This is a genomic window from Streptomyces sp. HPF1205, assembly GCF_020400825.1.
Classification (GTDB): Bacteria; Actinomycetota; Actinomycetes; order Streptomycetales; family Streptomycetaceae; genus Actinacidiphila.
Map to the genome: position 1 here is coordinate 1 of NZ_JAINVH010000020.1, position 56,758 is coordinate 56,758.

Consider the following 56,758-nt stretch of genomic DNA (forward strand, 5'->3'; position numbering starts at 1 on the left):
CCGCCTGGGCCGTCACGGCCGGCCTGACCGGCGGTGCCATGATCGCCGTCTCCGTGCTGGCGTTGCAGGCCAGCGGCGCGCCCGCGGCGAAGAACAACGCCGCCCCGCCCAGCCCGCGCGCCTCGGCCACGACCCACCCGCACACCCCGCCGCCCCCGCCGCCGGTCCCGGCCCACTCCGGCATCGGCAAGCGCGTCGTGTACTCCCTGTCGCAGCACCGGGTGTGGCTCGTGCCGGCCTCCGGCAAGCCCGTGACGACCTTCACCGTCCAACCCGGCACCGTCCCGCCCAGGCCCGGCCCGCACCTGGTCACCCGCCGCAAGTCCGCCGGCGTCGGCACCGACGGCGCGTCCATCGAGCACATCGTGTTCTTCGACTACACCGCCGAGACGTGGGTCGCCTTCTCCTCGGCCACCAGCGACAAGGTCGCCGCCCCCGACCCGTCCCTCCACACCGGCGCCATCCGCTCCCACCGCGCCCAGGGCACCGCCATCTGGAACGCCACCCGCATGGGGTCCGAGATCTACGTGGTGCGCTGACGCGGCGGTTCCCCCGCCGGCGGCCGGTGCGATTCCCCCGCCGGCGGCCGGTGGTGGGCCAGGTCCGGCAGCAGCGCCGGGTCGACGGGGGCGGTGAGGCGGATCTCGGTGAGCAGGGCCGGGCAGCCCTCGGCGACGAGGCGGGCGACCGCGCTGAGGCGGTGGTTGCCGTCCAGGACGAGCCGGCGGTCCCCGTCGAGGGCGTACGTGGCCAGGAGCAGGCCGATCTCCTCGCCGTCGTGCCGGGCCTCGTAGCGGGCGTACAGGTGCTGGACGCGGGCCTGCCGCTCCGGATGGAGCACGGACCCGTCGCCGGCCAGGTCGCGGTGCCGCAGCGGCTGGGCGCGCTCGTGGTCGTAGCCGATCTCGCGGGCGCCGTCGTGGTACCAGGGCGCGTAATAGCCGTCGAGGGCCGCCAGGTCGTAGGGCGCCACGGGCACCGACAGCTTGTCCAGCCGCACCGAGCCGTCCTCGCGCGCAGCCAGGCCGGCCAGCGCGTCCCAGTCGAGCGCGGTGCGGATGCGGTCCGTGCTCTGCGTGAAGTGCGTACGGAACAGGTCGAAGGTGACCCCGCCGGTCAGCGCGCCCAGCCGGGCCGTCTCCCCGTCGAGCTCCCGCGCCCAGAACTCCGCCATCGTCGGCGACCTCCTCGCGTTGAACACGGCCGTCTCGCGCAGCTTGCGCACGACGGTCACCAGGTCCGCCCAGTCCTCGTCCGTCCACTGCGTGTGCGCCCGCAGACTCGACGTCAGGCTCGCGCGCACCGCCGCGACCGCCCGCACCACCGTGCGCAGATATTCTTCCTGCATCGCCTCCCGGGCGAGCGGCAGCAGCGCCAGCCCGGCGCGGCAGTCGTACAGCGTCCGGTGCGTGCGGCTGGGCAGGCTGCCCGCCCGCAGCAGCGGAACCGCCGCGGTGAGGATCGCCACCTTCTCCGTCAGCTCCAGGTCGGCCATGGCCTCCTGGATGTGGCCCTGCCGCCGGGCCAGCAGCATGCCGACCACCATGGTGGCCACGGCCCCCAGCCCGAAACTGGACGCCCAGTCCGACCAGCTCCACGCCTCCCCCGCCACCCACAGCAGCAGGTCCAGCAGCCCGGCCGCCACCGGCAGCACCGCCAGCGGCCAGTAACCGCGCCACAGCGTACGTAAGGTGCCGCGCATCCTCGCCTCCCCCGTCAAGGGGACGTTCGAAGGGCCCGCGCGAGTTCCACGCGATCAGGCCGCCGTGCGCTTGTCCACGGCGCGCGCCCGTCCGCCCCGCCGCGGCTTCGCCCCGGAGCACGCCACCTTGGGCTGGAACGTGATCGGCATCGCGGTCACGGTGCGGCGGCACCGCCCGGGCCACCGGTGCCGCCGGAGTGCGCGCGGTACGGGTCGAGAGCGGCGGCGCGCTCGTGGTACGGGGCCCGGGACAGGCGCGCCACCAGCGTCCACATGGCGCGCTCGGCCGCCAGATCGGCGGGCAGCACGAGACCGAGCGCCGCGGCCAGCGGCCCCCGGCCGACGTTGACCAGGGCGCGCACGGCGGCGGCCCACTCGTCGGTCGCTGCGACGGCACAGCGGTACCACACGGGTGTCAAGGCGGTCAGTACGGCCGCCACCGCGACCAGTTGGCCGGTGTCCGGCCGCGCTGACGCCAGCGCGGCCACGGCGCTCAGGGCGACGAGCGCGTGGCCGTACAGCAGGGCGACGAAGAAGTCGACGTTCGTACGGGCCAGGTCGACCTGGCGGCGCACCTGCTCGGGGGCCGTCCCGGTCAGCTCGTTCCACAGCACCTGGGTGTCGAGCCGGAACCGGTCGTACCCGTACTCCTCCAGCCGCCGGATGGCGTTGCCCAGCCGCGTGGGCGCGATCTGCCGGTCGTCCACCGGGAAACGCGCCAGCTTCTCCCGCAGCAGCGCCCGCCGCACCTCACTGCGCCGCCGGTCGTGCGCGGCGAACCGCGCCAGCCGCGGATCCTCCCGCAACCGCGCGAGCCGGACGGTGTCCTGCGCGGTCAGCTCGCCCGGCCGCTCCTGCTCCCGCCGCTCCAGCCGCAGCAGCGCCAGCCGGTCCGCGAGCAGCCCCTTGCCCCGGCCCAGCCGCGCGCACCCGGCCACGTACGCGCGCTCCGGCCACAGCAGATACCCCTCCAGTACGCGGTAGAGGGGGTTCTGCAGGGCGCTGAGCACCAGCCCGAGCAGTACGGATCCGGCGAGCAGCAGCAGCGCGGTGTCGCCCCGCGTGCCCGGCCACACCCGGGTCACGGGCGCGGTGTGCCGCAGGCTGGGCGCGACGGCGAAGAAGAACACGCTCAGGTTGACGGCCGTCGGCAGCAGCCACCCGACCAGCAGCGTCCACGCCCCGCCCAGGACACCCTTGGCGATGTCACCCAACGGTCGGCCCCGCTCGCCCAGACAGTAGGGCGGTCGTTCCGGTCACCACTCGTCGTCGTCCTCGTCGCCGAACGGCGGGCCGGGCGGGGTGTTGCGGACGGTCGAGGGCAGGCCCGTGAGGCTCCCGGGCGAGGGGGCGTTGGTGACGGAGACACCGGGCGAGGCCGTGTCGGTGTGCTTGTTCTTCGGCTTGACGATGCCGCCGGAGGCGGGGGTGTCGTCCGGGCCGTCCTCCCGGTCCCCCGGATCGGCCCTTCGCGCCTCCTTCTCGACGAAATCGGCCAGCGCCAGGGTCGTCTCCGCGGATGTCCAGTGCCCGACCGCCAGCTCCAGCGTGCGCCCGCCGGACAGGGTCAGGACGAGTCGCGTGGGTGACCGCCTGCGTTCGCTGAGCCAACCCAACAGCGCCCGCGCGAACGAGGCTCCGGACGGCCTGGTGAACGTGACCAGGATGGCAGGACGGTTCCCGGCCTCGTCCGGAACGTCGTCCTCGACGCTCACGCTCGTCGACGTCGCGAGTTCACCGTCACGCAGCATCGCGAGCAGCGACTCGTACTCGTCACGCGGCGATATGTGCGGCTCGAACACGAGCCTGATCCTCAACGCCACTGCGTCCCCCGCCGGTCGCCCTGCTCCGTGCCCTTCAGGATACGGAGAGGGCTCGACGCGGCGGGCCCTTTACGGGGTCCCCACGCGGGCGGCGAACGCCGTGAAGGCGGTCCACTGCGTGGGGTCGAACGTAAGAGTGGGCCCCTCGGGCACCTTGGAGTCCCTGACGTGTACGGCTCCGGGGTGCGCGGCGACCTCGACGCAGGCTCCGCCGTCTTCGCTGCTGTAGCTGGACTTGTGCCAGTCGAAGGCTATTTCGACGCAGTTCCCGCCGTCTTCGCTGCTGTAGCTGGACTTGCGCCAGTCGAAGGCGACTTCAAGGCAGTCTCCGCCCTGGCTGCCGCTGTAGCTGGACTTGAACCACTTCAGTCGGGTGCTCATCACTCTCCTAGCAGCCGGTCCAACAGGTCCCCCGTCTCCTCATGGTTGAGGGCCTGCGTGCGCAGCATCGCATACTTGTGCCTCAAGATGCTGACGTCGTTAGGGGCGTAGATGAGCTGACTGCCGCGCTGTGTCTCAGCGTAGGCGAGGTGATCGTTCTCGGGCGTTTCCAAGAGGACGAAAGGACCGTCGAGCGCCGCATGGGCCGTGCGCCCCAGTGGCAGGATCTGGATCGCGATACCTGGTACCTCGGCCATCCGACGCAGGTGGCGTAGTTGGCTCCGGTAGACCTCGTCACCACCGATCCGGTCTCTCACGATGGCCTCTGAGAGGATGAAGCTGGTGATCGGCGGAACCTTGCGTTGCAGGATCTCCTGACGTTCGAGCCGTGCAGACACCCGGAACTCGATTTCCTCATCGCTCAGCGTAGGAATGTCGTTGTGGAAGACAGCCCTCATGTACGACTCGGACTGCAGCATGCCCGGAGCAACCTGGTTCTGGAACGAGGAGATCGCGATGGCCTCGCGTTCGAATTCGACGAACTCGACGGCCCAAACCGGAATAACGTCAGGCTCCGGCAGGTAGCTGACCGCAACCTCCAGCGCCCCCTTCGTGTCGAGAATGCGGTCGAACTCCTGGGCGAGTGACAGCGTGAGGGGCCGCCGGCCCTGTTCGATCGACTCCAGCTTCGCCTGGCTGATGATGACCATGGGGGCCAACTGGGCCTGCGTGTAGCCCGCCGCCGCGCGGAAGAGGGCTAACTGGGCGCCCACCGACTGGAAGGGATTGGACTTCTTCTTGTTCGGCGGACGCCGTTTACGTGGTGCCATGCGACCGTAGATACCCCACTTCCCCCAGACGCGTATCGTCGTGAACTCGTACAACGAAAACGTACGAGTTGCGTATCTGGTATCGCGCGGTCGCCGCGCGCCACGCTGGGCCGCATGAACACCGAGCCTCAACTCAGCGACGTACGGGAGCGGTTCTATCCGCGGGAGCGGCGCTCCATTCCGGCCGCACGTAAGTTCGCACAGCAGGCCCTCAGCGATTGGGGGTTGAACGAGCGCAGCGACGACGTACTGGTGTGCGTCAGTGAATTGGCGACGAATGCGCTGCTGCACGGGGTGCCGCCCGGGAGGGGGTTTCTGCTGCTGCTGAAACGGGAGGACGGGGACCGGTTGCGGGTGGAGGTGCACGACAGCGGGGACGGGCACCCGGCGATGCGGCGGCAGGGGGCGCAGGCGGAGGCCGGGCGGGGGCTGTGGCTGGTGGACGCGCTGGCCGACGCCTGGGATGTGGGGGCGAGGGTGCCGGGGAAGATCGTGTGGTGCGAGTTCGCGATGAAGGACCATGAAGGAAGGGCCGCCGGAGCCGGGGAGCGGGAAAACCACGTGACGTGAGAGGTCCGAGCGCCGAGAATTCGCGAGTGACGAGTGTCGACATAGGTGGCACGGGACCCGGGCCGGTCCCGCGGTCCCGCCTGACCGCGGCGGCGGGGCGCGGCTTCGGCGCCGTACCGCCACCGGCCCTGGTCCTGCTCGGCATCGTGAGCGTCCAGCTCGGCTCGGCACTGGCCACGCACCTGTTCGGCGCGGTGGGCAGCCGCGGGGCGGTCGCGCTGCGGCTGTTCTTCGCGGCGGCGGTGCTGATGCTGGTGTGGCGGCCCTCGCCGCGGCTCGGCCGCCGTACCTGGGCCGTGGTGGTCGGCTACGGGGTCGTTCTCGGCTCGATGAACCTGTGCTTCTACCTCGCGCTGGACCGGATCCCGCTGGGGATCGCGGTCACCACGGAGTTCCTGGGGCCGCTGGCGGTGGCCCTGGCCGGGTCGAGGCGGTGGCTGGACGCCTTCTGGGCCCTGCTCGCGGGCGGCGGTGTGGTCCTGCTGGTGGAGGGGCGCGGGGACCTCGACCTGACCGGTTTCCTGTTCGCCCTGGCCGCGGGGACGTGCTGGGGGCTCTACATCCTGCTGAGCGCCGCGCTGGGCCGCCACACCACGGAAGGCGACGGCCTGGCGCTGGCGATGGCCGTCGCGGCGCTGGTGGTCGTGCCGTTCGGCGCGGTCGCCGGCGGGACGGCATTGTTCCGGCCGTGGGTGCTGGCCGCGGGATTCGGCGTGGCGCTGCTGTCCTCGGTGGTGCCGTACTCGCTGGAGTTGGAGGCGCTGCGCAGCATCCCGCCGCGCGTGTTCGGCATCCTGATGAGCCTGGAACCGGCGGTGGCCGCCCTCATCGGCCTCGTCGTACTCCAGGAGCCCCTGCGCTGGACGCAGTGGATCGCGGTGCTGTGCGTGATCGCCGCGTCGGCGGGCGCGACGCTCGGCGACAAGCCCGACGCAGAGGCGTAGGCGAGGCGTACGGGGGTTCAGGCGGTCTCGGCCGGGTCGTCGGCGGCGGCGTCGTCGGCGTCGTCGGCCGGATCCGCGCCGGGCGGGCCCGGAGGCGGGCCGGGGGACGGGTCCTTGCGCGGGGCGACCAGGATCCGCCGGGTGAGCACGTACGTGAACGGGATCGCGAGCGCCGCCGCCGGCAGCGGCGCCGCCTTATTGCTCATCCCCACCCAGTCCACCAGGGCGAAGAGACCCGCGCTCTGCACCACGTAGTTCGTGGCGTTGGTCAGTGGGAACAGGGCGAACTTCTGCCAGGTCGGCCGGGTGCGGTAGGTGAAGTAGGTGTTCATGAGGAACGAGCCGGTCATGCTCAGGAGGAAGGCGAGGGTGTACGCGGCGAAGTACGGCAGCGCGGGCAGCAGCAGCCGGTAGCAGCCGTAGAAGGTGGCGGTGTTGACCGCCCCCACCAGGCAGAACCGCAGGATCTGCCCGAGCCGTGCCCGCCCGTCCGGGCCCGGCATCACACCACCTTGCCGCGCTGCGGCTCCCGGGCCGTGTGCCGTGCGGGGGTGCGGCCGGGCCCGGCGGGGCGGCGCTCCTTGACCAGGAAGTGCGGGCGGCGCTTGGTCTCGTAGTAGATGCGGCCGATGTACTCGCCGATGAGGCCGAGCATGACCATCTGCACGCCGCCCAGGCCCACGACGATGGCGACCAGGGTGACGTAACCGGGCAGCGTGACCCCGTACGCGAGGGCGGTCACGGCGACCCACACCGCGTAGAGCCCGGCCAGGCCGGTGAGCGCCAGGCCGGCCCAGATGGCGGTGCGCAACGGGCGGTTGTTGAAGGAGAACAGGCCGTCCATGCCGTAGTTGACCAGTGTGCCGAGCCGCCACTTGGACTGGCCGGCCTCGCGGGCGGTGTCCGGGTAGTCGAAGCTGACGGTGTCGAAGCCGACCCACGAGAACAGGCCCTTGGAGAAGCGGTTGTACTCCGGCAGCGACAGCAGGGCGTCCACCACGGGCCGCGCGAGCAGCCGGAAGTCGCCCACGCCGTCGGTGAGTTCGACGTCGACCCACGAGTTGACCAGCCGGTAGTACAGGCGGGTCAGCGCCGACCGCAGCGGCTTGTCGTGCTCGCGGCCCCGGCGGGCGATCACCTGGTCGTGGCCGAGGGCGTACAGGTCGAGCATCCGGGCGATGAGCTCGGGCGGGTGCTGGAGGTCGGCGTCCATGATGATCACCGCGTCGCCGGTCGTCTCGCGCAGCCCGGCGAGCATCCCGGCCTCCTTGCCGAAGTTCCGGGTGAACGAGACGTAGCGGGTGGTGCGCGGGTGGCGCTCGGCGATGAGCCGGATCCGGGCCAGGGTGCGGTCGCTGCTGCCGTCGTCCACGTAGCAGATCTCGTACGCGACGGGGAGGTTGTCGAGCGTGGCGCGGGTGGCGGCGTCGAAGCGGTCGATGACCGCTTCCTCGTTGTAGCAGGGGACGACGAGCGAGAGCCTGCCCATCCGCGCTCTCGTCCGCGGGCCGGGCCGCGAGCCCGTGTGCGTACCGGTCCGCGTATCCGGGCGCGTATCCGGGCGCGTACCCGGGTGCGCGCCCGTCGGCCGGTCCGGCGGGCGGCCCGTCGGGGACCTCATCGGTGGGTCCAGAGGCTGGTCCATCGGCTGATCCATCGGCTCGTCCATCGGTTTCCTCGGCGGTGTTCGGTGTGTGCGGTACGCGGGGGACGGCGGCGCAGCGGGCCCGCGACGGCGACGGCCGCGAGGAGGGCCAGGGCCGATCCGCTCGCCGACAGGCCGAGCCGCAGCCCCGGGGGCCGGTAGGAGCAGGCGAGGCGGGAGCCGCCGCCGAGCCGTACGGCCATCAGGCCGCCGAGGGTCCCGGGCGCTTTCGCGGGCCCGCCGTCCACGGAGCACCGCCAGCCGCTCACGGCGGGCACCGCGACCACGGCGGTCCCCTGGCGGCCCGGCCGGAACGTGGCGCCGATCGTGTGGCCGCCCGCCGTGACCCGTTCGGGGCCGGTGGCGCGGAGGGTGGCGACGGCCCGCGCGAGGGCGGCCCGGTCGAGGCAGCCGACGGCGTGGCGCGGCACGGTCTGCGCCCGCGTACCGGCCAGATCCAGGGTCAGCACGCCGTCCGCCGGCACCGCCCCGATCGGCAGCAGCCCGTTGTCCGAGCCGGGGAAGCCGCCGGTGCGCCGGTAGGTGACGCCGTTCGCCGTGATCGTGCCGGCGAACCACGGGAGGTCGGCGTAGGCGGCGCTGCCCGGCGCGCAGGCCGCGCGGAAGGCCGTCGTACGGGCGGTCGTACGGGCGCTCTTGCCGTCGGCGGGCAGGCGCCAGGCGCCGCCGGGGGCGGTCGCGGGCGCCGGGCCGGCCGCGGGGGTCAGGGCGGGTACCGTCCAGACCTTGGCGCCCAGCACGCGCTCCTGGCGGGCGAAGACGGAAGCGTCGTGGGTCCCGCGGGTGTCGAAGGCCGCGCCCGGCCGGTAGGTGACGACGGGCGGCGCGGCCGCCGCACGCCGCACGGGGCCCTGGGGCGAGGCGACAAGGTAGCTGCTCACGCCCATGATCGCCCGGCCGACCGGATCGTCGAGGCTGAGCAGGTGCCGGCCGCGCATGTACCAGGCGGCGCCCAGGCCGCGCAGGGCGGCGGCGGTCCGCGCGGGCACGTAGCTGCTGTAGTACGCGCCGCCCTCGCCGCCCAGCAGCAGCGGGTCGTTGTCGGCGAACTCGTGCGGGCCCGGGTCGGTGCGCGAGGCCGGCCAGTTCTCGCGCGCCAGGATGTCCGCGCGGGCGGCGAGCGACTGCGCGTCGAGGGTCCGCTTCGGCCGCCACCAGGCGTCCCGGTCGCGGCGGACGGTCACCGACCAGACGGTGAACGCGGTGGCGAGGACGACCGAGCAGGCCAGGACCGCGGTGAGCGCGGTGCGGGTGCGCCGCCGCCCGGACGCGCGGTGGAGCAGCACCAGCAGCCCGGTCACCACGGCGGCGTCCGCCGCGACCAGGAGCAGGTCGTGGGTGGTGAGGTAGGCGCTGCCGCTGACGGTGAGGACGAGGAGGGCGAGCAGTTTGGCGCCGCCCAGCAGTTCGAGCGGGCGCGGGCCGCGGGCGAGGGCCAGCCAGGCGACCGCTGTCGTCATGGCGGTCAGGGCGAGGGAGGCCCGGTAGGGGCTGCCGTTGGGCAGGGCGAGCCCGTGCCACAGCAGAATGGTCGGCTCCCAGACGTACGACAGCGCCACGAGCAGCAGCAGCGCCGGCCACAGCAGGCGTTCCGCGGGCCGCACCCGACGCATGAACGGGAAGGTCAGCACCAGCAGCAGCGTGAGCACGCCGGTGGAGATCTGCGGGGCGCTCGGCGTGGGGCCGCCGGGCAGCAGGTGGGCGAGGTAGTCCCGCAGGCCCGGCGGCCCCGGGTAGACGGCCCGCAGGGGTTGCTGGGACGCCTTGCTCGCCCGGTAGGTGACGGTCAGGACGGGCGCGGCGAGCGCCACGCCGGCCGCCGTCATCGAGACCGCCCGCAGCAGGGCCCGTCCCCGCTCCCGTCCCCGCTCCCGTACCGGACGCTCGTCGAGCGCGAGCCGGACCAGCAGCACCAGGCCCATGCCGAGGGTCGCCATGGCCGCGGTGTAGAAGTTGCCCGCCCAGCACACCGCAACCAGGGCGGCGCCCGCCACCCAGCGGCGTCCGAGCAGCGCCCAGTCGCCGGCGATGCCGAGCAGCGGCAGGCAGACCACGCCCCACATCCACATGGGGTCGGAGAAGCCGTCGGAGATCGTCCACGTGCTGACGCCGTAGCCGACGGACAGCACGGCCCGCGCCCACGGGGAGCCCGGGTGCAGCCGGCCGAGGAAGACCGTCATCAAGGCGGTGCCCAGGCCGATGCTCAGCAAGGTGACCAGGAAGACAGGTGCCTGGACCTCGTCCCTGGGGAAGACGGCCACCAGCCAGGAGAAGGGGTTGGTCAGGTAGGTGAGGAAGTCGGCCAGGAAGGGCACGCCGTAGCCGCTGTTCCAGTTGAGGAACAGGTCACCGGTGCCGCGCCCGTGCATCAGGTCCCACAGGTGCGCGTGCAGCGGCACGAACTGGTTGCCGAGGTCGTTGACGGCCCGCGACCGTCCGCCGAACGGGTAGGTGCCGTGCACCGCCATCGCCAGGCAGTAGGCACCCATCGCCGACCCGGCCGCGGCGAGCGCCGCGAAGGCCTGCGTCCGCCTGTGCCCCGGGGAAGGCCGGACCGGCGACTCGGCGGCCGCCTCAACAGTTCTGCCGGACGTCAGCACCTGCCCGCCACCCCGGTTCCTCGCGGAGATCGCTCGCCTCAGGTCAAGCGCACTATGGCATGATTAGTGGGCTTTGGTACGGATATCGCCGGGAACGGCCTCCGGGCCCATGCGTATGGCCGCCGTGCGGTGTGCGGTGTGCGGTGTGCGGCGTGCGGGCGGTGGCGAGCGGTGTGCGGGCGGCGGCGTGCGGCCGGAGGTCGGCGCTTTACGCGGGCCGGGCCCGGCGGGGAGCGCCCCGCGCGGATTCACAGGCGCAGCACGACCAGTGCCGTGTCGTCCGTCGCCCCCGTCGGGGGGAGGAGCTCGGACAGCAGGACGTCGGCGAGGGGGTCGGGGTCGAGGGCGTGGTGCCGGGCGAGGGCGGAGGCGAGTCGGGACAGGCCCTCGTCGATGTCCTCGTAGCGGCGTTCGATCAGGCCGTCGGTGTAGAGGACGAGGGTGCTGCCGTCGGTGAAGCGGGCGGTGGCCTGGGGGCGGGTGACGTGGTCGAGCCGGGCGCCGAGCGGCGGGTCGGTGGCCAGGTCGAGGAAGCGCACGCGGCCCTCGCTGTCGGCCAGGGCGGGCGGGGGGTGGCCGGCGCTGCTGTACTTGATCGTATGGGCGGGCCAGTCGATGAACGCGCTGACCGCGGTGGTGGCCTCGGCGCCCTCGATGGAGCGGGAGTACAGGCCGAGGGCCTCCAGCGCCTCGGCGGGGCCGGTCGTGGCGCGGGAGGCCGCGCTGAGGGCGCTGCGCAGCTGGCCCATGACGCCGGCGGCGTTCAGGCCGTGGCCCACCACGTCGCCGACGGCCACCGCCATGCGGTCGCGGGGCAGGTCCACCAGGTCGTACCAGTCGCCGCAGACGTTGAGGGCGCCCACCGCGGGGTGGTAGCGGACGGCGGCGCGGTGGCTGACCGGGCGGGGGGCGGGCAGCATCGCGGCCTGGAGGGTGAGGGCGACCTCGCGTTCACGGGCGTGCGCGGTCCGCAGGCGCTCGTTGATCTCCTGGAGCTCGTGGGCGCGCATGTAGATCTCGCCCTCCAGCTCGCGGGGGCCGCGGTCGCCCTGGCCCGCGGCGCCGCGGGTGCGGATGAAGGCCGTGACCTCCTCCACGCGGTGCACCACGTAGTCGACGCTGCCGCTCGGGCCGCGCAGCGGGATGTTGACGATGCTCCAGTACCGCTCCTCGAAGGCGCCGGGGCGGTCGGTCCGCTGGACGTCGTACCGCTGGAGGGGCAGGGAGTCGCGCTCCCCGTTGGCCAGGACCCGGCGGAAGGAGGCGCCCACGGTCCGTGGGCCACCGTGCGAGTCGAACGGGTTGTCGGGGAAGATGCGGAAGATGTACTGGCCGATCAGCTCCTCGGGGTCCCGCTCGGCCATCCGGGCGTACGCGTCGTTGACGCCGACGAACTCCAGGCGGCGGTTGAGCACGGCGATACCGGAGGGCAGGGCCTCGAAGACCGCCCGATAGTCGACTTCCGGTTCCGTCACGCGCCGTCCTCTTCGCCCGGGGCCGCCACGGGTGCCGGCTGTGCCGCGAAGCGCACCCTTAGTCCAGGGTGCGCCCCCGACGGGCCTCCCGCCCCCGGGAGGGCCCGTCGGGGTGGCACCCGGGGGCTCGGGACGGGCCGGAGGCCGGCCCGAGGACCGGACGGGGAGGGTGCGGGCGGGCGGGACCGGATGGGGAGGGTGCGGGCGGGTGGCGCGGGCGGGGCGCCTCCTCGTCGGCGTCCGGTTCGGCGAGGAGGCGGGCCCCGGCCGTCAGAGGCGCTCGGGGGTGCGGATGCCCAGGAGGGCCAGGCCCTGGGCGAGGGTGCGGGCGGTCAGGTCGCACAGGAAGAGGCGGTTCTCGACCTGGGCCGGGCTGTCGGCGGTGAGCACCGGGCACTGCTCGTAGAACGTGGTGAACAGCGAGGCGAGCTGGAACAGGTACGAGGCCAGGCGGTGCGGCTCGTAGGTCGCGGCGACCTCGGCCAGGGCGTCGGCGAACGCGTCCAGGTGGAGGCCGAGGGCGCGCTCGGCCGGGGCCAGCGCGAGCTCGGGGTGGGCGGCGGGCTTCTGGTCGTCAGCGGCCTTGCGGAAGATCGACTTCGTCCGGGCGTAGGCGTACTGGATGTACACGCTCGTGTCGCCGTTGAGCGAGACCATCCGGTCCAGGTCGAACACGTAGTCCCGGCCGAGGGACGTGGACAGGTCGGCGTACTTCACCGCGCCGATGCCGACCTGCCGGCCGTTGACCGCGATCTCCTCCTCGGTCAGGCCGATCTTCTCGCCCTTCTCCCGCACCACGGCGGTGGCCCGCTCGACCGCCTCGTCCAGCAGGTCCTCCAGCCGCACCGACCTGCCCGCCCGGGTCTTGAACGGCTTGCCGTCCGGGCCCAGCACCGTGCCGAAGGGCAGGTGCCGCGCGGTGACGCGGTCCGGGAGCCAGCCGGCCCGCCGGGCGGTCTCGAAGACCATCTTGAAGTGGAGCGCCTGGCGGACGTCCACCACGTACAGCAGGGTGTCGGCGTGCAGGTCGATGGTGCGGTTGCGGATCGCGGACAGGTCGGTGGCCGCGTAGCCGAAGCCGCCGTCGGTCTTGCGGACGATCAGCGGGACGGGCTCGCCGTCCTTGCCCTTGATGTCGTCGAAGAAGACGCACAGCGCGCCGTTGGACCACACGGCCACGCCGGCCTTCTCCAGCAGGTCGCAGGTCTCGACCAGCATGTCGTTGTACCCCGACTCGCCGACGATGTCGGCGTCGGCGATCTCGATGTCCAGCTTGTCGTAGACCGAGTAGAAGTAGATCTTCGACTCGTCCACGATCTGCCGCCACAGCGCGATCGTCTCCGCGTCACCGGCCTGCAGGTCGACCACCCGGCGCCGGGACCGGTCCTTGAAGCCCTCGTCGGAGTCGAACAGGGTCCTGGCGTTCTTGTAGAGCCGGTCGAGCCGGGACATGGACGCCTCGCCCGCGTCCGCGTCCTTGCCCTCGGTGTGGTCCAGCTCGTGCGGGTGCTCGACGAGGTACTGGATGAGCATGCCGAAGTTGGTGCCCCAGTCGCCGATGTGGTGGCGCCGGATCACCTTCTCCCCGGCGAACTCCAGGATCTTCGCGATCGCGTCGCCGATCACGGACGAGCGCAGGTGGCCGACGTGCATCTCCTTCGCCACGTTGGGCTGGGCGTAGTCGAGCACGGTGGTGCCGGGGTCCGCCGCCTCGGGGACGCCCAGGCGCGGGTCGTCGGCCCGGGCGGCGAGGTTGGCGGTGATGGCCGCGTCCGCGACGGTGAGGTTGAGGAAGCCGGGGCCGGAGACCTCGACCCGGCCCAGCAACTCGTCCTGCGGCAGTGCGGCCACGACCTGCTCGGCCAGCTCCCGCGGGTTGGCCTTGGCCCGCTTGGCCAGGCCCAGCACCCCGTTGGCCTGGAAGTCGGCCCGGTCGCTGCGTCGCAGCAGCGGGTCGGCACCGGCGGCCGACGGCACCGCTGCCGCGAGGGCGGCGGAGACACGCTGCTGGAGCGAAGCGGAAAGGGATGCGACCGAGGCCATGAGGAAGTGCCGTTTCTCGAGTCGGTGACGGTGGACGGCGCCGCGTCGTGCGGCGAGGTTCCCAGTGTCCCATGGGCCCCGCGCTCGGCGCCGCGAGTTATCCACAGGGCGGGGCGCGGGTCGCGGCGGGTCCTGGCGAGGTCGCGGCGGGCGAGCGGAGTTGTCCACAGGCCGGGGAAAAGGTGCGCGGGCGCAGGGCCCCGGTCTGGGAGAATGGCAGCGCCGGGACGTGACCGGCACAACCGTTGGACACATCCGTTGGACACGCCCGTGAGGCTGCCGCCGCGCACCGGTCGCGCGAGCAGGCGAGCGGGCCGCCGAGAAGGAAGAGGATCGTGGCTGAGAGCACCGAGGCCGACTGGGTCTCCCGTTTGGCGGACGACGTGATCGCCGAGTCGGAGCGCCGCGCCCCCGGGAAACCCGTCGTCGTCGCCTCGGGACTGAGCCCGTCCGGGCCCATCCACCTGGGCAACCTGCGCGAGGTCATGACCCCGCACCTGGTGGCCGACGAGATCCGCCGCCGCGGCCACGAGGTGCGCCACCTGATCTCCTGGGACGACTACGACCGGTACCGGAAGGTGCCGGCCGGGGTCCAGGGCATCGACGAGACCTGGGCCGAGCACATCGGCAAGCCGCTGACCTCCGTGCCGGCCCCGCGCGGCTCCGCGTACCCGAACTGGGCCGAGCACTTCAAGGCCCAGATGATCGAGGCCCTCGCCGAGCTCGGCGTGGAGTACGACGGGATCAGCCAGACCGAGCAGTACACCGCGGGCGCCTACCGGCAGCAGATCCTGCACGCCGTGCGCCACCGCGCCGAGATCGACGCGATCCTGGACCGGTACCGGACGAAGAAGCCCGCGGCCAAGCCCGCACAGAAGGCCGGCCAGAAGCCGGTGGACGCCGCCGAGCTGGCGGCCGAGGAGGGCTCCGGCGCGGCCGAGGAGGACGACGGCAGCGGCGCCGGCGGCGTGGGCTACTTCCCCTACAAGCCGTACTGCGCGGACTGCGGCAAGGACCTGACCACCGTCACGGCGTACGACGACGAGACGACCGAGCTGACCTACCTGTGCGCCTGCGGCCACATCGAGACCGTCCGGCTGGCGGAGTTCGACCGCGGCAAGCTGGTGTGGAAGGTCGACTGGCCGATGAGGTGGGCGTACGAAGGGGTGATCTTCGAGCCGTCCGGCGTCGACCACTCCTCGCCCGGGTCGTCGTTCCAGGTCGGCGGGCAGATCGTCGGGCCCGTCTTCGGCGGGGAGCAGCCGATCGGGCCGATGTACGCGTTCGTCGGCATCTCGGGGATGGCCAAGATGTCGTCCTCCCGCGGCGGGGTGCCCACCCCGGGTGACGCGCTGAGGATCATGGAGCCGCAGCTCCTGCGCTGGCTGTACGCCCGGCGGCGGCCCAACCAGTCGTTCAAGATCGCCTTCGACCAGGAGATCCAGCGGCTGTACGACGAGTGGGACGCCCTGACCCGCAAGGTCCAGGACGGCGGCGCGCTGCCCGGCGACATCGCCGCGTACGGCAGGGCCGTCGGCACCGCCCGCGGCGAACTGCCCGCCACCGCGCGCCCGCTGCCGTACCGGACGCTGGCGTCCGTCGCCGACATCACCGCGGGCAACGAGGAGCAGACCCTGCGGATCCTGTCCGAGCTGGACCCGTCCCGGCCGCTGACCACCCTGGACGAGGTCAGGCCCCGGCTGGACCGCGCGGAGAACTGGATCAGCGCGCACGTCCCCGCCGACCAGCGCACGGTGGTCCGCGCCGAACCGGACCGCGAGCGGCTCGCCGCCCTCGGGGAGAGCGAGCGGGCGGGCCTGAAGCTGCTGGTGGACGGCCTCGACTCGCACTGGTCCCTGGACGGCCTGACCTCCCTGGTCTACGCGGTGCCGAAGGTCCTCGCCGGCCTCGAACCGGACGCCAAGCCGACCCCGGAGCTCAAGACCGCCCAGCGGTCGTTCTTCGTCCTCCTCTACGAGCTGCTCGTCGGCCGCGACACGGGCCCCCGCCTCCCGACCCTGCTGCTGGCGGTGGGCCAGGGCCGCGTAAGGAGGCTGCTGGGCGCGGGCGAGTAGCCGCCCCCGGCTCCGCCGGGAGCGGGCCGCGGTGAGCTGCCGGGAGTAGGCCGCGGGGCTGTCGGGGGAGTGCCGGGGGTTCGCCGGGAGCGGGGCGCGGGCGCTCCCGGCGGTTCGCCCGGGGGTTGGCCGGGAGTGGGCCGCGATGGCTGCTGGGGGTTGGCCGGGAGTAGGCCGCGGTGGCTGTCGGGAGTAGGCCGCGGTGAGCTGCCGGGGGTTCGCCGGGAGCGGGCCGCGGTGAGCTGCCGGGGGTTCGCCGGGAGTGGGCCGCGGTGGCTGCCGGGGGGTCGCCGGGAGCGGGGCGCGGGGGCTTCCGGGTGGGCCGTTGCCGGGGTTACGGGATGTGCTCGGCGTCGGCCTCCGACTGGAAGCGGTAGCGCAAGTCGCGGATGGCGGTGACCAGTTCGCGCTCCTCGGGGGGCGTGCCCTGGTAGACGGTGGGCAGGAACCGGGCGAACTGGCGGGCGTTGGGGAAGTCGCCGTGCTCGCGGACGTAGCGGCGGTAGGCGGCGAAGTACGCCTCCTCCACCGGGATGCCGTCGGGCAGGTCGAGCCCGGCGTTCGGGTACGACTCGGTCTCGGGCTCCGGCTCGGCCGCCTGCTGCCCCTGCGTCCGGCCGTCGGGGTTCAGCCGGAACGGCGGCCGGGGCAGGTCGGCGCCCTGCTCGGCGACGGACTCGGCGGCCGGGTCGGGGCCCGGGCCGGAGGCGCCGCCGTCAGGGCCGCCGGGGGCGCCGTTCGCGGGCGCGAAGCCGTTCGCCGCGCTCCGGCCGTTCACGCCGACGCTGCCCAGCGGGCGCGTGCGGCCGGGCGCCCCCGACGGCACCATCGGCACGTCCTGCGCCGGCACGTCCTGCCCCGGTACGGCCCCCTGCTCCTGCTGCTGCCCCGGCTCCTGGCCCGGTCCGGCCGCCCCCGGTCCGGCGTAGGCCACCTGCCCGTACTGCTGCTCCGCGAACTGCCCCTGCGGGTAGGGCCCCTGCGCGAACTGCCCCTGCCCCTCGTACTGCCCCTGCGCGTACTGTCCCTGTGCGTACCGCTGTTGCTGCAGGTACCGCTGCTGGGCCGCGAACCAGGGACTGTCGTGCGGGGCGCCCTGCCAGGCCGGCTGGTCGGCCGCCGGCGGCTGCCCGTACTGGTCGGCGTACTGCTGCGCGTACTGCCGGGCGTACATCTCCTGCTCGTACATCTCCTGCTCGTACGCCTCGAAGTCGGCGTCGGCGTACGCCCGCTGGTCCTGCGGGGCGGGGCCTTGGGCGGCCGGGGACTGGGCGGGGCGGGCCTGCGGCCGCGGCGCGGGGCCCCGAGCCTCGTCCCGGGCCTCGTCGCGGGCCTGCTCGCGAGGGGCCGGTTCCTCGGGCGCCGCCGTCAACTGCTTGTGCCCGGTGGCCAGTTCGATGCCGGCCGCCTCCAGACCCGCGTCGGCGGTCTCCGCCAGCGGCACCCCGTAGCGGGCGAGCCGCAGCGGCATGATCGCCTCCACGGGGGCCTTGCGGCGCCAGGCGATGCCGTACCGGGCGCGCAGCCGGGCCCGGTAGACCAGCCGGTCCTGCTCGCGGCGGATGACCTCCTCGTACGAGCGCAGCTCCCACAGCTTCATCCGCCGCCACAGGCGGAAGGTCGGCAGGGGCGCCAGAAGCCAGCGGGTGATGCGGACCGACTCCATGTGCTTGTCGGCCGTGATGTCGGCGATCCGGCCGATCGCGTGCCGGGCGGCCTCGACCGAGACCACGAACAGCACCGGGATGATCGCGTGCATGCCCACGCCGAGCTTGTCCGGCCAGGCGGCGGCGCCGTTGAACGCGATGGTCGCCGCCGTCAGCAGCCAGGCGGTCTGGCGCAGCAGCGGGAAGGGGATGCGCAGCCAGGTCAGCAGCAGGTCGAGCGCGAGCAGGACGACGATGCCGGCGTCGACACCGATCGGGAAGACGTTCGCGAACCAGCCGAAGCCCTTGTGCAGGGCCAGCGTGCGCACGGCGGCGTAGGAACCGGCGAAGCCGATCGCCGCGATGATCACCGCGCCGGTGACGACGACGCCGACGAGTATCCGGTGAGTCCGGGTCAAACGTATCGCGGCCACCCGCGAACCCTCCTGCCCTCTGACTGCCCCGTGGTCCAGCCCCTCGGCGACTGGCGGACACAGACTGCCATACGGCGCCGAAGAGAGGACCGTCCGATCGCCGAACGGTCGGACAAACGTACGGATAGCGGGTGGGCGGACCCCAGTTCGTTACGAGTTCGAGTTCGCCGCCGCGACCGCCGCGAGCGCGTCCTTCGCCGCCTGCTGCGCCCCGGTCTGCACGGCGCCCGCCGACGGGTTCTTCTTGCCTTCGAGTCCTGCGCCGTTGTACTCCACGAGCACCACGACATTGCCGGTACGGGCCAGCAGCGTGTCGTTCTGCGAGGTGATCTTGGCGAGCGTCTGCGTGCCGGTGACCTGGTTCGCCTGGTCGCCGAAGCCGGTCAGCGGGCTCGCGGTGAACCCCTTGACGGCGGAGAGCTCCTGGAGCTGCTCGGTGTAGCGCTTGCGGGCCTGGTCCTCGGCCGAGCCGAGCCGCGGGTCGTCGGCGAAGCGCTGCAGGCTGACCGACAGCCAGCGGTACTGGTACCCGTCCTTGCCGTTGCCCGTCCACGAGCAGGTGCCGCGCGTGTCCGGGTCGCCGCCCGAGGTCGGGGTGCCCGCGCTGTGCCTGGCCTTGGGTACGAGGCCGGCCACCGTGCCCGCGGTGACGGCCTTGCAGGGGCTGGGCAGCTTCGCGTACTTCGCGGGCGCGGCGGCGGTGGTGGTGCTGCTCCCGCCGCTCTTCCCCGAGCCGCCGCCGTCCGCGGAGCCGCCGCTCTTCCCGGAGCCGCCGGCCGAAGACGCAGCGCTCGCCGTCGCGGCCGGTTCGCCGCCGCCTCCCGAGCCGGAGCAGGAGACGAGCACCACGCCCGCCACGGCCGCGACCCCCACCGCGGCGCCGGCGATCAGGATGACCTTGCGGCGGCGCGAGTCGTCGGTACGGCGTCGGCGGCGTCCGTGGCTCGTCATGATCGGCGGTCCTTCGATGGTCAGGCGTCCGGTCGGCCCACCACCCTAACCGGCGCGGCCCCGGAGGACCGGCGGGGCCCCGGAGGGCTCCCGCCGCCCTGGGGCTCCCGCGGCCGCCTGCCCCGCGGCAGCGGCGGCGTACAACCGTTTTCCGGCGCCGCCCGTCTCGTCTTCAACAAGACACGCCGGCCCGAGCCGAAGGGGGGCGGGCCGGTCAGGGGAGGGAACCGATGTCCATCACAGCGAGAGCAGGGGCAGGGGCAGGAGCAGGCGCCGGCGGGCGAAGGCCCGCGGCGGCCGTCCGCGCGCTGAGCGCCCTCGTCGCGTCCGGCGCCGCGCTCGCCGGGCTGGCGCTGGGCGCCGCCGCGCCCGCGCACGCCGACACCCACCTGACGCTGCGCACCTCCGAGCAGGAGGTGCGCCTGACGGCGGGCCCGCCCGGTCAGCAGGGCCAGCCGCAGACCGTGTCGGCCTTCGTGCTCGGCGGGGACGACCAGCACATCGACCGCGTCCAGGTCCGGGCCGAGCTGAGCGGCGGCCTGGCCGGGGCGGCGACGGCGACCTGGCCGGAGGGCTGCACCCCCAGCGGCGCCGACAGCGCCCTGTGTGACGTCGCAGCCGACGATCAGATCACGGTCACGCTGCGCGCCGCCGCCGGCGCGCCCCACGCCACTGGCACCCTCACCTTCACCGGCGTGTCCGCGAACCTCGCCGGCGAGGCCGCCTCGACCGCCGTCACCGTCGAGTCGGGACCGGCCGTGTACGTCGTCGGCGTACCCGCGAGGACGAAGGCGAAGCCGGGGCAGGACGTCCCGTTGCCCTTCGACCTGGTCAACGCCGGCGACCAGGCGGGCGACGGGGCGATCGTCTCCCTGTGGATATCGCCCGGCCTGGACATCGACGGCCGCTCGTCGAGCTGCCTGTACAGCAGCGGGGGCGTCCCCTCGCACGTCCAGCACGTCGTGTGCTTCCTGGACGCCGTGTCGCCGGGCACGACCGTCTCCTACGCGCACGCGCTGACCTTCACCGCGAAGCCCTCCTCGCTCATCGAGGACGTGGAGATGAGCGTGGGGGCCGACACGTCCGCCGCCCACGCCGCCGCCCTGCGCGACTTCGACGGCGTCCCGGGAACGGGCCCCGCGCTGAAGCCCGACGGCAGCACGGCGGGAATCCCGTCGGCGGGCCTTCGGCTCGGCGCCGATCCCAAGATCGACGTCGACAACACCGCGGAGATGTCCGTCACCACGCCGTCGCCCCTGAAGGGCGCCAACGGCGCCACCCTCGACGTCGACCTGGCCGTCACCAACCACGGCCCGGCCGACTACATGGACAGCTGGGACGAGTTCCCGGCCGCGTACGTCGAGCTCGTCCCGCCGCCCGGCACGACGATCAGCAGCTTCGTCGACGTGGGCTGCTTCATCCTGGCCAAGGACGACAAGACCGTGATCGGCAACGGCAAGCCCCGGACCGGCGACCGCGTGGTGTGCAAGACCTCCTACGTGTTCTTCGCGGGCCGCACGGAGCACTTCTCCTTCACGCTGCACGTCGACAAGGTGATCCCGGGCGCCACCGGCAAGGCGTACTTCCGTACCGACTCCCCCGAGGGCCGGCCCATGCCCTGGGACAAGAACACCGCGAACAACTCGGCGGCCTTCGTGCTCAACCCGGCCAAGGGCGGCGGCACGTCCGGCGGCTCGTCGGGCTCGGGCGGTTCGGGTACGACGGGCGGTACGACCGCGGGCACGGCGTCCGGCGGCTCCGGTACGTCCGCGGGCGGTACGGCGGGCGGTTCCGCCACCGCGGGGACGACCACCGGCGCGACGACCGGCTCGGCGTCCGGCTCCTCCGGCGGCACGTCCGGCACCTCCCCCGACGGCTCCCTCGCGGCCACAGGATCGGGCACGGCGCCGCTGATCACGGCGCTGGCGGGGACCGCCTGCGCGGCGGGCGCGGCCGTCCTGCTGCTCGCCCGCTCCCGCCGACGCGCCCACAGGGGCGCGGCCCGTCCCTGAACACCGTCCCCGCCCGTCACCTGCTGTCCCCGTCCCTGGCACCTCGGGGGACGGGGACAGCGGGCGGCGGCTACTTCTCGACCTTGCGCTCCAGTTGCGCGGCGGCCTGCTGAGCGGCCTGCTGCATCCTGGCGCTGTCCGGGCGGGGCGCGCCCTTGGCGGCCGTCTCCGAGTAGACGACGGTGACCAGGACGTTCGCCGTGCGGAAGACCACCGTCACATCGCGCCGGGCCGAACCCTTGGTGACGTCGTCCAGGAAGGCGTCGTTGCCGAGGTCGGTCAGGCGGCGAGGGGCCAGGTCGGGGGCGGCGGTGCCACTCCCGCCGTTCGTGGAGCCGCCGGACGCATTGGCCGTGCCACCGGCCGTACCGGCAGTACCGGAGGCGCCGGAGGTCCCCGAGGTGCTCGTACCACCGGACGCGTCGGCGCCGGCGGACGAGCCCGCCGTACCCGAGGAGCCCGCCGTATCCGAGGAGCCGGAGCTGGAGCCGTCGGAGGAGCTCTGGGCGGTCGCGCCGTCCGTGGTGGCCGCCGTACTCGTGGGGGCGGAGGGCCCGATCTGGTGGGCCGCGGCCTGCTGGTCGAAGTCCTCGCCCGCCTGCACCTCGTCGCTGATCGCGGGGTCGTACGAGACCACGCGCTCCAGGTCGACGCTCAGCGTCCGGGCCGTGCCGTCCGGCGTGCGCCCCTGCCACTTGCAGCCCACCCGGCGGTCGGTGTCGTAGGTCAGCGACTCCGTACCGGAGTAGTCCCCCGCGCCCGGCACGAGCTGCTTCAGCGCGTCCAGGTCCAGCGCCACGCAAGGCTGCGGCAGCGTCCGGTACTTGCCGGGTGGCGCGGGCGAGACCGTGGGACCGCCCGCCGGGAGCGACTTGGCGGCCGTGGCCTTCCCCGCGGACGTGCCGTGTCCGTCGCACGCGCCGAGCGCGGCGACGGCCAGGGCCACGACGGCCGCACAGGCCGCGGCCGGTCGTCTTCCCGTGGACCGCTGGGGCACTGGCTGGTCCCTTCCTCGTGCCTGTCGGGTGTGGTCGGGCCCGGTCGTCGCGGGCCCGGCACGGTTACGGCCGGACGCACGCACCGGCGCCCTGCCGGATGTACGGGCGTACGGGCCGGGGCCGCGGGCGGTGGCCCGGTCCGCCGGCCGCGGCGGGCCGAGCGGCGCGCGCGGACGGCGCCCCGTCGGCGCACCGCCGTAAACCCTTGGCGCACCTGAGCGAGCCCTGGACACAATGTCTACCGCACGCTTCACCGAAAGCGCCCGTCGGGGCGGACTATCGGGTGACGCGATCGCCGCCACGGGAGTTCGCGGCGGACGCGGCCCCGCGCACCACCGCGCACACCGCGCGGGGCGCGCGTGCCGTGAACGCCACGTACGCCGTGTTCACCACGTATGCCAGGTACGACGGGTACGACGGGTGCGCCACGTACGCCATATAACGCCATGTATGCCGCGTACGCGCGGACTCGACGTACATCGGGCCCATCACGTACGTCCCGTACGCCGTGTACACCGCGTACGCCACCTATGCCGTCTCCAGGGGGACAGTCATGACCTACACCGAGGTGCCCGGCGCCCGGGTGCCCATCCGCATGTGGACCGACCCGGCCGCCGTCGAGGGCTCGGCGATGCAGCAACTGCGCAACGTCTCCTCGCTGCCGTGGATCGCGGGCCTGGCCGTCATGCCCGACGTCCACTACGGCAAGGGCGCCACGGTCGGCTCGGTCATCGCCATGCGCGGCGCGGTCTGCCCCGCGGCGGTCGGCGTGGACATCGGCTGCGGCATGAGCGCCGTCAAGACCTCGCTGCGCGCGGACGACCTGCCCGGCGACCTGTCCCGCCTGCGCGGCAGGATCGAACAGGCCATCCCGGTCGGCCGCGGCCTGCACGACACGCCGGTCGACCCCTCCGGCTTCCACGGCCTGCCCACGGCCGGCTGGGACGACTTCTGGACCCGCTTCCAGGGGCTCGCGCAGCCCGTCCACTTCCGCGAGGAGCGGGCGGCCAAGCAGTTGGGGACCCTCGGCTCCGGCAACCACTTCGTCGAGGTCTGCCTGGACACCGAGGACACGGTGTGGCTGATGCTGCACTCCGGCTCGCGCAACATCGGCAAGGAACTGGCGGAGCACCACATCGGCGAGGCGCAGAAGCTGCCGCACAACCAGGGCCTGGTCGACCGCGACCTCGCCGTCTTCATCGCGGACACGCCCCAGATGGCCGCCTACCGCAACGACCTGTTCTGGGCCCAGGAGTACGCCAAGCACAACCGGGCCCTGATGATGGCGCTGCTGAAGGACGTCGTCCGGCGCGAGTTCAAGAAGGCCAAGCCGGCGTTCGAACCGGAGATCTCCTGCCACCACAACTACGTGGCCGAGGAGCGGTACGAGGGCGTGGACCTGCTGGTGACCCGCAAGGGCGCGATCCGGGCCGGCGCCGGCGACTTCGGCATCATCCCGGGCTCCATGGGCACCGCCTCGTACATCGTGCGCGGCCTCGGCAACACCGCGGCCTTCAACTCGGCCTCCCACGGGGCCGGTCGGAAGATGAGCCGCAACGCCGCCAAGAAGCGCTTCTCCGCCCGCGACCTGGAGGAGCAGACCCGCGGCGTGGAGTGCCGCAAGGACTCCGGCGTGGTCGACGAGATCCCGGGCGCCTACAAGCCCATCGAGAAGGTGATGGACCAGCAGCGCGATCTGGTCGAGGTGGTCGCGAAGCTCAAGCAGGTCGTGTGCGTGAAGGGCTGAGGCGGGGGAGCGGCGCCGGCGGCGGGACGTGGCCGCCGGCGCTTCCGGACGAGGTGCCCGGGGTTCCTCAGCCGACCTCAGCCGACTTCAGCCGACCTCAACCCACCTCGGACGTGACGGTGGCCGTCGGTGAAGGTGATGACGTCGGTGACGTCGGTGAAGTCGGTGACGGTATCGAGACGGGCTGCGGACCCTGCTCCGTTCCGGTGTTCGCCGTCGGGGCCTTGCTGGGGGGCATCGGTGCGGCGGTGAGCAGGACCCGGCCGTAGGCGCCCATCACCGCGGCGGTCACGAGCACGATGACCAGCCAGCGCAGGTGCAGGCGGGCGGGCAGGCTCAGGGCCCAGGCCAGCAGCCCGCCGGACGGTGCCCGCCGGGCCCGGCGGTTGCGCACGTATCCACCCCGGCTCATCGTTTCCTCCTTCTGCGGGTGCCACGCGCACGCGGGCGGGAAAGGCCGATCTGGTCGCGGTAATAGAGGAGTTCCAACGGCATGTCGAAGGCCACGGCGGCCACGACCTGCGGCCCGTAGGGGGTTTGGCGGGTGTAGCGGGCGATGAAGCGCTCGGCGCGCAGGGACCCCTCGACGATCTCGACGTCCGTCCCCAGGGACGGGATCCCCGCGGCCTGGATCCGGGTGCCGTGCTGCTCGGACCAGAACCGGGGGACGGGTACGAAGCGGGTGGCGCGGTCCGGGCCGCGCAGCAGGGCGTCGGCGGCGTGCTGGCCCATCTCGACCGCGTGGATGAGGTGCTCGACGCGCCGGGGCTCGGAGTCGAAGCGCGGGTTGGGCCAGCGGGCGACGTCGCCGGCGGCGACGATGTGCGGCAGGGTGCGGCCCCATGCGTCCACCGCGTGGGTGGTGGGCCCGCACAGCACGCCGTCGGAGACGTCGAGACCGCTGCCGCGCAGCCATTCGGTGCGGGGATGGCTGCCCAGGCCGAGGACGACGAAGTCGCAGTCGAGTACGCCGCCGTCGTCCAGCCGCAGTCTGAGCATGTCGCCGTGGTCCTGCCAGTCCGTGATCCGCGTGCCGAGCCGCACGTCCACGCCGGCCCGGCGCTGGATGCCGGCGACGACGGAGCCGACGCGTTCGCCGAGGACTCGCCGCAGCAGGGGCGCGCTGTGCACCACCAGGGTGACGTCCATGCCGTGTTCGCGGGCGGTGCAGGCCAGTTCGCAGCCGACGAAGCCGCCGCCGAGGATCACCACGTGGTGGGCCTGCGCCGCGTGCATCGCGCGCTGCACGGCGGCGGCGTCGCCGAGCGTGCGTATCGTGCGGACCCGCTCGCTGAAGACCGGTGCCTCGGGCAGGCGTTTGGCGTCCACGCCTGTGGCGATGACCAGGCCGTCGAAGGGCAGCCGTTCGCCGCCGCGCAGTTCGAGGGCCGAGCCCGGCAGGTCGAGTCCGTGGATCGGGGTGTCGAGCAGCCAGTGGGCGTCGAGGCCGTCGTCCGCCCGGAAGACGAGCTGTTCGTCGCTCAGCGCGCCGGACAGGTACTGCTTGGACAGGGGCGGTCGGCTGTACGGGCGGTGCGGCTCCTCGCCGACCAGGACGAGTTCTCCGTCGAAGCCGCGTTCGCGCAGCCGGGTGGCCGCGCTCAGACCGGCCAGCCCGGCCCCCGCGACGGCGATCCTCCTGCGTCCGGCCCGGGACGCCTTCCCGCTGCGCAAGGGCCGGTCGGACCGGCGGCGGCTGTCGGGGCCCGCGCCGCCCTGGATCTGGATGGCCTGCATGGGGCAGCAGCGCACGGCCTGCCGCGCCTGGGCCGCGAACTCCGCGGGGACCGCGCGTGTGTAGTGCAGCGAGCCCGTCTCGGAGATCCGGAAGATCTCCGGGGCTTCCTGCTGGCAGATGCCGTAGATGTGGCAGCGGTTGTTGTCCACGCCGACCCGGACCGGTTCGTCCTCGGGGACCAGCACCGGGCCCGGCAGGTCGAACGAATCGGCCCTGATCGGTGCGGCGATGGACTGGAGTTCGATCGCGGCGGGCGGAGGAGGGGGCGCCGCGGCCCGCGCCGCGTACGGCGGGGGCGGGGGGCCCGGGTGGCTCCCGTTCGCAACGGGGGTGTACGGCGACCCGTTCGCGGCGGTCAGGAAGCGGTCGGCCGGGGATCCCGGTGGCGGTTGCGTCACTTGACCACTCCGTCACGGCCGGCGAAGGCGCGCTGCCGCAAGCGGGACCGGGACGGGAAGAGACGGATCAGGAACACCAGAAGAACCGTTCCGGCACCCGCCGCGACGCCGACCGACACCGGATTGAAGTGGCGCGGCTCGGGGTGCACGAGAAAGACGTGCAGCCAGAGCAGGGCGAAGGACACGTAGGCCAACTGGTGCGTCCTGAGCCAGCGGTGGTACCCGAGCCGGCGCTGGAGCCAGACCGAGCAGGCCACGGCGACAGCCAACTCCGTGCCGACGATGCCGAACCCGACCGGCACTCGCTGGACGTGACCGACGAAGGGAACGCCGAGCTGCGTCCAGCCGATGTCCCAGACCGGCTGGTACAGGAACGTCAGGCCGTGGATGCCGCCGAAGATCATCGCGGACAGCGCCAGCGTCATGTGGGCCCCGTAGAAGGTGGCGCGGTTGACGGACCGCTGCATGAACCGCAACCGCAGCATCACCCCGAGGACCACGGTCGCGACCATGAGCACGTAGGCGATCAGGGCCGCCAGCCGCGCGATCTTGTGCACGCCCACGTCGTACGGAACGTGCTGGTTGTACGCGTCGAGAGGCGACCCCGGTACGGGCGCCGCCGCACAGGCGGCCGGCGAGAACAGGCAGGAACAGAACACGGCCGCCAACAGAAACCCGAGCACCGTCCCGGCCGTGACGACGGCCTGTCCGCGACGGGCCCCCACCACTCCCTTGGGCATACTGCGAACTCCCTGCGTAGAGGTCTGTGCGGGAGCGCGACGAACGACCCGCTGATCGTCGTCGAGCCCGATCGCGCCTCTCCCCGAAACCCCTGGGAATCCCGAAAAGCCCTGGGAATCCTGGGAATCCTGGGAAATGACGCAAAAACCCCCGAAGGCAAGGCGCCCTTGGGCTGATGACCGGTCGGGCGCTCGCTTGGCGGCTGACGGTACACCAATCGACCGGCCGTGAGCGTTACCGAGCGTATGGCCTCCGTCCGGAATGATCGGTGAATTCCCGTTCGAGTGGTGACGGCGATCCCGTGTGGCAGCCAACCTCTGAGGACGCTCTGAGTTTCCGGCGCCGAACTCCGCGGCCCGGCGGTGTATTCCCCCTGGTCATCCCGTGTGTTCCGGTATCGGGCCCGGGGGTGACGTGCGCGGCGGGACGCGCGAGCGGGGGACCCGTGACGGACGGCGCCGGCCGACGGGACGTCACGCCGCCGGGGGTTCGAAGTCCGCGCAGTCCGGCGGGCGGCGGGGGTTGAGGAGGGCCAGGCCCAGGCTGGTGACCGTGTGGAACACGTACTTGCCGTTGCGGCGGCTGGCCAGCAGGCCCGAGTCGCGCAGCACCGCGATCTGGTAGCTGGCGCTGGGCAGGGAGACCCCCACGGCCTCGGCGATCTCGGAGGTGGTGCGGGCCTCGGTGCGGGCCACCTCGCCGAGTACGGCCGCGCGGGTCCTGCCCAGCAGCCGGGTCAGGTCCTCGCCCGTGGCGGGGGCGTCCGCGCTGCCCGGGACCACCAGCGGCTCCCTCGCGGCGGGGAAGACCAGCACGGGCGGCAGCAGCGGGTCGGCGAGCGAGGTCGGCCGGCGCCAGCAGAAGTACGAGGGGAGCAGCAGCAGGCCGCGCCCGGCCAGATGCAGGTCGCGGGTGACCGGGTAGTCCACCTCCAGGACGGGCGCCGTCCAGGTGGCGTAGGGCCGCAGGCCCTCCAGGAGCGCCTGCGTACCGCCGTCCAGCAGCTCCCGGGTGCGTACCGCCACGTCCCTCGCGACCGCGGCCCGCACCTGCGGCCAGTACGGTGCCAGAACCGCCTGGTGGTACGTGGACATGGCGTCGGCCAGCTCCCGCAGCCCGCCGGGGGCCGCGACGCAGTACCCGGCGGTGCCGTGGCCGGTCTCGGCCAGCCGTACCAGGTCCCGGGCGACCTGGGAGGGCGGTGTCGCCAGCAGCCGCTCCAGCGCCGTGGCCGGCTCGGGCCCGGCCGGGTCCGGCGTGAGGAAGTCCGGGATGTACCCGGCGGACGGCACCAGGGAGCGCAGCAGGACCAGTGCGTCGTGCGTCGCCCGGTCGGCGCGCAGCCGCGCGTGGGCCGCCCGCCGCCATGCGCCGAAGACCGGCGGCGCCTCCCGGGAGTGCACCCGGCGCACGCTGTAGACCAGCTCCCACAGCGGGTCCGGGACGCGGGCGACCCGGACCTTCCGCAGGTCCTCGGCGGTGAAGTGGACGCGTAGCACGGAACTCCTCCCCGTACGGCGGCCGACTCGGCCACCGCGGTCCTCTACGGACCGATTGCGGGGACGTGCTCAGCGCGGCAAGTGGTTGCGCCGGTTCCGCTCAGCGGAACGCGAGGCGGACGTGGCTGCCGATGCCCACGGGACGCATGGGACATACGGGGGCGGCACGACCGGGGAGCCCCCGTGCGCGGGAGGGCCGCTCAGAGCTCGCGGTGCACCTTGGTGTTGGAGGCCTGGGCGCGGGGGCGCAGGACGAGCAGGTCGACGTTGACGTGGGAGGGCCGGGTGACCGCCCAGGCGACGGTGTCGGCGACGTCCTCGGCGGTGAGCGGCTCGGCCACCCCCGCGTAGACGGCCGCCGCGCGCTCCGCGTCGCCGCGGAAGCGGGTGAGGGCGAACTCGTCGGTCCTGACCATGCCGGGGGCGATCTCGATGACGCGCACGGGCCTGCCGTTCAGCTCCAGGCGCAGGGTCTCGGCGATGACGTGGGCGCCGTGCTTGGCGGCCACGTAGCCGCCTCCGCCCTCGTACGTCGCCAGGCCCGCCGTGGACGACAGCACGACCACGGTGCCGTCGCCGGAGGCGGTCAGGGCGGGCAGCAGGGCCTGGGTGACGTTGAGGACGCCGATCACGTTGACCTCGTACATCCGGCGCCAGTCGGCGGGGTCGGCGGCGGCGACCGGCTCGGTCCCGATCGCGCCGCCCGCGTTGTTGACCAGCACGTGCACGGGCGGGTGGGCGTCGAGGGAGGCGGCGAAGGCGTCGACGGCGGCGCGGTCGGTGACGTCGAGGGGGTGCGCGGAAACGCTGCGGCCCTCCGCGGTCAGCTCCTTGGCCAGCGCCTCCAGCCGCTCGGTACGGCGAGCGGCGAGCGCCACGTGGAATCCCGCCTCGGCCAGCCTGCGGGCCGAGGCGGCACCTATGCCGCTGCTCGCGCCGGTGACCACCGCGGTCCGGGAGCTCGTCATGCCACGCCGCCTTTCTCGCGCCCGCGGTCTCACGACCGCGGGCCACCCGTCAGCATATGCGCGCCTTCCCGCCGCCGTTCAGCGCCCGCAGCGTCACCCGCTGGTTGAAGGCGAGCAGCGCCACCGTCGAACCGCACATCACGGCGGCGAGGGTGAGGTGGGCCGGCCCGGAGACCGCCTGCTTCCCGAGCGCGCCGAGTGCGAGGTGCAGCCCGACCCGCAGCGCGATCAGCCCGGCCAAGATCTTCCGGGTGCCGCGGCCCTTGAGCATCGCCCGGGCCGTGTTCAGCCGGCCGCGCATCACGGTACGGGCGAGCACGATGTTCGCCACCACGGTCGTGACCATGACCGTCCAGCCGTACGGGGACGACTTCACGACGTCGTAGGCGGCGCCGATCAGCCCCTCGAAGGCGAAGAACCAGACGGGGACGGGCCGGAAGACGGGGGCGCGGGTCTCGGCGCCGGCCCCGGGGGCGGGCTTGAGGAAGGCCGCGGAGCCGCTGTCGGTGTCGGGGGTGGGCTCGGGATCGGGGTCCGTGTCGGCGGGGGGCTCGGCGGGAGCTTCCGCGGTGGTGGTGGCGGGGTTCCCGGCGGGGGCGATGGTCGTCGTGGTCATGGCACAAGCATCACGGTGGCCGCGGCGCGGGCGGCAGAGCCGGAAATCCGCGTTCCCGCATGACATCTGTCATGCGTCCGGGGAAGCGCGGGGACCGTCTCGGCACTCCCGCTCGCGTGACGGCCCGGCGTGACAGCCCAGCGTGCCGGTTCGGCGCCCTGGCCACCGCCGGCTCCCTCACGTATCCCTTCCACCCGCCGCACGGCGAACGCCTGTTGGCGCGGGTGCTGAAGCGGGGGCCGACGAAAGCTTTCGGCCAACTCGGGACCGCCGGGCGCTGAGTGCGGGAGGCCGCGGGCGGCGTCGCGGGGGGTCCGGACCACGCTCGTTCCACCGTCGGACCGCCCCGGCTGCGGGTTCGAGACGTGGCGGAGATCCGCCACAGGCGAAAGGGGTGAAGCGGACGGAAGGGATCAGGAAGGGATCAGGAAGGAATCAGAGAGGGATCAGGAAGCGATCGGCGAGGGATCAGGGCCAGACGAGGCAGTAGAGCTGGTGGCCGGATTCCTGGCAGCGGCGGGCGAAGTCCTGCCATTCGTGCAGCATCTGGTAGATGACGAAGGCGTCGCGCGGCCCCCGCCGGTCGGGAACGGTGGACCAGATGAACGCGGCGGCGCCGAGCTCCTCCTCGCCCGCCTTGCGCAGCGGTTCGACGACCGAGGCGGGCAGCCGTACGACGGCGTAGTCCGGGTGCAGGACGACGAGTTCGAGCGGCGGGACCTTCGCCGGGGGTATGCCCTCGATGCCGGTGAGCACCATGGCGGCCATCGTCTCCGGCTTGACCTTGGTGTACATGCCCTGGCCGAGCTCGTCGCCGCCGAGTTCCTCCGGGCGCATGGAGATGGGGACGCGGGCCGCCGTGGCCCCGTCGGGCGCACCGAAGTACTTGTAGGTCACCCCCACTCGGCCACCCCTGCTCCTGCCTTCCGCGGTCGGTCCGTCGTCCGCCGCCGGGCGGTTCCCGGCCCCGCGGCGCCTGCTGCCCTGCTGCCGATTGCCCTGCTGCCGCTGCTGCGGATCGCGCTGCTCGCCCTGTCCGTCACCCAGTGCGTCACCACGCTGCTGCATTCCACTACCCGACCATCCGCAGACCCAACCATGCAACCCGATCATCGTCTCAGATGTCGGGTGGAGGCGGTGCGGCGCAACGCCCGGCATTTGAGAACATGTGCGTGTGAGCTATCCCTACGAAGCACCAGTGTCCCAGGAACTCTTCGACCGTGCGGCGGCCGTCACGCCGGGTGGCGTGAACTCTCCGGTGCGGGCGTTCCGTGCCGTGGGGGGCACACCGCGTTTCATGGTCTCCGGCCGGGGTCCGTATCTCACCGACGCGGACGGCCGCGAGTACGTCGACCTCGTCTGCTCCTGGGGGCCGATGATCCTCGGGCACGCCCACCCGGAGGTGATCGCGGCCGTGCAGGCGGCGGTGGCCCGCGGCACCTCCTTCGGCACGCCCGGCCAGGGCGAGGTCGAGCTGGCCGAGGAGATCGTCCGCCGGGTGGAGCCGGTGGACCAGGTGCGGCTGGTGTCGTCCGGCACCGAGGCGACGATGTCGGCGATCCGGCTCGCCCGCGGGTTCACCGGGCGCTCCAAGGTGGTCAAGTTCGCGGGTTGCTACCACGGTCATGTGGACGCCCTGCTGGCCGCCGCGGGTTCCGGGGTTGCCACTTTCGGGCTACCCGACACTCCGGGGGTGACGGGCGCGCAGGCCGGCGAGACCGTCGTGCTGCCGTACAACGATCTCGACGCGGTGCGCGCGGCCTTCGCCGCCCACCCCGGCGAGATCGCGTGCGTGATCACCGAGGCGTCGCCCGGCAACATGGGCGTGGTGCCGCCCGCCCCGGGCTTCAACGCGGGACTGGCCCGCCTGTGCGCCGACAACGGCGCGCTGTTCATCTCCGACGAGGTCATGACCGGCTTCCGGGTCAGCCGCTCCGGCTGGTACGGGATCGACGGGGCGCGCCCCGACCTGATGACCTTCGGCAAGGTGATGGGCGGCGGCTTCCCGGCGGCGGCGTTCGGCGGACGCGCCGACGTCATGGCGCGCCTGGCACCGGCCGGCCCGGTCTACCAGGCCGGCACGCTGTCCGGGAACCCGGTGGCCACCGCCGCCGGGCTGGCGCAGCTGCGGCTGCTGGACGACGCGGCGTACGCGGCCGTGGACGCGGTCTCGCTGGAGATCCAGGGGCTGGTCCGCGAGGCCCTCGGCAAGGAGGGCGTGGCGCACCGCGTGTCCAGTGCGGGCAGCATGTTCTCGATCTTCTTCACCGAGGACGAGGTGCGCGATTACGAGGACGCCAAGCGGCAGGAGGCGTTCCGCTACACCGCGTTCTTCCACGCCATGCTGGCGCGGGGCGTGTACCTGCCGCCGTCGGCCTTCGAGACGTGGTTCGTGTCGACCGCGCACGACGAGCGGGCGGTGGAACGCGTCGCCGAGGCCCTTCCGGCCGCGGCCCGGGCAGCGGCGGAGGCGAGCGCATGAGCGGGACCGAGCGCGCCGAGGGGCGGCTGACCGTCGTCCACCTCGTACGGCACGGGGAGGTCCACAACCCCGCGGGCGTCCTGTACGGCAGGGCGCCCGGCTACCACCTGTCCGAGCTCGGGCGGCGGATGGCCGAGCGCGTCGCCGAGCACCTGGCGGGGCGGGACATCGGGTACGTGGTGGCGTCGCCGCTGGAGCGGGCGCGGGAGACGGCCGAGCCGATCGCCAAGGCGCACGGCCTGGACGTGGCCTCCGACCCGCGGCTCATCGAGGCCGCGAACGCCTTCGAGGGCAAGACCTTCGGCGTCGGCGACGGCGCCCTGAAGAACCCCTCCAACTGGAAGTACCTGCGCAATCCCTTCCGGCCGAGCTGGGGCGAGCCCTACGTCGACCAGGTGGTGCGGATGATGGGCGCGATCGGCTCGGCGCGGGAGGCCGCCGCCGGGCGCGAGGCCGTGTGCGTCAGCCACCAGCTCCCCATCTGGATCGTGCGGTCCTGGGCGGAACGCAGGCGCCTGTGGCACGACCCGCGCAAGCGGCAGTGCACGCTGGCGAGCGTGACCTCCTTCACCTTCGACGGGACCGAGCTCGTCTCCGTCGGCTACGGCGAGCCCGCGCTCGACCTGGTGCCCGCCCACCTGCGGGCCGGGGCGAAGCCGCAGGGCAACCAGAAGGCGTTCGGCGCGTAGCGCCTCCGGCGGCGGGCCCGCGGACGCGAAGAGGATCCGCCGGCGGGCCGCCGGCGCGAAGAGGATCCGCCGGGCGTACGCCATGGGCGCGGGTGTCCCCCTCACGGGACCCCGCGCCCTTTCGCACTCCCGCTGAACGGCGCGTGTGCGCCCGGCGGTCGCGGGCGTCAGGACGAAACGTTTCTGCGCAAGGGGGGCGCGGCCGACGCGCGCCCGGGGGAGTCCCGCTCCGCGTCCTCGTTCATGCGGGTACTGCGGAAGAAGAAATTCCGCTTCTCAAGTAACCATGAGGAACCTATGAACGTCATAGTGGGTGACCTGATTGTATGACCGGTCCTTTGCGGGGGACTCGCACGGGACGCCGGGGAAGACGGGGAACGCACATGGGTTCCATGAATCGAAGGACTCTGCTGACGACGACCGCGGGCGCCGCCGCCGCGGTCGCCGTGGCGGGATGCGGGTCCGGCTCCGGGGGGAAGAGCGAGGGGGCGCCGCGCCCGCCGGGGACCGGCGGCTCCCGGCCGCACTCGGGGGCGGGCCCGTCGCCCGGCCCCACGGCGACCCTGATCGGTGACGGCTCGACCGCGCGCACCGGCCCGCAGCCCCACCAGCCGCCGAAGCCGGAGCGGCTGGAGCCGGGCCAGAAACCGCCCCAGTTCGTGATCTTCTCGTGGGACGGCGCCGGCGAGGTCGGCAACGGCCTCTTCCCCCGGTTCCGCAAGCTCGCCGCCGACCACGGCGCGTCGATGACGTTCTTCCTGTCCGGCCTCTACCTGCTGCCCGAGGACAAGAAGCTCCGCTACGCCCCGCCCCGCAACCGCCGCGGCGCCTCCGACATCGGCTACCTCACCGACGAGCACGTCCGCGCCACCCTGGACAACGTCCGCCGGGCCTGGCTGGAGGGCCACGAGATCGGCACCCACTTCAACGGCCACTTCTGCGCCGGCCACGGCAGCGTGGGCAACTGGAGCCCGGCCGACTGGCACAGCGAGATCGAGCAGGCGAAAGGTTTCGTCACCCGCTGGAAGACCAACACCGGCTGGCACGACCTCGACCCGCTGCCCTTCGACTACGACAAGGAGCTGATCGGCGGCCGCACCCCCTGCCTGCTCGGCCAGAAGCAGTGGCTGCCCACCGCCGCCGAGCTGGGCTTCCGCTACGACGCCAGCTCCCCGGGCGGCAACCAGGTCTGGCCGGGGAAGAAGCACGGCCTGTGGGACCTGCCGCTGCAGCTCATCCCGTTCCCCGGGCACCGCTTCGAGGTGCTGTCGATGGACTACAACATGCTGGCCAACCAGTCCCACGCGGCCACGAAGTCCGACCCGCGCAACTACCCCGGCTGGCGCCGGCAGGCCGCCGCCTCGTACATCGCCGGCTTCCAGCGCGCGTACGAGACCAACCGGGCCCCCTTCTACATCGGCAACCACTTCGAGCACTGGAACGGCGGCATCTACATGGACGCCGTCGAGGAGGCGTTCAAGCACATCGCCTCCAGCGGGCTGGGGGACGTACGGCTGGTCTCCTTCCGCCAGTTCGTGGACTGGCTGGACGCCCAGGACCCGGCCGTGCTCGCCAAGCTCCGTACCCTGGAGGTCGGCGAGCAGCCGCCCGGCGGCTGGCGGGAGTTCCTGGCCGCACCGCCCACCGGTTCGGGCGGGCGCTCGGGCGCGGGCGGGCACTCGGGCGCGGGCGGCGGCTCCGGCTCCGGCGGGCACTCGGGCACGGGCGGCGCGGCGAGCGGCGGATCCGACGCCGTAACCTGATGCTTATATGGGGCAAATGCCGCTTTTGGTGTGGACGTCGGGGGTGCCCACGATCGCCCGGGGGCCCATGCGAAACTTTTCACATGAGCCCTACGCGCGCCCCCCGACGCCTCCGGTTCCGCGGTGCCGCCCTGGCGCTGGCCGGAACCGCGGCGCTGGCGTCGTCCCTCGCCGCCTGTTCGTCCGGTTCGGGCTCCTCCTCGGGCCAGTCGAACTTCGTCGGAGGCAACGGCGCCATCACCTTCGTCAAGGCGGCCGACCGCAAGCCCGCCCCCGACCTGTCCGGGAAGACCGTCGACGGTTCGCAGGCGAGCCTGGCCGCGTACAAGGGCAAGGTCGTCGTCGTCAACGTCTGGGGCTCGTGGTGCGCCCCCTGCCGCGCCGAGGCGCCCAACCTGGTCGCGGTCGCCAACGCCGACAAGGACAAGGGCGTGCAGTTCCTCGGCATCAACACCCGCGACCTGGAGACCGCCCCGGCCGCCCGCTTCGAGAAGAACTTCAAGGTCCCCTACCCGAGCCTGTACGACCGGGACGGCAGCCTGCTGCTGCGCTTCCCCAAGGGCAGCCTCAACGCCCAGGCGATCCCCTCCACGCTCGTCATCGACAAGCACGGCCGGATCGCCGCCCGGGCGCTGAAGCCGCTCAGCGAGGACGACCTGAACCAGATGATCGCCCCGATCCTCGCGGAGAAGTGACATGGTCGCCGGTACGCCGGCCGTTCTCGCGGCCGACCCCAGCCAGACCGTGCTCACCGGAGCGCTGCTGGCGGCGATACCGGTCGCCATGGCCGCCGGCCTGCTCTCCTTCTTCTCCCCGTGCGTCCTGCCGCTCGTCCCCGGCTACCTGTCGTACGTGACCGGGCTCACCGGAACCGATCTCGCCGAGGCCAGGCGGGGCCGGATGGCGGCGGGCGCCACCTTGTTCGTCCTCGGCTTCAGCGCCGTCTTCGTCTCCGGCGGAGCGCTGTTCGGCAACTTCGGCTGGACCCTCAACAAGCACAAGCACGAGATCACGATGGTGCTGGGCGCGCTGACCGTCGTCCTCGGCCTGGCCTTCATGGGGCTGATCGGCGGCCTCACCCAGCGCGAGTTCCGGTTCCACTTCCGGCCCGCCATGGGCCTGGCCGGCGCGCCATTGCTGGGCGCGCTGTTCGGCCTCGGCTGGGCGCCCTGCATCGGCCCGACCCTCGGCGCGGTCCAGGCGCTCGCCTTCAACGACGCCAGCGCGGGACGCGGCGCGCTGCTGATGTTCTTCTACTGCCTCGGTCTCGGTGTGCCGTTCATCGTGACGGCCATCGCCTTCCGCCGTATGCTCGGCGCCTTCAGCTGGGTCAAACGCCATTACGCGTGGGTGATGCGAGCCGGCGGGGCCATGCTGGTCACCGTCGGCGTCCTGCTGCTCACCGGCGTCTGGGACCACATCACCTACCAGATGCAGATCTGGTCCGCAGGCTTCACTCCAGGATTCTGAACCCATGAGCATCACGCACAAGACCGGAGACGGTACCGCGCCCGGCGCCGGGACCGGGGCCGGGCACGGCCCGGCCGGGACCGCCGACGACGGCCGCCCCGAGGGCCAGGAACCTTCCGAGGGGCGAGAGGGCAACGACGGCCTGGGGGTGGCCGGCGCGCAGCTCAGCACCGCGCCCGCCGACACCCTGGCCTCGCTGCCCGGCCTGGGCGTGCTGGGCTGGGTGCGCTGGATGTGGCGCCAGCTCACCTCGATGCGGATCGCGCTGATCCTGCTCTTCCTGCTGTCCCTGGCGGCGATCCCCGGCTCGCTGATCCCGCAGCACTCCGACCAGCTCAAGGTCGCCGCCTTCAAGCGGTCGCACCCGACGATCTCCCCGCTGTACGAGCGGCTGGGGATGTTCCACGTCTACAGCTCGCCGTGGTTCTCGGCGGTCTACATCCTGTTGTTCGTCTCGCTGGCCGGCTGCATCGTCCCGCGCACCTGGCAGTTCGTCGGCCAATTGCGGTCCCGGCCGCCGGCCGCCCCGCGCAACCTCACCCGCCTGCCCGCCTACAGCACCTGGCGCACCGACGCCACTCCCGAGCAGGTCGCCGAGGCCGCCCGGCGCGCGCTGCGCGGCCGCCGGTTCCGTACCGCCGCCACCGGCACCTCGGTGGCCGGCGAGAAGGGCTATCTGCGCGAGGCCGGCAACCTGCTCTTCCACATCGCGCTGTTCGCCCTCCTCATCGGCTTCGCCCTGACCTCCCTGAACAACGCCCAGGGCGGCAAGCTGGTCGTCGAGGGCAACTCCTTCGTCAACAACCTCGCCGAGTACGACGACTTCAGTGGCGGCACCCTCTACGGCGCCGACGACCTCAAGCCCTTCGGCTTCCACCTGGACAGCTTCGACCAGAAGTACGCCACGACCGGCCCGGAGAAGGGCACCGCCCGCCTCTTCCGGGCCAACATCCACTACTGGAACGGCGCCGAGGGCAAGCGGACCAAGGGCTCCATCTCCGTCAACCACCCGCTGAGCATCGGCGGCGAGAAGGTCTACCTGATCTCCCACGGCTACGCGCCCGTGGTGACCGTCAAGGACGGTCAGGGCAACGTGGCGTACCAGGGCCCGGTGCCGTTCCTGCCGCAGGACGCCAACCTGACCTCGACGGGTGTGATCAAGGTCCCGGACGCGGTCGGCAAGGACGGGGGACCCGACCAGCTCGGGTTCCGCGGGGTCTTCACCCCGACCTTCGCGCTGGACAAGGTGCGCGGCCCGCACTCGTCCTTCCCCACGCTCGGCTACCCCGCGCTGATCCTCACCGCCTACCACGGCGACCTGGGCATGAACTCGGGCATCCCGCAGAACGTCTACCAGCTCGACACCCAGCGGGCGAAGCAGTTCACGTACCCCGACGGCGGACCGTTCAGCAAGGCGCTGAAGGTCGGCGACACCATGACCCTCCCCAACGGCGCCGGCACCCTGACCTTCGACGGCGTCAAGACGTGGGCCAGCTTCACCGTCTCCCACCAGGCGGGCAACACGCTCGCCCTCGTCGGCGGCGTGGCCGCGATCCTGGGCCTGGCCGGCTCGCTGTTCATCCAGCGCCGCAGGATCTGGGTACGGGCCGAGGCGGGCCCGGGCGGCGCCACCGTGGTCGAGATGGGCGGTCTGGGCCGCAGCGAGTCCGCCCGCATCGCCGACGAACTCGGCGACATCGCCTTCCAGCTCCAGCCGGACGCCCCGGCGAAACCGGAGGACGAGCCGGCGGACGGCCCGGCGGACGGCCCGGCGGACGGCCCGCACGGCGACGACCCCGACGTACCCGGCGACGTCACCGACGAACCGGATGCACCCGACGAATCCGACGAATCTGACGAATCCGACGACGTACCCGTCGATCCCGACGACGACGCAACCCACGACGAAGGAGCCCGCGCGTGAACCTCGCTGCCGCGGTCAACGAGAACTTCGCGAATTACAGCAACTACCTGATTCGCTCGGCGATGTTCGTCTACGCGCTCGCCTTCCTCGCCCACCTGGCCGAGTGGGTCTTCGGCGGCCGCAGCCGGATCGCCGTGCAGTCCGCGGCCCTGGTCACCGAGGCCGCCCCCGCGGCCCCGGCGGCCCAGGCGGGCCCGGAGGTCACGGTGACGACGGCCGCGGGCGGCACCGCCACCCTGGCGCGCCCCAAGGTCGTCACCCGCGCCTCCGCCAGCGACCGCGGCTTCGCGGACGGGCCGGGCGCGGCGGGCGGCAGCGAGAAGGGCGACCTGTACGGCCGGATCGCCATCTCCTTCACGGTCCTGGCCTGGCTGCTGCACCTCGGCGGCGTGGCCTTCCGCTGCGCCTCGGTGCAGCGCGCCCCCTGGGGCAACATGTACGAGTTCTCCACGACCTTCGGCATGGTCGCGGTCGGCGCGTACCTGGTGCTGCTCGCGCTGAAGAAGGACGTGCGCTGGATCGGCCTGTTCCTGACCACGTCGGTCCTGCTGGACCTGGGCCTGGCCCTGTCGGTGCTCTACACCGCCAGCGACCAGCTCGTACCGGCCCTGCACTCGTACTGGCTGTGGATCCACGTGTCCTGCGCGATCATCTCGGGCGCGGTGTTCTACCTGGCGGCCGTCGGCACCCTGCTGTACCTGTTCCGGGACCACTACGAGGTCGCGGTGACCGCGGGGCGGGCGCAGGACAACCGCTGGGGCGACGTCATGCGGCGGCTCCCGGCCGCGGCGACCCTGGACAAGTTCGCGTACCGGATGAACGCGCTGGTCTTCCCGCTGTGGACGTTCACCATCATCGCGGGCGCGATCTGGGCGCAGGCCGCGTGGGGCCACTACTGGGAGTGGGACCCGAAGGAGACCTGGTCGTTCATCACCTGGGTCGCGTACGCGGGCTACCTGCACGCCCGGGCCACCGCGGGCTGGAAGGGCCGCAAGGCCGCCTACCTGGCGCTGATCGCCTTCGCCTGCTTCCTGTTCAACTACTACGGCGTGAACATCTTCGTCACCGGCAAGCACTCCTACGCCGGGGTCTGAGCGCCCGGCCGGCGCCCGGCCGTCCCCGCCGACCGGCATGGACGGCCGGGTGGCCGGGTAGCCGGGCGGCCGGGCGGTGTGCGTTGCCGCCTCAGTCGTTGTCCGGCGCGGTGCCGTCCTGCCCCCGCTTGCGCTTCTCGATCCGCTCGGCCAGCGACCGCAGGAACTCCGGGTTGTCGTCGGGGGCGATCCACTCGCCCGCCGGGATCGGCTCGCCCACGGCGGGACCCAGCCGGTACGAGCGGTGCCACTCCGAGGGCGTCGCGCCGCCGGCCACCACGGGCAGGCGCCGCTTGCCCAGGACCAGCCACGCCAGCGGGCCGACCACCACCTCGCCCAGCAGGATCACGATCAGCAGCCACACCACTTTGGGCAGGCCGCGCACCTGCGAAGGCGGCGTGCCCACGCAGTCCACGAGGGCGTATATCCACAGCGCGACCAGCAGCAGGTACGGCATGGACCGCAGCATGAGCAGACCCCCCAGATTGCCTTTCCTTCGAACCCGTCCAAGCCTAACCAGGGCGTCGCGTGGGCGGCGCGGGCGGGATGCGACACTGACCCCATGGCTTACGACGACCTCCGCTCCCTGCTGCGGGCACTGGAGAAGGACCGCGACCTGGTGCGCGTGAAAGCCGAGGTCGACCCCTATCTGGAGGTCGGCGAGATCACCGACCGGGTCAACAAGGCCGGCGGTCCCGCGCTGCTGTTCGAGAACGTGAAGGGCTCGGTCGCGCCGCTGGCGATGAACGTGTACGGGACCGACCGCCGCCTGCTCAAGGCGCTGGGCCTGTCCTCGTACGACGAGATCGGCGAGAAGATCGCCGGGCTGCTCAAGCCGGAACTGCCGCACGGCTTCGTCGGGGTGCGCGAGGCGTTCGGGAAGCTGGCCGGCATGGTGCACGTGCCGCCGAAGAAGGTGAAGGACGGCCCGGTGCAGGAGGTCGTGCGCACCGGGGACGACGTCGACCTGGACGAGCTGCCCGCGCTGTTCACCTGGCCGCAGGACGGCGGGTCCTTCTTCAATCTCGGCCTGACCCACACCAAGGACCCCGAGAGCGGCGTACGCAATCTCGGCCTGTACCGGCTGCAGCGGCACGACCGTCGCACCATCGGCATGCACTGGCAGATCCACAAGGACAGCCGCAACCACTACCAGGTGGCCGCCCGCAGGGGCGAACGGCTGCCGGTCGCCATCGCCTTCGGCTGCCCGCCGGCCGTCACGTACGCGGCCACCGCCCCGCTGCCCGGCGACATCGACGAGTACCTCTTCGCCGGCTTCGTCCAGGGCAGGCGGGTGGAGATGGTCGACTGCAGGACGGTGCCGCTGCAGGTGCCCGCGAACGCCGAGGTGGTGCTGGAGGGCTGGCTGGAGCCCGGCAAGACGCTGCCCGAGGGGCCGTTCGGCGATCACACGGGCTTCTACACCCCGCGCGAACCGTTCCCCGCGCTGACCGTCGACTGCGTGACCATGCGCAAGCGGCCGCTGTTCCAGTCGATCGTGGTGGGCCGGCCGCCCACCGAGGACGGGCCGCTGGGCCGGGCCACCGAGCGCTTCTTCCTGCCGCTGCTGAAGATCATCGTCCCGGACATCGTGGACTACCACCTGCCCGAGGCGGGCGGCTTCCACAACTGCGCGATCGTCTCGATCGACAAGAAGTACCCCAAGCACGCCCAGAAGGTGATGCACGCCGTCTGGGGCGCCCACATGATGTCGCTCACCAAGCTGATCGTCGTGGTCGACGCCGACTGCGACGTGCACGACCTGCACGAGGTCGCCTGGCGGGCACTGGGCAACACCGACTACTCCCGCGACCTGTCCGTGGTCGAGGGCCCGGTCGATCACCTGGACCATGCCTCCTACCAGCAGTTCTGGGGCGGCAAGGCGGGCATCGACGCCACGCGCAAACTGCCCGAGGAGGGCTACACGCGCGACGGCGGCTGGCCGGAGATGGTGCTGTCCGATCCGGAGACCCGGGACCGGGTCACCCGACGCTGGAAGGAGTACGGCCTTTCATGAGTGCCGAGTCCGCGAGTCACGAAGTGTTCCGGCCCGCTCCCCGGCCCGACGGCGGCCGGGTGCGCGCCTTCCTGCGGCTCGTCATGATCGAGCACTCGGTCTTCGCGCTGCCGTTCGCCTACATCGCGGCGCTGACCGCGATGAACAGGGACGACGGCCAGGTGCACTGGGGCGAACTCCTGCTGGTCACGGTGGCGATGGTGGGTCTGCGGACCTTCGCCATGGCGTGCAACCGGATCATCGACCGGGAGATCGACGCGCGCAATCCCCGTACCGCCCACCGGGAACTGGTCACCGGGGCGGTGTCGGTGCGCTCGGCGTGGACCGGCGCGCTCGTCGCCCTCGCGGTGTTCCTGGGCGCCGCGGCGCTGCTCAACCCGCTGTGCCTGGCGCTGGCGCCGGTCGCCGCGGTGCCGATGGTGGTCTACCCGTACGGGAAGCGGTTCACGAACTTCCCGCACGCGATCCTCGGGCTGGCGCAGGCGATGGGCCCGATCGGGGCGTGGCTGGCGGTGACCGGGAGCTGGTCGTGGGACGCGGTGATCCTCGGCCTCGCCGTCGGCGTGTGGATCGGCGGCTTCGACCTGATCTACGCCAGCCAGGACGTGGCCGCCGACCGGGCGCACGGCGTGAAGTCGGTCCCGGCCCGCTTCGGCATCCCGGGCGCGCTGTACGGGGCCCGGGCCTGCCACGCCGTCACCACCGGCCTGCTGATCTGGTACGGGGCCGCCACCGGCGCCGGGGCCTTCTGGTGGGTGGGCGTCGCGATCGTGGTCGGCGCGTTCGGCTACGAGCACTCGATCGTCCGGCCGGACGACCTGTCCCGGGTGAACCGGGCGTTCTTCACGGTGAACGGCGTCATCGGGATCACGCTGTTCGTGTTCGCGCTCGCCGACCTGATCGCGCGCGGCCTGGGCGTGTGAGGCCCGGGGGTCCGGGGCTTCGGCGTGTGACGCCCGGGGGTCCGGGGGCCGTGGGTCCGAGGCCCGGGGGTCCGAGGGCCGGGTGTGAGGGGCCGCGTGCGACCGGACGGCGGGGCCGCCGCGGCGGGGCCGCGGCGGCCGGGGTGCCGTGCCGGCTAGTTGAGGCCGGAGTAGCTGGCGTCGGACGGACCGTTCGGCATGTTCTGCATGATCATGCCGATGATGTCCTGCGGGTTGAGCTGGTCGGCACCGGCCGGGACGTCCAGCGAGTCGGCGCTGTTGTCGATGGTGAGGGTGACCGGCAGCTTCTTGCCGTTCGCCTGGTCGTCGAGCTGTTCGAGGTCGAAGGTGACGGCGGAGACGTGGCCGCTCTTGACCGACACGTCGAAGGCGATGGTGCGGTTGGGCACGCCGCTGGTGTCGTTGAAGTTGTTCAGGTCGGACTGGCTGATGTTCGGGATCTGCTTGAGGATCGGGGTCAGATCGGTCGCCAGGTCCTTCGCGAGCTTGCGGGCGGGCACGGTCACCCGGACCACGCTCGCGCCGTCCTTCTTGCCGACGTCCTTGTAGGTGGCGTCCTTGTTGTTGAGGATGTCCTGCTTCAGCACGGCGAGGAGCCGGCCGCCGTCGATCTTCGGCATCTGGCCGTTCAGCGCGCCGCCCAGCGGGGAGCCGGAGGAGTCGCCCGAACCGAAGCCGGAGGCCCCGTTCTTCTGGGCCATCGACTTGGCGAAGTCCGTCCACGCCTTGGGGTCGAGGACGACCCACTGGCCGTTCAGGGCGGCCTTCACGGCGTGCAGCGACGACGGGAGCTGCTGGGCGTTGCCCAGGAACTGGTTGAACTCCCGCAGGTCCGAGGCCGCGTTGGGGGAGGTGTCCAGCTTCTCCAGTCCCTTGACGTCGGCCCGCAGGTAGAGCTTGTTGTCGAGCCCCCGCATCTCGATGAGGTTGCTCTTGCCGTCCGGGTCGTTGGACAGCGCGAAGGCGAACCGCCCGCCGGACGCGCCGGAGCGGGACTTCAGCAGGCTGAACTGCTTCTGCGTGCTGGCCGACATGCTCACGTGCAGCGACGCCACCATCTTGGCGTCGTCCCTGGTGAAGCCGCTGTTGGAGTCACCGCTGGTGAAGGCGGCGTAGATCTGGTCGGGCGTCGCGTCGAAGGACAGCCCGACCGTGGCGGACTTCTGCTCGCCCAGCTTGGTCACGGCCTTCTGGACCTTGGCCTGGGGCGTGGCCTGGGCCGTCCCGCATGCGGCGGAGCCGGCGGCTATGAGGGCCACAACGCCGGCGGCAGCGAGGCCCTTGCGCTTGGTGATGATGACGAACTCCTTGGACGCGTTGCGCGGATATGCGGGAAACGGATCGACGGTCGGGGGCGGTCGTAACGCCACGCACCGGCATCCGGCCGACACGAGCGTATCTGTGCGCGGTCTATGAGTTCCCGGGGGTTTCCCGGACGCCGGACGTGGCGGCCGGTTGCCGGATCCCGGAAGTGGTACCTATTGCGACGACTTGGACCCCCCGGTGGTTGCACGCTCCGGGCACAGCGTGCGTAACGGTACGGTCGCGGCCCGCGGTTGGGCGCCGGCCGGCGGGTGGGCGCGACGGCCGAGGGGCGGGCGCGACGGCCGAGGGCGGGCGGTGGCAGGCCGGCGCTCGGCGGCCGGGCGGTCAGCGCGCGGCGGGGGTCCCGGGGGTGCGCTCGCGGAAGAGGAAGGCCGCGGCCACCCCGCCCAGCAGGCCGAAGAGGTGGCCCTGCCAGGACACGCCGGTCGCACTCGGCAGCACACCCCACAGGATGGAGCCGTAGAGGACGCCGACGAGCAGGCCCACCACGATGTCCAGCGCCCGCCGGTCCACGAAGCCGCGTACCAGCAGGTAGCCGAACAGGCCGAATATCACCCCGGAGGCGCCCGCGGTGTTCGTGTGCGCGGGCGCGACCAGCCATACCCCCAGGCCGCCGATGACCATGACGGTCAGGCAGACCATCAGGAAGCGGGCTATGCCGCGCAGGGCGGCGATGAAGCCGAGCACCAGCAGCGGCAGGGTGTTGGACGCCACGTGCCCGAACCCGAAGTGGGTGAACGCCGAGGGGACGATGTCCACCAGCTCGCCGGGCCTGCGCGGCTCGATGCCCAGGCTGTCCAGGCGGTGGCCCGACACCACGTCGACGACTTCCAGTGCCCACAGCAGCGCGACCCACGACACCATCAGCACGGCGGCGGCGGTGACCCGCCCGCTCGCGCGCAAGGGGGCCAGCATCAGGTCGCCCACGCCGGTCCGCCGCCTGGCGGTCTGTCCGAGTGTCACCGTGCCCTCACCGTGCCCCCCTGTGGCCCGTCCCCCCACCTGCCCCTCACCGCTTCCAACGCCCCCGCCCGCGCGTCGGTTCCCGGCCCGGCCCGGGTTAGGCTCGACGGCGTGCACGGGACGACGCGGGCGGTACGGGCGGTACGGGCGGCATGGACGGCGTGAGCGGCGGGAACGGGGGCGCGCGGGCGCACCGCGCCGCCGCGGTGAGCGCCCCTGCGCCCTGGGTGGTCGGGGTGTCCGGTGCCTCGGGCACGCCGTACGCCGCGGCCGTCCTGCGGGCGCTGCTGCGGGCGGGCGAGCGCGTCGACCTGGTGATCAGCCGGGCGGCCCGCCTGACGCTGCTGGACGAGACGGGGGCGCCCTTCCGCGACGCCCACTGGCGCGAGGACCTGGCCCGCTGGCTTGCCCGCGGCGCCGACGGCTCACCGGACGCCTTCGCCGCCGAGCAGTTCGACCTTTCGGCGGTACGGCACTGGCCGGCCGGCGACCTGGCGGCCGGGCCGTCCTCCGGCTCGTACCCGACCAAGGGCATGCTGATCGTTCCGGCGAGCACCGCGTGCGTGGCCGGGGTGGCGCTGGGCCTGTCGAAGGACCTGCTGCAGCGGGCCGCGAGCGTCACTCTCAAGGAGCGCAAGGCCCTGGTGGTGGTGGTCCGCGAGACCCCGCTGACCGGCCAGACGCTGCGCCACCTGGTCGCCCTCGACGACGCGGGCGCGGTGGTGCTGCCGGCCTCGCCCGCCTTCTACGCGGGCGCCACCGGCGCGCAGGACCTGGTGGACTTCGTCGCGGGCCGGACGCTGGACGCGGCGGGCGTGCCGCACAAGCTCTACCGCCGCTGGACCGGCGACCTCGGCGGCGGTCTCGGCGGCGGCCCCGGCACGGACACCGGCACCGGCCCCGGCGGCCCGGGCGCGGACCGCCCGTAGCGCTCCACAAAGGCCCGAACGGTCCGGTGGCCCCCGTACAGACAGATGCGCAGGGCACGGACCCGTTCATGCCTTAGATTCGAGACCGGACAGCGCAGTCGCGGCACGAACGGGAGGGTCCAGGCAGATGGACGCGGTGGACAGGCAGCTCATCCAGGCCTTGCGTGAGAACGGCCGCGCGTCGTACGCGGAGCTGGGCCGGCTCGTGGGCCTGTCCGGCCCGAGCGTCACCGACCGCATCAACCGGCTCGAACAGGCCGGGGTGATCACCGGCTACCGGGCCACCGTCGCCCCGGCGGCCCTCGGCCTGGGCGTGACCGCGCTGGTCGGCCTGCAGCTCTCCGACGCCGCCGACCACGAGGACGTGGCCCGCAGGCTGCGCGACCTGGACGAGATCGAGGACTGCTGGTTCATCGCGGGCGACGACTCGTACATGCTCAAGGTGCGGGTCGGGGACGTGGACGGCCTGGAGCACACCATCCGCCGGCTGTCGGGCACGAAGGGCGTGGCGCGCACCCGTACCACGATCGTGCTGTCCACCAAGTGGGAGAACCGGGTGGGGGAGCTGCCGGGGGACTGACCCCGGGGGCGTAGTGTCGAAAGGTCCGAACGGTTTGAGCGGGCCACGCGGTCGTACGGTCCGCGGTGGCCGGGTCCGCACGAGCATGAGTACGTACGTCGTGGGAGGCGCGCAATGGACGCTGGGCTCAAGCGCGAGCTGGAGGAGAAGGTCCGCTCGGGGGAGCGGCTGTCCCGTGCGGACGGCATCGCCCTGTACGAGTCCGACGACCTGGCCTGGCTGGGCGGGCTGGCCCACCTCGTGCGGACACGGAAGAACGGCGACGTCGTCCACTTCAACGTCAACCGCCACCTCAACATGACGAACGTGTGCACCGCGTCCTGCGCGTACTGCTCCTTCCAGCGCAAGCCGGGCGAGAAGGACGCGTACACCATGCGCATCGAGGAGGCGGTACGGCTGGCCAAGGCGATGGAGGGGGAGAACCTCACCGAGCTGCACATCGTCAACGGCCTGCACCCGACGCTGCCGTGGCGGTACTACCCGCGGTCGCTGCGGGCGCTGAAGGAGGCGCTGCCGCAGGTGTCGCTGAAGGCGTTCACGGCCACCGAGATCCACCACTTCGAGACGATCTCCGGCCTGTCCGCCTCCGAGATCCTGGACGAGCTGATCGACGCCGGCCTGGAGTCGCTGACCGGCGGCGGCGCCGAGATCTTCGACTGGGAGGTCCGGCAGCACATCGTGGACCACCGCACCCACTGGGAGGACTGGTCCCGCATCCACCGGCTCGCCCACTCCAAGGGCCTCAAGACGCCCTGCACCATGCTCTACGGCCACATCGAGGAGCCCCGCCACCGCGTGGACCACGTGCTGCGGCTGCGCGAACTGCAGGACGAGACCGGGGGTTTCCAGGTCTTCATCCCGCTGCGCTACCAGCACGACTTCGTGGACATGAAGGACGGCAAGGTCCGCAACACCCTCCAGGCGCGCACCTCCATGGCCACCGGGGCCGAGGCGCTGAAGACCTTCGCGGTCTCCCGGCTGCTGTTCGACAACGTTCCGCACGTGAAGGTGTTCTGGGTGATGCACGGCCTGTCCACCGCCCAACTGGCCCTCAACCACGGCGCGGACGACATGGACGGCTCGGTGGTCGAGTACAAGATCACCCACGACGCGGACTCCTTCGGCACGCCCAACAAGCTGACCAGGGAGGACATCCTGGAGCTGATCCGGGACGCCGGCTTCCGCCCGGTCGAGCGCAACACGCGGTACGAGATCATCCGCGAGTACCCCGGCCCCGACGCCTCCCGCCGGGACACGCCGCAGGCCATGAGGGTGTGACCGGCGCGACAGCGAAAGGGTTCGGGCGCGTCGGGGCGTAATGAATAGCATGCACTCATGCCCCTTACGTGCGAGCTCGATCCGGTGATCGACGACGAGGTGTACGACGGCGTCCTCGCGCTGTGGACCGACGTGTCCAACGCGGGCGGCGCCGTCGGCTTCGTCCCGCCCGTCACCCCCGACGACATCCGCCCGTCCCTGGAGCACGCCATCGCCGAGGTCCGGGCCGGCGGCCGCCGGCTGGTGCTCGGCCGCGACGACGAGGGACGCGTCGCCGCGACCGCGTTCCTCGCGTACAACACCCACCGGCTGATGCGGCACTGGATCTGGCTCTACACGGTGATGGTCCACCCCGCACACCAGGGCAAGGGGTACGGCCGCACCCTGATGGCCGCCGTCGAGGCCGCGGCCCGCGCCCTGCCCGGCATCGAGGCGATACGCCTCACCTGCCGCGGCGGCACCGGCGCCGACCGCTTCTACACGGCCTGCGGCTACAAAGAGGTCGGCCGCGTCCCCTCCGCGATACGGGTGGCCCCGGGCGACGACCGGGACGACGTCATCATGCTGATGATGTTGTGAACTGCCGCCCTCCGGCCGCCGGGGCCCGGGGTACGGGGAACGCCGGGCGCCGGGTCGGCCTTGTGGTGAAGGGTCCGGTTCGGACCCGGGGGACCGGGGCGGGGCGCTCCGTGCTTCACTGGTTGCATGTTCCGTTACACCGCACTGCGCTTCGGCCTCGTCGTCGCCAGCTTCGGCGTCATCTGGGGGCTGGTCCGGCTGCGGGTGCTGCCGGCCGGGCTCGGCGACTCGAACTACCTGTGGGTCGCGCTGCTGGCGCTCGTCGTCTCCGCGCCGCTGAGCTGGGTGCTGCTGCGCGGCGCCCGGGAGCAGGCGGCGCTCACCGTGTCCGAGAGGGTCGACCGCACCCGGCGCAACCTGATGGCCAGCGCCGGCCAGGAGGACGAGGCGGACGACGCCTCGCGCGACTCCGCCTCCCACGGCGGCGAGCCGCACACCGCCTGACGTACGGCTCTCCCGCCCGTCGCCCGCCTACCCGTCCGTACCCCTGCGGGGCCCCGCGGCGGCGCCGGGCCACCCCGTAGGCTACCCACGCGGGCCCAAGGCGAGGGGAGGCGTGGCCGACGTGGCGGTGCAGGGCAAGCGGGTGCCTCGGGCGGTACGCGAGCAGCAGATGCTGGACGCGGCCGTCGCGATCTTCGCGCGGCGGGGGTACCGGGCCGCGTCGATGGACGAGATCGCCGTCGCGGCGGGCGTCAGCAAACCGCTCGTGTACCTCTACCTGAACTCCAAGGACGAGCTGTTCACCGCGTGCATCCGGCGTGAGGCCGAGGCGCTCAAGGCGGCCGTGCGGGCCGCCGTCGAGCCCGGCGCGCCCGCCGACCGCCAGTTGTGGAGCGGCCTGCTCGGCTTCTTCGAGCACACCGCCGCCCACCCGGACGGCTGGAGCATCCTCTACGCCCAGGCGCGCACGGTCGGCGAGCCGTTCGCCGACGAGGTCGCCGCCATGCGGGCCGAGATGGTCCGCTTCGTCACCGGCCTGATCGCGGCCGCCGCCCGCGACGCGGACTGCGGCGACGACACGGCGCTCGCCGGCCGCGAGGTCGCCGCGCTGGCCAACGCCCTGGTCGGCGCCGCCGAATCCCTCGCCGGCTGGGCCCCCTCGGCCTCCCGGCCGCCCACCCCGCGCGACACCGCCGCGACCTTGATGAACTTCGCCTGGTCGGGCCTGGACAACCTGATGCGCGGCGAACGGTGGGCTGCGCCCGCAGCGCCCACGGTTTCCACCGCACCCACGGCCTGACCGCGGGCGGTGAACGCAAAGGCAGGGGCCCCGCACACGGTGCGGGGCCCCTTGGTATTACAGGTTCTGGACGCGATGACCGCGCCGCTTTTCCGTAACCAGTCGTGACTAGTTGGGGGTGACGTTCTCCGCCTGCGGACCCTTCGGGCCCTGCGTGACGTCGAAGGTCACGGCCTGGTTCTCCTCAAGGGAGCGGAAGCCGGACGCGTTGATCGCGGAGTAGTGAACGAAGACATCCGGGCCGCCGCCGTCCTGGGCGATGAAGCCGAAGCCCTTTTCAGCGTTGAACCACTTGACGGTTCCGGTAGCCATAAAGCCCTCCTTGGGCCCAAAGGGTTGCCCTGCTCCAGAACCTGCTACTGCCGAGTCTGAAAACTACAAAAGCCTGCGGGTTACATGCTCCGCAGGCTTTGTACTGCAAGGAAACCAAACTGCAACTTGCTTTGAGCCTAGCATGGCCGCCCTCAGCCGGGGAAGACCGCGATGATCTCTTTCCCGCGGCGCGTCGCCGGCCCGCCGTGGGCCCGGGCTCGCCCGGGCGGACCCCTCCACCGGCCGGGGGTACGGGCAGGAGTAGCGTCCGCCATATGGACACATCCGCGCAGGAAGACGGCAGCCCGGTCCGGCCCCGCGTGGGCCACATCCAGTTCCTGAACTGCGTCCCGCTGTACTGGGGCCTGGCCAGGACCGGCTCGCTGCTGGACCTGGAGCTGACCAAGGACACGCCCGAGAAGCTGAGCGCTCAGCTCGTCGAGGGGGCCCTGGACATCGGTCCCGTCACCCTCATGGAGTACCTGCGGCACGCCGACGAGCTCGTCGCCCTGTCCGACATCGCGGTCGGCTGCGACGGGCCGGTGATGTCGTGCGTGATCGTCAGCCAGGTCCCGCTGGAGCGCCTCGACGGCGAGCGGGTGGCCCTGGGCTCGACCAGCCGCACCTCCGTACGCCTGGCCGAGCTGCTGCTCACCGAGCGGTACGGGGTCCGGCCCGACTACTACCGCTGCCCGCCCGACCTGGCGGTGATGATGAACGAGGCCCAGGCCGCCGTCCTGATCGGCGACGCGGCCCTGCGCGCCTCCCTGCACGACGCGCCTCGCCTGGGGCTGCGGGTGCACGACCTCGGGCAGATGTGGAAGGACTGGACCGGCCTGCCGTTCGTCTTCGCCGTGTGGGCGGTGCGCCGCGACTACCTCGCCGCCCACCCGCAGGCCGTACGGGACGTGCACCGCGCCTTCCTGGCCTCCCGCGACCTGTCCCTCGAAGAGGTCGACAAGGTGGCCGAGCAGGCCGCCCGCTGGGAGTCGTTCGACGAGGAGGTGCTGCGGCGCTACTTCACCACCCTCGACTTCTCCCTCGGCCCGCGCCAGCTCACCGGCATCGCCGAGTTCTCCGGCCGGGTCGGCTTCCCCCCGTCGGTGCGGGTGGAGCTGCTGACCCCGTAGGTCCGCCGCGGGCGGGGGCGCCCTCAGCCGGTGACGGGCCGCGGCTCCCGCGCGGCCCGGGCGTCGTAGGCGTCGCGCGCGTCCAGGATCTCGTCGATGTGCTCCTCGGACCACACCCGGATGCCGCTGAGCAGGTCGGTGACGCTCGCCCCGAGCGGCGTGGCCGCGTACTCCACGCGCGGCGGGATCGTCGGGTAGACCGTACGGGTGACCAGCCCGTCACGCTCCAGGGTGCGCAGGGTCTGGGTGAGCATCTTCTGGGTGATGCCGTCCAGGCGCCGGCGCAGCGCCCCGAAGCGCACCGGACCGCCGGACAGGGCCCCCATGACCAGCAGGGTCCACTTGTTCGCGAGGACGTCCAGGACCTGACGGGACGGGCAGGCAGCGAGGTAGGCGTCGGCGCCGCCGTGAAAGCGCAAGTCGGAGGTAGTACCCATGAGGTACCTATATACCCTCCACGTGCCTTCTACCCAAGGGGTACCGCCCGATCCGAGGATGGAGCCGTTCCCGAGAGGGACCGTCCGCTTCGTCCGGCGGCGTCCGCTCCCTTCAGCGGCGCCCGCCCCTTCCGGCAAGGAGAACCCCGGCCATGCGCGCGATCACCCAGAACACCTTCGGCGGCCCCGAGGTCCTGGAGGTCACCGACCTGCCCGTGCCCGACCTGGGACCCGGCCGTGTGCTGGTCCGGGTCAAGGCCGCCGGCGTCAACCCGATCGAGCTGTTCATCCGCTCCGGAGCCTTCCCGCTGCTGGGCGAGCCGCCGTTCGTCCTCGGCTGGGACCTCTCGGGGGTGGTCGAGCGGGTCGAGCCGGGTGTGCACCGCTTCAAGGAGGGCGACGAGGTGTACGGCCTCCCGCTGTTCCCCCTCGCCGCCGGCGCCTACGCGGAGTACGTGTCCGCCCCCGCCCGCCAGCTCGCCCGCAAGCCCGCCGGCATCAGCCACGAGGAGGCCGCCGCCCTCCCGCTGGTCGGCCTCACCGCCTGGCAGGCGTTCGCCGAGATCGCGGAGCTGCGGCCGGGGCAGCGGGTCCTCGTCCACGGCGCGGGCGGCGGCCTCGGCCACGTCGCCGTACAGCTCGCCAAGCACATGGGCGCCCAGGTCGTCGGCACGGCGAGCGCGGGCAAGCACGAGTTCCTGCGCGGCCTGGGCGCCGACCGGCTCATCGATCACCGGACGGCGGACTACGCCGAGGTGCTGCGCGACGACCCCGTGGACGTCGTGCTGGAGACCCTCGGCGGGGGCCACGCCGAGCGCTCCTTCACCATCCTGCGCCCCGGCGGCCTGCTCATCACCGCCGTCGAGCGGACCAGCACCACCCTGCCCGGCCTGGCCGCCGAGGCCGGGGTCCGCTTCGCGCCGCTCGGCGTGGAGCCCGACGCGGCCGGCCTGGAATCCCTCACCGCCCTCGTCGAGGCGGGCCGCCTGCGCCCGTACCTCCAGGAGGTCCTCCCGCTGGAGCAGGCGGCCAAGGCGCACGAGATCGTGGCGACCGGGTCGGTGCGGGGCAAGGTCGTGCTGTCGGTGTGAGGGCGGCCCGGGGGCGTGCGGCTGGACGTGCGGCGGCGTGTGCGGCTGGGCGTGCGGCGGGAACCCGCCGCCGACCGCCGGCCGGGGGCGGGCGTAGTCTGTGCTGGTCCGCCCAGCGAGCGTGAAGGGACCCCCGGTGAGCGACCTCCAAGCCGTGCTCGACCGTGCCGCCCAGGGTGGGCGGATCAGCCCCGAGGAGGCGCTGGAGCTCTACCGCGACGCGCCGCTGCACGCGCTGGGGGCCGCCGCCGACGCGGCCAGGCGCCGCCGGTACGCGGGCACGGAACACATCGCCACGTACATCATCGAACGGAACATCAACTACACGAACGTGTGCGTGACGGCGTGCAAGTTCTGCGCCTTCTACGCTGCGCCCAAGGACGAGGCCAAGGGCTGGGTCCGGGACCTGGACGACATCCTGCGGCGGTGCGCGCAGACCGTGGAGCTCGGCGGGACGCAGATCATGTTCCAGGGCGGCCACCACCCGGACTTCGGGGTCGAGTACTACGAGAAGCACTTCGCGGCCATCAAGAAGGAGTTCCCGCAGCTCGTCATCCACTCCCTCGGCGCCTCCGAGGTCGAGCACATGTCGCGGATCTCCGGGGTGAGCGCCGAGGAGGCCATCCGCCGCATCCACGCCGCCGGACTCGACTCCTTCGCCGGGGCCGGCGCGGAACTGCTGCCCGAGCGGCCGCGCAAGGCCATCGCACCGCTGAAGGAGTCCGGCGAGCGGTGGCTGGAGATCATGGAGACCGCCCACAACCTGGGCGTGGAGTCCACCTCCACCATGCTGATGGGCACCGGCGAGACCAACGCCGAGCGGATCGAGCACCTGCGGATGATCCGCGACGTGCAGGACCGCACCGGCGGCTTCCGCGCCTTCATCCCGTACACCTACCAGCCGGAGAACAACCACCTGCGGGGCCGCACGCAGGCCACGCTCTTCGAGTACCTGCGGATGATCGCCGTCGCCCGGCTGTTCCTGGACAACGTCGCCCACATCCAGGGCTCCTGGCTCACCACCGGCAAGGAGGTGGGCCAGCTCTCCCTGCACTACGGCGCCGACGACCTGGGCTCGGTGATGCTGGAGGAGAACGTCGTCTCCTCGGCCGGCGCCCGGCACCGCTCCAACCGCATGGAGCTGATCCACCTGATCCGCACCGCCGGCCGCGTCCCGGCCCAGCGGGCCACCACCTACGAGCACCTCGTCGTGCACGACGATCCGGCCAACGACCCGGTCGACGACCAGGTCGTCTCCCACCTGTCGTCCACGGCTATCGAGGGCGGCACCGCCCACCCCGAACTGAAGCTCCTGGACGCGCGCTGACTAGGGTGGGCCCCGTGACCCGAGCCTCCCTGGACAAGCGCCCCAAGGACGTCGCCGCGATGTTCGACGGCGTCGCGGAGAAGTACGACCTGACCAACGACGTGCTCTCGCTGGGCCAGACCCGGCTGTGGCGGCGCGCGGTCGCCCAGGCGCTGGGCGTACGGCCGGGGGAGCGGGTGCTGGACCTCGGCGCCGGCACCGGCACGTCCTCGCTGCCGTTCGCCGCGGCGGGCGGCAGCGTGGTGCCGTGCGACTTCTCCCTGGGCATGCTCGCGCAGGGCAAGAAGCGCCACCCCGAACTGCCGCTGACGGCGGCGGACGCGACCCGGCTGCCGTTCGCCGACGGCGTGTTCGACGCGGCCGCCATCTCCTTCGCGCTGCGCAACGTGCACGACCCGGACGCCGCCCTGCGCGAGATGCGCCGGGTGGTACGCCCCGGCGGCCGGCTCGTCGTCTGCGAGTTCAGCCACCCCACCATGAAGCCGCTGCGCACCGTCTACACCGAGTACCTGATGCGGGCGCTGCCCCCGGTGGCCACCGCGGTCAGCAGCAACCCGGACGCGTACGTCTACCTCGCCGAGTCCATCCGCGCCTGGCCCGACCAGCGCGCCCTGGCCGCCCGCATCAAGACCGCCGGCTGGGCCTCGGTCGCCTGGCGCAACCTGACCGGCGGCATCGTGGCACTCCACCGGGGCACGAAGCCGGCGGCCTAGCAGGGCCCGCGCGGCCCGCGCCGCCCGCGTCCCGCGAGGGACGGAACGGGATCGCCGCGGGGGGCTTGGCGGAGGGGTCAATTCCGGTGCCGGGGGCGGGAACTGGGCGCCTAAGCTGCGGTGTCTGTGGGGAGGACGGTTCCCCCCGACACCCTGGAGTTGCCCCGATGCCGTTCTGCCCCGCGTGCGGGAATCCGGTCTCCGATGCCGCGGACGTACGCTTTTGCGCGCGGTGCGGAAGGGAGTTGCCGCGTGGGGCGGGCGGGAGCGGGACACCACCAGCCGTACCGCCGCCTCCCGCCGCTCCTCCCGTGCGGGCGTACGCGCCCACCGCCCACGTGCCCGTTCCCGCCGGTCCCGTGTCCCGGACCGGGCCCTCGCCCGTCGGCGCGTTCGCGCGGCGGGTCGTCGGCGGGCGCTGGGACTGGCCGGCCCTCGCGGCCGGCGTGCCCGCGCTGGCGGTCGGCGCGCTGGCCGTGCTGATCGGCGTGGTCACCGGGCACACCCTGCCTCGTTCGGGCGTCGGCTGGTGGGCCAGGACCCGGCTCGCGCTGGCCCTGCTCGTCCAGGGGCTGGGCGGCAGCCTGCGGATCTCCGAGCCGTCCCCCGCCGTCTACGGCGGCTCCTACGACTCGCTCAGCGGCAGCGGCAGCGACGGCACGGACGGCACCGATGGCACCGACGGCTTCGGGGACTCCGGCACCGACTTCAGCCACTTCGGCGGCTCCGGCGGCTCGGACGGTTACGACGGGGGCTCCGACGGTTACGACGGCGGCTCCGACGGCTACGACGGCGGTACGGGGAGCTTCGGCGGACTCGGCGGCGGCCACTCCTCGTCCGGGCACCGCGTCCACGAGACGCTGTCCGTGATGCCGCTGAGCGTCACCCTGCTGTGGATCGGGCTGATGGTCGTCGTCCTGCGGGCGGCCCGCAAGCGGCAGGCGGGGCCCGAGGCGGCGGTGCGGGTGACCGTTCTCGCCACCGCCGCCGCGCTGGTCCTCGCGCTGATCGGGCAGGTGCACATGAGGGGTTCCGACGTCTCCGGCGGCCCGTTCCTCGTCGCCGTCGGTGCCTTCCTCATCAGCCTGGCGACCTCGCTCGCCGTCCTGGCCGGGCCCGGCCTCGCCGGCCGGCTCGCCGCGCGGCCCGCGCTCGCGGCGGGCTACCGCGTCCTGCGCGCGGCCGTGCGCGCGCTGCTGGCCGCGGTCCTGCTGTCCGGCCTGGTCTGCCTGGTCGTGACGGCCTGCTACTACGACGACGTGACCGGATGGGGCCTCGCCGCGGCCGCGCTCCTGCTGCCCAACCTCGGTGTGTCCGGCCTGAGTCTGGGCTGGGGCGGCCCGCTGGTGCTCCGCACGCGGGTATGGGGCGACAGGACCGTGCACCGCACGCTGGGGCTGTCGGACCTCGGCCATGTCTGGGGCGGCTGGGGCCTGGTGCTCGCGGTCGGCACGGGGCTGGTGTGCGCCCTGCTGATCGGCCGGACGGCACTGCGGTCGCGGAACCGGCTGGAGCAGTTCGCGGTCGCCGGGGTGTTCACGGCGCTGTTCGCCGGGCTGGCGGCGCTCGCCGGTGTCGCGACGAGCGGAATCGTCGGCCAGGGCGGCCTCATGGCGGGCAGCGCCGCGCACTCCTCGGTGTCGTCCGACGTCCCGAAGGCGCTGCTGTTCGGCCTGCTGTGGTCGGTCGGCGGCGTGCTCGTGACCTGGTACGCGGCTAAGGCGGCGGGCCGGCCCACCCCGGCCCCGTACGTTCCGGCCCCGCGCACCCGGGCCCCGGCTCCGTACGGGCACGCGTACTCCTACCCGCCGGGCGTCCCCCCGGTCCCGCCGCCCGGGCACGCCCCCGGCCCCGTACCGCCGCAGCCCTCGGAACCGCCCGTCATGGACCTGGGTATCGTGCAACCGGACCGGCTGAGCGAGAAGCCGCCACGTCAGGAGTGATCGGCCGACGGGCGTTTCATAGACTCGGCACAAGCCGTGCCGCTCCCGGGGCACCCCGGGCGGCGCCCCTCGCCGATACGGGAGAGCCCACCGTGACCGACACCGCCTTGTCCGAGCGCAGCGCCGACGTGATCGTCGTCGGTGCGGGGCCCGCCGGTTCGACCACCGCGTACTACCTGGCCAAGGCCGGTCTGGACGTCCTGCTGCTGGAGAAGACCGCCTTCCCGCGCGAGAAGGTGTGCGGCGACGGGCTCACCCCGCGTGCCACCAAGCAGCTCGTGGCGATGGGCATCGACGTCTCCGAGGAGGCGGGCTGGCTGCGCAACAAGGGCCTGCGCATCATCAGCGGCGGCAACCGGCTGCTGCTGGACTGGCCGGAGCTGGCCGCGTACCCGGACTACGGACTGGTCCGCAAGCGCGAGGACTTCGACGAACTCCTCGCCCAGCAGGCGGTGAAGGCGGGCGCGCGGCTGTACGAGCGGTGCAACGTGGCCGAGCCGCTGCTCGACGAGCGCACCGGCCGCATCACCGGCGTGCGCGCCAAGCTCGGCGAGGAGAAGGCGCCCGCCGCCTTCTACGCGCCGCTGGTGGTCGCCGCCGACGGCAACTCCACCCGGCTGTCGCTGGCCATGGGGCTGCACCGGCGCGAGGACCGGCCGATGGGCGT

At 72.8% G+C, this 56,758-nt stretch carries 53 protein-coding genes (1 of these 53 cut by a window edge); 28 read left to right on the top strand and 25 right to left on the bottom strand.

Annotated elements, in window-relative coordinates:
• A partial coding sequence (locus K7G61_RS22225) for a hypothetical protein (protein ID WP_225848689.1) occupies positions 1-539 on the top strand: 539 nt, incomplete at its 5' end.
• Here K7G61_RS22225 and K7G61_RS22230 read toward each other — a convergent pair.
• From K7G61_RS22230 to K7G61_RS22250, 5 genes are all read right to left on the bottom strand, one after another.
• Complete coding sequence (locus tag K7G61_RS22230) at positions 524-1,702, bottom strand: hypothetical protein (RefSeq protein WP_225848690.1); 1,179 nt, start codon at positions 1,700-1,702, stop codon at positions 524-526. The genes K7G61_RS22225 and K7G61_RS22230 overlap by 16 nt on opposite strands.
• 155 nt (positions 1,703-1,857) lie before the next feature.
• Positions 1,858-2,916, bottom strand: a complete 1,059-nt coding sequence (locus K7G61_RS22235; RefSeq protein ID WP_225848691.1) for a hypothetical protein — start codon at positions 2,914-2,916, stop codon at positions 1,858-1,860.
• Positions 2,917-2,958: 42 nt separating this feature from the next.
• Complete coding sequence (locus K7G61_RS22240) at positions 2,959-3,504, bottom strand: hypothetical protein (protein WP_225848692.1); 546 nt, start codon at positions 3,502-3,504, stop codon at positions 2,959-2,961.
• A gap of 90 nt (positions 3,505-3,594) precedes the next feature.
• Positions 3,595-3,906, bottom strand: coding sequence for a DUF397 domain-containing protein (locus K7G61_RS22245; protein WP_225848693.1), 312 nt, complete (start codon positions 3,904-3,906; stop codon positions 3,595-3,597).
• Entirely contained in the window at positions 3,906-4,736 is an 831-nt protein-coding gene (locus K7G61_RS22250; protein WP_225848694.1) for a helix-turn-helix transcriptional regulator, read from the bottom strand. Before K7G61_RS22250 ends, K7G61_RS22245 begins: the two co-directional genes overlap by 1 nt.
• Before the next feature lie 114 nt (positions 4,737-4,850).
• Here K7G61_RS22250 and K7G61_RS22255 point away from each other — a divergent pair, with 114 nt between their 5' ends.
• Positions 4,851-5,306 (top strand): ATP-binding protein, encoded by a 456-nt coding sequence (locus K7G61_RS22255; RefSeq protein ID WP_225848695.1) that lies wholly within the window; start codon positions 4,851-4,853, stop codon positions 5,304-5,306.
• Between the two features lie 26 nt (positions 5,307-5,332).
• Entirely contained in the window at positions 5,333-6,250 is a 918-nt protein-coding gene (locus K7G61_RS22260) for a DMT family transporter (RefSeq protein WP_225848696.1), read from the top strand.
• A 17-nt stretch (positions 6,251-6,267) separates the two neighbouring features.
• Here the strand turns inward: K7G61_RS22260 and K7G61_RS22265 are convergent, their stop codons facing one another.
• From K7G61_RS22265 to argS, 5 genes are all read right to left on the bottom strand, one after another.
• The gene (locus K7G61_RS22265; RefSeq protein ID WP_225848697.1) at positions 6,268-6,753 is read right to left on the bottom strand and encodes a GtrA family protein; all 486 of its coding nucleotides are present in this window, start codon (positions 6,751-6,753) and stop codon (positions 6,268-6,270) included.
• Positions 6,753-7,739 (bottom strand): glycosyltransferase family 2 protein, encoded by a 987-nt coding sequence (locus K7G61_RS22270; RefSeq protein WP_225848698.1) that lies wholly within the window; start codon positions 7,737-7,739, stop codon positions 6,753-6,755. The genes K7G61_RS22265 and K7G61_RS22270 overlap by 1 nt, the downstream gene beginning before the upstream one ends.
• A 128-nt stretch (positions 7,740-7,867) precedes the next feature.
• On the bottom strand, positions 7,868-10,516 hold the full coding sequence (locus tag K7G61_RS22275) for a YfhO family protein (RefSeq protein WP_225848699.1): 2,649 nt from the start codon (positions 10,514-10,516) through the stop codon (positions 7,868-7,870).
• Positions 10,517-10,764: 248 nt separating this feature from the next.
• Positions 10,765-11,991, bottom strand: coding sequence for a PP2C family protein-serine/threonine phosphatase (locus K7G61_RS22280; RefSeq protein ID WP_225848700.1), 1,227 nt, complete (start codon positions 11,989-11,991; stop codon positions 10,765-10,767).
• 270 nt (positions 11,992-12,261) lie between these two features.
• Positions 12,262-14,034: an arginine--tRNA ligase gene (gene argS / locus K7G61_RS22285; protein WP_225848701.1), complete on the bottom strand. Its 1,773-nt coding sequence runs from the start codon at positions 14,032-14,034 to the stop codon at positions 12,262-12,264.
• Positions 14,035-14,366: 332 nt separating this feature from the next.
• On the opposite strand from argS, the gene lysS reads away from it, so the two are divergent.
• Positions 14,367-16,109, top strand: a complete 1,743-nt coding sequence (gene lysS, locus K7G61_RS22290; RefSeq protein ID WP_374204208.1) for a lysine--tRNA ligase — start codon at positions 14,367-14,369, stop codon at positions 16,107-16,109.
• A 334-nt stretch (positions 16,110-16,443) separates the two neighbouring features.
• Here lysS and K7G61_RS22295 read toward each other — a convergent pair whose 3' ends face one another.
• Both K7G61_RS22295 and K7G61_RS22300 read right to left on the bottom strand, forming a co-directional pair.
• Positions 16,444-18,189 (bottom strand): DUF2637 domain-containing protein, encoded by a 1,746-nt coding sequence (locus tag K7G61_RS22295; RefSeq protein WP_225848703.1) that lies wholly within the window; start codon positions 18,187-18,189, stop codon positions 16,444-16,446.
• Positions 18,190-18,339: 150 nt separating this feature from the next.
• Positions 18,340-19,140, bottom strand: a complete 801-nt coding sequence (locus tag K7G61_RS22300) for a DUF3558 domain-containing protein (RefSeq protein WP_225848704.1) — start codon at positions 19,138-19,140, stop codon at positions 18,340-18,342.
• Positions 19,141-19,370: 230 nt separating this feature from the next.
• Here K7G61_RS22300 and K7G61_RS22305 point away from each other — a divergent pair, with 230 nt between their 5' ends.
• A complete protein-coding gene (locus K7G61_RS22305; RefSeq protein WP_225848705.1) occupies positions 19,371-21,152 on the top strand; it encodes a hypothetical protein in 1,782 nt (593 codons plus the stop codon).
• Between the two features lie 70 nt (positions 21,153-21,222).
• Here the strand turns inward: K7G61_RS22305 and K7G61_RS22310 are convergent, their stop codons facing one another.
• Positions 21,223-22,149 carry a DUF3558 domain-containing protein gene (locus K7G61_RS22310; protein WP_225848706.1) on the bottom strand — a complete coding sequence of 309 codons (927 nt, stop codon included), beginning with the start codon at positions 22,147-22,149 and terminating at the stop codon, positions 21,223-21,225.
• Between the two features lie 284 nt (positions 22,150-22,433).
• Here K7G61_RS22310 and K7G61_RS22315 point away from each other — a divergent pair, with 284 nt between their 5' ends.
• Both K7G61_RS22315 and K7G61_RS22320 read left to right on the top strand, forming a co-directional pair.
• Entirely contained in the window at positions 22,434-22,592 is a 159-nt protein-coding gene (locus K7G61_RS22315) for a hypothetical protein (RefSeq protein ID WP_225848707.1), read from the top strand.
• Positions 22,593-22,703: 111 nt separating this feature from the next.
• Positions 22,704-23,897 carry an RtcB family protein gene (locus K7G61_RS22320; protein ID WP_225848708.1) on the top strand — a complete coding sequence of 398 codons (1,194 nt, stop codon included), beginning with the start codon at positions 22,704-22,706 and terminating at the stop codon, positions 23,895-23,897.
• Between the two features lie 97 nt (positions 23,898-23,994).
• Here K7G61_RS22320 and K7G61_RS22325 read toward each other — a convergent pair whose 3' ends face one another.
• The 7 genes from K7G61_RS22325 to K7G61_RS22355 form a co-directional block, all read right to left on the bottom strand.
• A complete protein-coding gene (locus K7G61_RS22325; protein ID WP_225848709.1) occupies positions 23,995-24,309 on the bottom strand; it encodes a hypothetical protein in 315 nt (104 codons plus the stop codon).
• Positions 24,306-26,033 (bottom strand): FAD-dependent oxidoreductase, encoded by a 1,728-nt coding sequence (locus K7G61_RS22330; protein ID WP_225848710.1) that lies wholly within the window; start codon positions 26,031-26,033, stop codon positions 24,306-24,308. The genes K7G61_RS22325 and K7G61_RS22330 overlap by 4 nt, the downstream gene beginning before the upstream one ends.
• On the bottom strand, positions 26,030-26,773 hold the full coding sequence (locus tag K7G61_RS22335; protein WP_225848711.1) for a ferric reductase-like transmembrane domain-containing protein: 744 nt from the start codon (positions 26,771-26,773) through the stop codon (positions 26,030-26,032). Before K7G61_RS22335 ends, K7G61_RS22330 begins: the two co-directional genes overlap by 4 nt.
• 474 nt (positions 26,774-27,247) lie before the next feature.
• Positions 27,248-28,273, bottom strand: a complete 1,026-nt coding sequence (locus K7G61_RS22340) for a helix-turn-helix transcriptional regulator (RefSeq protein ID WP_225848712.1) — start codon at positions 28,271-28,273, stop codon at positions 27,248-27,250.
• Between the two features lie 200 nt (positions 28,274-28,473).
• Positions 28,474-29,241: an SDR family oxidoreductase gene (locus K7G61_RS22345; RefSeq protein WP_225848713.1), complete on the bottom strand. Its 768-nt coding sequence runs from the start codon at positions 29,239-29,241 to the stop codon at positions 28,474-28,476.
• A 49-nt stretch (positions 29,242-29,290) separates the two neighbouring features.
• Entirely contained in the window at positions 29,291-29,857 is a 567-nt protein-coding gene (locus tag K7G61_RS22350; protein ID WP_225848714.1) for a hypothetical protein, read from the bottom strand.
• A 468-nt stretch (positions 29,858-30,325) separates the two neighbouring features.
• The gene (locus K7G61_RS22355; RefSeq protein ID WP_225848715.1) at positions 30,326-30,925 is read right to left on the bottom strand and encodes a hypothetical protein; all 600 of its coding nucleotides are present in this window, start codon (positions 30,923-30,925) and stop codon (positions 30,326-30,328) included.
• A 106-nt stretch (positions 30,926-31,031) separates the two neighbouring features.
• Between K7G61_RS22355 and hemL the strand changes: the two genes are divergently transcribed.
• The 7 genes from hemL (at position 31,032) to ccsB (ending at position 39,279) form a co-directional block, all read left to right on the top strand.
• Positions 31,032-32,339: a glutamate-1-semialdehyde 2,1-aminomutase gene (gene hemL / locus K7G61_RS22360; protein ID WP_225848716.1), complete on the top strand. Its 1,308-nt coding sequence runs from the start codon at positions 31,032-31,034 to the stop codon at positions 32,337-32,339.
• Positions 32,336-33,028: a histidine phosphatase family protein gene (locus K7G61_RS22365; RefSeq protein WP_225848717.1), complete on the top strand. Its 693-nt coding sequence runs from the start codon at positions 32,336-32,338 to the stop codon at positions 33,026-33,028. The genes hemL and K7G61_RS22365 overlap by 4 nt, the downstream gene beginning before the upstream one ends.
• Before the next feature lie 383 nt (positions 33,029-33,411).
• Positions 33,412-34,791, top strand: a complete 1,380-nt coding sequence (locus tag K7G61_RS22370; RefSeq protein WP_225848718.1) for a hypothetical protein — start codon at positions 33,412-33,414, stop codon at positions 34,789-34,791.
• Between the two features lie 83 nt (positions 34,792-34,874).
• Positions 34,875-35,486: a TlpA disulfide reductase family protein gene (locus K7G61_RS22375; RefSeq protein WP_225848719.1), complete on the top strand. Its 612-nt coding sequence runs from the start codon at positions 34,875-34,877 to the stop codon at positions 35,484-35,486.
• A gap of 1 nt (position 35,487) precedes the next feature.
• On the top strand, positions 35,488-36,261 hold the full coding sequence (locus K7G61_RS22380) for a cytochrome c biogenesis CcdA family protein (protein WP_225848720.1): 774 nt from the start codon (positions 35,488-35,490) through the stop codon (positions 36,259-36,261).
• 4 nt (positions 36,262-36,265) lie between these two features.
• Positions 36,266-38,185 carry a cytochrome c biogenesis protein ResB gene (locus K7G61_RS22385; RefSeq protein WP_225848721.1) on the top strand — a complete coding sequence of 640 codons (1,920 nt, stop codon included), beginning with the start codon at positions 36,266-36,268 and terminating at the stop codon, positions 38,183-38,185.
• Positions 38,182-39,279: a c-type cytochrome biogenesis protein CcsB gene (ccsB, locus tag K7G61_RS22390; protein WP_225848722.1), complete on the top strand. Its 1,098-nt coding sequence runs from the start codon at positions 38,182-38,184 to the stop codon at positions 39,277-39,279. The genes K7G61_RS22385 and ccsB overlap by 4 nt, the downstream gene beginning before the upstream one ends.
• Positions 39,280-39,370: 91 nt before the next feature.
• Here ccsB and K7G61_RS22395 read toward each other — a convergent pair whose 3' ends face one another.
• Complete coding sequence (locus K7G61_RS22395) at positions 39,371-39,736, bottom strand: PLD nuclease N-terminal domain-containing protein (RefSeq protein WP_308190680.1); 366 nt, start codon at positions 39,734-39,736, stop codon at positions 39,371-39,373.
• 105 nt (positions 39,737-39,841) lie between these two features.
• Between K7G61_RS22395 and K7G61_RS22400 the strand changes: the two genes are divergently transcribed.
• Entirely contained in the window at positions 39,842-41,296 is a 1,455-nt protein-coding gene (locus K7G61_RS22400; protein ID WP_225848724.1) for a menaquinone biosynthesis decarboxylase, read from the top strand.
• Entirely contained in the window at positions 41,293-42,219 is a 927-nt protein-coding gene (gene mqnP / locus K7G61_RS22405; RefSeq protein WP_225848725.1) for a menaquinone biosynthesis prenyltransferase MqnP, read from the top strand. The genes K7G61_RS22400 and mqnP overlap by 4 nt, the downstream gene beginning before the upstream one ends.
• A gap of 155 nt (positions 42,220-42,374) precedes the next feature.
• On the opposite strand, the gene K7G61_RS22410 is transcribed toward mqnP, so the two are convergent.
• The gene (locus tag K7G61_RS22410) at positions 42,375-43,610 is read right to left on the bottom strand and encodes a hypothetical protein (protein WP_225848726.1); all 1,236 of its coding nucleotides are present in this window, start codon (positions 43,608-43,610) and stop codon (positions 42,375-42,377) included.
• Positions 43,611-43,890: 280 nt separating this feature from the next.
• Positions 43,891-44,481, bottom strand: a complete 591-nt coding sequence (locus K7G61_RS22415; protein WP_225848804.1) for a rhomboid family intramembrane serine protease — start codon at positions 44,479-44,481, stop codon at positions 43,891-43,893.
• A 200-nt stretch (positions 44,482-44,681) separates the two neighbouring features.
• On the opposite strand from K7G61_RS22415, the gene K7G61_RS22420 reads away from it, so the two are divergent.
• The 6 genes from K7G61_RS22420 to K7G61_RS22445 all read left to right on the top strand — a co-directional run bounded on the left by K7G61_RS22420 (position 44,682) and on the right by K7G61_RS22445 (position 49,138).
• Positions 44,682-45,458 carry a UbiX family flavin prenyltransferase gene (locus K7G61_RS22420; RefSeq protein WP_263984703.1) on the top strand — a complete coding sequence of 259 codons (777 nt, stop codon included), beginning with the start codon at positions 44,682-44,684 and terminating at the stop codon, positions 45,456-45,458.
• 127 nt (positions 45,459-45,585) lie between these two features.
• Positions 45,586-46,038 carry an Lrp/AsnC family transcriptional regulator gene (locus K7G61_RS22425; protein ID WP_225848727.1) on the top strand — a complete coding sequence of 151 codons (453 nt, stop codon included), beginning with the start codon at positions 45,586-45,588 and terminating at the stop codon, positions 46,036-46,038.
• A gap of 114 nt (positions 46,039-46,152) precedes the next feature.
• A complete protein-coding gene (mqnE, locus tag K7G61_RS22430; protein ID WP_225848728.1) occupies positions 46,153-47,316 on the top strand; it encodes an aminofutalosine synthase MqnE in 1,164 nt (387 codons plus the stop codon).
• A gap of 57 nt (positions 47,317-47,373) precedes the next feature.
• Positions 47,374-47,895, top strand: coding sequence for a GNAT family N-acetyltransferase (locus tag K7G61_RS22435; protein ID WP_225848729.1), 522 nt, complete (start codon positions 47,374-47,376; stop codon positions 47,893-47,895).
• A gap of 126 nt (positions 47,896-48,021) precedes the next feature.
• Positions 48,022-48,339 (top strand): DUF4229 domain-containing protein, encoded by a 318-nt coding sequence (locus tag K7G61_RS22440; protein WP_225848730.1) that lies wholly within the window; start codon positions 48,022-48,024, stop codon positions 48,337-48,339.
• Between the two features lie 169 nt (positions 48,340-48,508).
• The gene (locus tag K7G61_RS22445) at positions 48,509-49,138 is read left to right on the top strand and encodes a TetR/AcrR family transcriptional regulator (protein ID WP_225848806.1); all 630 of its coding nucleotides are present in this window, start codon (positions 48,509-48,511) and stop codon (positions 49,136-49,138) included.
• A 108-nt stretch (positions 49,139-49,246) separates the two neighbouring features.
• Here the strand turns inward: K7G61_RS22445 and K7G61_RS22450 are convergent, their stop codons facing one another.
• Entirely contained in the window at positions 49,247-49,450 is a 204-nt protein-coding gene (locus K7G61_RS22450) for a cold-shock protein (RefSeq protein ID WP_167986541.1), read from the bottom strand.
• Between the two features lie 275 nt (positions 49,451-49,725).
• Between K7G61_RS22450 and K7G61_RS22455 the strand changes: the two genes are divergently transcribed.
• Positions 49,726-50,580 carry a menaquinone biosynthetic enzyme MqnA/MqnD family protein gene (locus tag K7G61_RS22455; protein ID WP_225848731.1) on the top strand — a complete coding sequence of 285 codons (855 nt, stop codon included), beginning with the start codon at positions 49,726-49,728 and terminating at the stop codon, positions 50,578-50,580.
• A gap of 23 nt (positions 50,581-50,603) precedes the next feature.
• Here the strand turns inward: K7G61_RS22455 and K7G61_RS22460 are convergent, their stop codons facing one another.
• Positions 50,604-51,017, bottom strand: coding sequence for a helix-turn-helix domain-containing protein (locus K7G61_RS22460; RefSeq protein ID WP_225848732.1), 414 nt, complete (start codon positions 51,015-51,017; stop codon positions 50,604-50,606).
• Between the two features lie 152 nt (positions 51,018-51,169).
• Here K7G61_RS22460 and K7G61_RS22465 point away from each other — a divergent pair, with 152 nt between their 5' ends.
• The 5 genes from K7G61_RS22465 to K7G61_RS22485 all read left to right on the top strand — a co-directional run.
• Positions 51,170-52,108 (top strand): NADP-dependent oxidoreductase, encoded by a 939-nt coding sequence (locus K7G61_RS22465; protein ID WP_225848733.1) that lies wholly within the window; start codon positions 51,170-51,172, stop codon positions 52,106-52,108.
• Between the two features lie 136 nt (positions 52,109-52,244).
• The gene (gene mqnC, locus K7G61_RS22470; RefSeq protein WP_225848734.1) at positions 52,245-53,435 is read left to right on the top strand and encodes a cyclic dehypoxanthinyl futalosine synthase; all 1,191 of its coding nucleotides are present in this window, start codon (positions 52,245-52,247) and stop codon (positions 53,433-53,435) included.
• Positions 53,436-53,449: 14 nt separating this feature from the next.
• Positions 53,450-54,148, top strand: coding sequence for a demethylmenaquinone methyltransferase (locus K7G61_RS22475; protein ID WP_225848735.1), 699 nt, complete (start codon positions 53,450-53,452; stop codon positions 54,146-54,148).
• A gap of 359 nt (positions 54,149-54,507) precedes the next feature.
• Positions 54,508-56,091, top strand: coding sequence for a hypothetical protein (locus tag K7G61_RS22480; RefSeq protein ID WP_225848736.1), 1,584 nt, complete (start codon positions 54,508-54,510; stop codon positions 56,089-56,091).
• 92 nt (positions 56,092-56,183) lie between these two features.
• Positions 56,184-56,758 carry the 5' portion of a geranylgeranyl reductase family protein gene (locus tag K7G61_RS22485; RefSeq protein ID WP_225848737.1) on the top strand. It continues 712 nt past the right edge of the window, so the window shows 575 of its 1,287 coding nt (coding positions 1-575); it begins with the start codon at positions 56,184-56,186; the stop codon falls past the right edge of the window.

Excerpts from the sequence above, each read along its gene's own strand:
- K7G61_RS22325 (WP_225848709.1), bottom strand. The coding sequence starts at position 24,309 with ATGAGCCGGGGTGGATACGTGCGCAACCGCCGGGCCCGGCGGGCACCG.
- mqnE (WP_225848728.1), top strand. The coding sequence starts at position 46,153 with ATGGACGCTGGGCTCAAGCGCGAGCTGGAGGAGAAGGTCCGCTCGGGG.
- K7G61_RS22435 (WP_225848729.1), top strand. The coding sequence starts at position 47,374 with ATGCCCCTTACGTGCGAGCTCGATCCGGTGATCGACGACGAGGTGTAC.
- K7G61_RS22250 (WP_225848694.1), bottom strand. The coding sequence starts at position 4,736 with ATGGCACCACGTAAACGGCGTCCGCCGAACAAGAAGAAGTCCAATCCC.
- K7G61_RS22420 (WP_263984703.1), top strand. The coding sequence starts at position 44,682 with ATGGACGGCGTGAGCGGCGGGAACGGGGGCGCGCGGGCGCACCGCGCC.
- K7G61_RS22355 (WP_225848715.1), bottom strand. The coding sequence starts at position 30,925 with ATGCAGCAGCGTGGTGACGCACTGGGTGACGGACAGGGCGAGCAGCGC.
- K7G61_RS22400 (WP_225848724.1), top strand. The coding sequence starts at position 39,842 with ATGGCTTACGACGACCTCCGCTCCCTGCTGCGGGCACTGGAGAAGGAC.
- K7G61_RS22395 (WP_308190680.1), bottom strand. The coding sequence starts at position 39,736 with ATGCCGTACCTGCTGCTGGTCGCGCTGTGGATATACGCCCTCGTGGAC.
- K7G61_RS22245 (WP_225848693.1), bottom strand. The coding sequence starts at position 3,906 with ATGAGCACCCGACTGAAGTGGTTCAAGTCCAGCTACAGCGGCAGCCAG.
- K7G61_RS22230 (WP_225848690.1), bottom strand. The coding sequence starts at position 1,702 with ATGCGCGGCACCTTACGTACGCTGTGGCGCGGTTACTGGCCGCTGGCG.
- argS (WP_225848701.1), bottom strand. The coding sequence starts at position 14,034 with ATGGCCTCGGTCGCATCCCTTTCCGCTTCGCTCCAGCAGCGTGTCTCC.
- K7G61_RS22335 (WP_225848711.1), bottom strand. The coding sequence starts at position 26,773 with ATGCCCAAGGGAGTGGTGGGGGCCCGTCGCGGACAGGCCGTCGTCACG.
- K7G61_RS22380 (WP_225848720.1), top strand. The coding sequence starts at position 35,488 with ATGGTCGCCGGTACGCCGGCCGTTCTCGCGGCCGACCCCAGCCAGACC.
- K7G61_RS22265 (WP_225848697.1), bottom strand. The coding sequence starts at position 6,753 with ATGCCGGGCCCGGACGGGCGGGCACGGCTCGGGCAGATCCTGCGGTTC.
- K7G61_RS22385 (WP_225848721.1), top strand. The coding sequence starts at position 36,266 with ATGAGCATCACGCACAAGACCGGAGACGGTACCGCGCCCGGCGCCGGG.
- K7G61_RS22450 (WP_167986541.1), bottom strand. The coding sequence starts at position 49,450 with ATGGCTACCGGAACCGTCAAGTGGTTCAACGCTGAAAAGGGCTTCGGC.
- K7G61_RS22270 (WP_225848698.1), bottom strand. The coding sequence starts at position 7,739 with ATGGGCAGGCTCTCGCTCGTCGTCCCCTGCTACAACGAGGAAGCGGTC.
- K7G61_RS22455 (WP_225848731.1), top strand. The coding sequence starts at position 49,726 with ATGGACACATCCGCGCAGGAAGACGGCAGCCCGGTCCGGCCCCGCGTG.
- K7G61_RS22445 (WP_225848806.1), top strand. The coding sequence starts at position 48,509 with ATGCTGGACGCGGCCGTCGCGATCTTCGCGCGGCGGGGGTACCGGGCC.
- K7G61_RS22345 (WP_225848713.1), bottom strand. The coding sequence starts at position 29,241 with ATGACGAGCTCCCGGACCGCGGTGGTCACCGGCGCGAGCAGCGGCATA.
- K7G61_RS22440 (WP_225848730.1), top strand. The coding sequence starts at position 48,022 with ATGTTCCGTTACACCGCACTGCGCTTCGGCCTCGTCGTCGCCAGCTTC.
- K7G61_RS22365 (WP_225848717.1), top strand. The coding sequence starts at position 32,336 with ATGAGCGGGACCGAGCGCGCCGAGGGGCGGCTGACCGTCGTCCACCTC.
- K7G61_RS22425 (WP_225848727.1), top strand. The coding sequence starts at position 45,586 with ATGGACGCGGTGGACAGGCAGCTCATCCAGGCCTTGCGTGAGAACGGC.
- K7G61_RS22465 (WP_225848733.1), top strand. The coding sequence starts at position 51,170 with ATGCGCGCGATCACCCAGAACACCTTCGGCGGCCCCGAGGTCCTGGAG.
- K7G61_RS22375 (WP_225848719.1), top strand. The coding sequence starts at position 34,875 with ATGAGCCCTACGCGCGCCCCCCGACGCCTCCGGTTCCGCGGTGCCGCC.
- K7G61_RS22255 (WP_225848695.1), top strand. The coding sequence starts at position 4,851 with ATGAACACCGAGCCTCAACTCAGCGACGTACGGGAGCGGTTCTATCCG.
- K7G61_RS22370 (WP_225848718.1), top strand. The coding sequence starts at position 33,412 with ATGGGTTCCATGAATCGAAGGACTCTGCTGACGACGACCGCGGGCGCC.
- K7G61_RS22415 (WP_225848804.1), bottom strand. The coding sequence starts at position 44,481 with ATGCTGGCCCCCTTGCGCGCGAGCGGGCGGGTCACCGCCGCCGCCGTG.
- K7G61_RS22320 (WP_225848708.1), top strand. The coding sequence starts at position 22,704 with ATGACCTACACCGAGGTGCCCGGCGCCCGGGTGCCCATCCGCATGTGG.
- K7G61_RS22460 (WP_225848732.1), bottom strand. The coding sequence starts at position 51,017 with ATGGGTACTACCTCCGACTTGCGCTTTCACGGCGGCGCCGACGCCTAC.
- mqnP (WP_225848725.1), top strand. The coding sequence starts at position 41,293 with ATGAGTGCCGAGTCCGCGAGTCACGAAGTGTTCCGGCCCGCTCCCCGG.
- K7G61_RS22300 (WP_225848704.1), bottom strand. The coding sequence starts at position 19,140 with ATGACGAGCCACGGACGCCGCCGACGCCGTACCGACGACTCGCGCCGC.
- K7G61_RS22305 (WP_225848705.1), top strand. The coding sequence starts at position 19,371 with ATGTCCATCACAGCGAGAGCAGGGGCAGGGGCAGGAGCAGGCGCCGGC.
- K7G61_RS22350 (WP_225848714.1), bottom strand. The coding sequence starts at position 29,857 with ATGACCACGACGACCATCGCCCCCGCCGGGAACCCCGCCACCACCACC.